At 70.1% G+C, this 55256-nt stretch carries 60 protein-coding genes and 1 pseudogene (2 of these 61 only partly in view); 30 read left to right on the top strand and 31 right to left on the bottom strand.

Features of this window, described 5'->3' with window-relative positions; all coding sequences use genetic code 11:
* Window positions 1-1188, bottom strand: the 5' portion of a protein-coding gene (cysS, locus tag KF910_RS06485; RefSeq protein WP_292259757.1) for a cysteine--tRNA ligase. Its footprint begins 222 nt before the window's first position; only the first 1188 of its 1410 coding nucleotides appear in the window; its start codon is at window positions 1186-1188; the stop codon falls past the left edge of the window.
* A 116-nt stretch (window positions 1189-1304) separates the two neighbouring features.
* On the opposite strand from cysS, the gene folE reads away from it, so the two are divergent.
* From folE to KF910_RS06435, 10 genes are all read left to right on the top strand, one after another.
* A complete protein-coding gene (folE, locus tag KF910_RS06480; RefSeq protein WP_292259756.1) occupies window positions 1305-1925 on the top strand; it encodes a GTP cyclohydrolase I FolE in 621 nt (206 codons plus the stop codon).
* A gap of 150 nt (window positions 1926-2075) precedes the next feature.
* Window positions 2076-2513, top strand: a complete 438-nt coding sequence (locus KF910_RS06475) for a biopolymer transporter ExbD (protein ID WP_292259755.1) — start codon at window positions 2076-2078, stop codon at window positions 2511-2513.
* A gap of 116 nt (window positions 2514-2629) precedes the next feature.
* On the top strand, window positions 2630-4159 hold the full coding sequence (locus KF910_RS06470; protein ID WP_292259753.1) for a UbiD family decarboxylase: 1530 nt from the start codon (window positions 2630-2632) through the stop codon (window positions 4157-4159).
* A gap of 52 nt (window positions 4160-4211) precedes the next feature.
* Window positions 4212-6038, top strand: a complete 1827-nt coding sequence (locus KF910_RS06465; protein ID WP_292259752.1) for a M14 family metallopeptidase — start codon at window positions 4212-4214, stop codon at window positions 6036-6038.
* On the top strand, window positions 6038-6433 hold the full coding sequence (locus KF910_RS06460; RefSeq protein WP_292259751.1) for an MAPEG family protein: 396 nt from the start codon (window positions 6038-6040) through the stop codon (window positions 6431-6433). Before KF910_RS06465 ends, KF910_RS06460 begins: the two co-directional genes overlap by 1 nt.
* A gap of 51 nt (window positions 6434-6484) precedes the next feature.
* Window positions 6485-7834: a TldD/PmbA family protein gene (locus KF910_RS06455; protein ID WP_292259749.1), complete on the top strand. Its 1350-nt coding sequence runs from the start codon at window positions 6485-6487 to the stop codon at window positions 7832-7834.
* Complete coding sequence (locus KF910_RS06450; RefSeq protein ID WP_292259747.1) at window positions 7831-8637, top strand: 3'(2'),5'-bisphosphate nucleotidase CysQ; 807 nt, start codon at window positions 7831-7833, stop codon at window positions 8635-8637. Before KF910_RS06455 ends, KF910_RS06450 begins: the two co-directional genes overlap by 4 nt.
* Window positions 8638-8669: 32 nt before the next feature.
* Entirely contained in the window at window positions 8670-8912 is a 243-nt protein-coding gene (locus tag KF910_RS06445; RefSeq protein ID WP_292259746.1) for a DUF4170 domain-containing protein, read from the top strand.
* A 63-nt stretch (window positions 8913-8975) separates the two neighbouring features.
* The gene (locus tag KF910_RS06440; RefSeq protein WP_292259745.1) at window positions 8976-9188 is read left to right on the top strand and encodes a hypothetical protein; all 213 of its coding nucleotides are present in this window, start codon (window positions 8976-8978) and stop codon (window positions 9186-9188) included.
* Window positions 9185-9403, top strand: coding sequence for a hypothetical protein (locus KF910_RS06435; RefSeq protein ID WP_292259744.1), 219 nt, complete (start codon window positions 9185-9187; stop codon window positions 9401-9403). Before KF910_RS06440 ends, KF910_RS06435 begins: the two co-directional genes overlap by 4 nt.
* A gap of 4 nt (window positions 9404-9407) precedes the next feature.
* Here the strand turns inward: KF910_RS06435 and KF910_RS06430 are convergent, their stop codons facing one another.
* Complete coding sequence (locus KF910_RS06430; protein ID WP_292259743.1) at window positions 9408-10073, bottom strand: fused DSP-PTPase phosphatase/NAD kinase-like protein; 666 nt, start codon at window positions 10071-10073, stop codon at window positions 9408-9410.
* A gap of 80 nt (window positions 10074-10153) precedes the next feature.
* Between KF910_RS06430 and KF910_RS06425 the strand changes: the two genes are divergently transcribed.
* The 4 genes from KF910_RS06425 to lpxK are packed head-to-tail and all read left to right on the top strand — an operon-like array spanning window position 10154 to window position 14979.
* Window positions 10154-11977 (top strand): ABC transporter ATP-binding protein, encoded by a 1824-nt coding sequence (locus KF910_RS06425; protein WP_292259742.1) that lies wholly within the window; start codon window positions 10154-10156, stop codon window positions 11975-11977.
* Window positions 11974-12660, top strand: coding sequence for a lysophospholipid acyltransferase family protein (locus KF910_RS06420; RefSeq protein WP_292259741.1), 687 nt, complete (start codon window positions 11974-11976; stop codon window positions 12658-12660). Before KF910_RS06425 ends, KF910_RS06420 begins: the two co-directional genes overlap by 4 nt.
* Before the next feature lies 1 nt (window position 12661).
* Window positions 12662-13957 carry a 3-deoxy-D-manno-octulosonic acid transferase gene (locus tag KF910_RS06415; RefSeq protein WP_292259740.1) on the top strand — a complete coding sequence of 432 codons (1296 nt, stop codon included), beginning with the start codon at window positions 12662-12664 and terminating at the stop codon, window positions 13955-13957.
* Window positions 13954-14979, top strand: a complete 1026-nt coding sequence (gene lpxK, locus KF910_RS06410; RefSeq protein WP_292259739.1) for a tetraacyldisaccharide 4'-kinase — start codon at window positions 13954-13956, stop codon at window positions 14977-14979. The genes KF910_RS06415 and lpxK overlap by 4 nt, the downstream gene beginning before the upstream one ends.
* Here the strand turns inward: lpxK and KF910_RS06405 are convergent.
* Complete coding sequence (locus tag KF910_RS06405) at window positions 14961-16280, bottom strand: metal-dependent hydrolase family protein (RefSeq protein WP_292259738.1); 1320 nt, start codon at window positions 16278-16280, stop codon at window positions 14961-14963. The two genes, lpxK and KF910_RS06405, sit on opposite strands and share 19 nt — an antisense overlap.
* A 125-nt stretch (window positions 16281-16405) precedes the next feature.
* Between KF910_RS06405 and KF910_RS06400 the strand changes: the two genes are divergently transcribed.
* The 3 genes from KF910_RS06400 to gap all read left to right on the top strand — a co-directional run bounded on the left by KF910_RS06400 (window position 16406) and on the right by gap (window position 19715).
* The gene (locus KF910_RS06400) at window positions 16406-17107 is read left to right on the top strand and encodes a murein L,D-transpeptidase catalytic domain-containing protein (protein WP_292259737.1); all 702 of its coding nucleotides are present in this window, start codon (window positions 16406-16408) and stop codon (window positions 17105-17107) included.
* 49 nt (window positions 17108-17156) lie between these two features.
* The gene (locus KF910_RS06395; protein WP_292259736.1) at window positions 17157-18599 is read left to right on the top strand and encodes an aldehyde dehydrogenase family protein; all 1443 of its coding nucleotides are present in this window, start codon (window positions 17157-17159) and stop codon (window positions 18597-18599) included.
* A gap of 108 nt (window positions 18600-18707) precedes the next feature.
* On the top strand, window positions 18708-19715 hold the full coding sequence (gene gap, locus KF910_RS06390; RefSeq protein ID WP_292259735.1) for a type I glyceraldehyde-3-phosphate dehydrogenase: 1008 nt from the start codon (window positions 18708-18710) through the stop codon (window positions 19713-19715).
* A gap of 51 nt (window positions 19716-19766) precedes the next feature.
* On the opposite strand, the gene KF910_RS06385 is transcribed toward gap, so the two are convergent.
* Window positions 19767-20114: an endonuclease domain-containing protein gene (locus KF910_RS06385; RefSeq protein ID WP_292259733.1), complete on the bottom strand. Its 348-nt coding sequence runs from the start codon at window positions 20112-20114 to the stop codon at window positions 19767-19769.
* 87 nt (window positions 20115-20201) lie between these two features.
* Between KF910_RS06385 and KF910_RS06380 the strand changes: the two genes are divergently transcribed.
* The 5 genes from KF910_RS06380 (at window position 20202) to rpoH (ending at window position 25422) form a co-directional block, all read left to right on the top strand.
* Window positions 20202-21401 carry a phosphoglycerate kinase gene (locus KF910_RS06380; RefSeq protein WP_292259732.1) on the top strand — a complete coding sequence of 400 codons (1200 nt, stop codon included), beginning with the start codon at window positions 20202-20204 and terminating at the stop codon, window positions 21399-21401.
* Window positions 21402-21493: 92 nt separating this feature from the next.
* Complete coding sequence (fba, locus tag KF910_RS06375; RefSeq protein WP_292259730.1) at window positions 21494-22573, top strand: class II fructose-bisphosphate aldolase; 1080 nt, start codon at window positions 21494-21496, stop codon at window positions 22571-22573.
* A 70-nt stretch (window positions 22574-22643) separates the two neighbouring features.
* A complete protein-coding gene (locus KF910_RS06370) occupies window positions 22644-23624 on the top strand; it encodes an RluA family pseudouridine synthase (RefSeq protein ID WP_292259903.1) in 981 nt (326 codons plus the stop codon).
* Window positions 23621-24313, top strand: a complete 693-nt coding sequence (locus KF910_RS06365; RefSeq protein ID WP_292259728.1) for a hypothetical protein — start codon at window positions 23621-23623, stop codon at window positions 24311-24313. The genes KF910_RS06370 and KF910_RS06365 overlap by 4 nt, the downstream gene beginning before the upstream one ends.
* Window positions 24314-24534: 221 nt before the next feature.
* Window positions 24535-25422 (top strand): RNA polymerase sigma factor RpoH, encoded by an 888-nt coding sequence (gene rpoH, locus KF910_RS06360; protein ID WP_292259726.1) that lies wholly within the window; start codon window positions 24535-24537, stop codon window positions 25420-25422.
* A 9-nt stretch (window positions 25423-25431) separates the two neighbouring features.
* Here rpoH and KF910_RS06355 read toward each other — a convergent pair whose 3' ends face one another.
* The 8 genes from KF910_RS06355 to KF910_RS06320 form a co-directional block, all read right to left on the bottom strand.
* The gene (locus tag KF910_RS06355) at window positions 25432-26238 is read right to left on the bottom strand and encodes a response regulator (RefSeq protein WP_292259724.1); all 807 of its coding nucleotides are present in this window, start codon (window positions 26236-26238) and stop codon (window positions 25432-25434) included.
* A 64-nt stretch (window positions 26239-26302) separates the two neighbouring features.
* A complete protein-coding gene (locus KF910_RS06350; RefSeq protein ID WP_292259722.1) occupies window positions 26303-27604 on the bottom strand; it encodes an adenylosuccinate synthase in 1302 nt (433 codons plus the stop codon).
* A 72-nt stretch (window positions 27605-27676) separates the two neighbouring features.
* The gene (locus tag KF910_RS06345) at window positions 27677-28828 is read right to left on the bottom strand and encodes a phosphoserine transaminase (protein WP_292259721.1); all 1152 of its coding nucleotides are present in this window, start codon (window positions 28826-28828) and stop codon (window positions 27677-27679) included.
* Window positions 28825-29748 (bottom strand): DnaJ C-terminal domain-containing protein, encoded by a 924-nt coding sequence (locus KF910_RS06340; protein ID WP_292259719.1) that lies wholly within the window; start codon window positions 29746-29748, stop codon window positions 28825-28827. Before KF910_RS06340 ends, KF910_RS06345 begins: the two co-directional genes overlap by 4 nt.
* 69 nt (window positions 29749-29817) lie before the next feature.
* A complete protein-coding gene (locus KF910_RS06335) occupies window positions 29818-33543 on the bottom strand; it encodes a baseplate multidomain protein megatron (RefSeq protein WP_292259717.1) in 3726 nt (1241 codons plus the stop codon).
* The gene (locus KF910_RS06330) at window positions 33543-33995 is read right to left on the bottom strand and encodes a peptidase P60 (protein WP_292259715.1); all 453 of its coding nucleotides are present in this window, start codon (window positions 33993-33995) and stop codon (window positions 33543-33545) included. The genes KF910_RS06335 and KF910_RS06330 overlap by 1 nt, the downstream gene beginning before the upstream one ends.
* Complete coding sequence (locus KF910_RS06325; protein WP_292259714.1) at window positions 33992-34648, bottom strand: DUF2163 domain-containing protein; 657 nt, start codon at window positions 34646-34648, stop codon at window positions 33992-33994. Before KF910_RS06325 ends, KF910_RS06330 begins: the two co-directional genes overlap by 4 nt.
* A gap of 3 nt (window positions 34649-34651) precedes the next feature.
* Window positions 34652-35266: a DUF2460 domain-containing protein gene (locus KF910_RS06320; protein WP_292259712.1), complete on the bottom strand. Its 615-nt coding sequence runs from the start codon at window positions 35264-35266 to the stop codon at window positions 34652-34654.
* A gap of 94 nt (window positions 35267-35360) precedes the next feature.
* Between KF910_RS06320 and KF910_RS06315 the strand changes: the two genes are divergently transcribed.
* Window positions 35361-35849 carry a DUF805 domain-containing protein gene (locus KF910_RS06315; protein ID WP_292259711.1) on the top strand — a complete coding sequence of 163 codons (489 nt, stop codon included), beginning with the start codon at window positions 35361-35363 and terminating at the stop codon, window positions 35847-35849.
* Here the strand turns inward: KF910_RS06315 and KF910_RS06310 are convergent.
* From KF910_RS06310 to KF910_RS06275, 8 genes are all read right to left on the bottom strand, one after another.
* A complete protein-coding gene (locus tag KF910_RS06310; protein WP_292259709.1) occupies window positions 35846-36376 on the bottom strand; it encodes a phage tail tape measure C-terminal domain-containing protein in 531 nt (176 codons plus the stop codon). The genes KF910_RS06315 and KF910_RS06310 overlap by 4 nt on opposite strands.
* The gene (locus KF910_RS06305) at window positions 36369-36551 is read right to left on the bottom strand and encodes a phage tail assembly chaperone (RefSeq protein ID WP_292259707.1); all 183 of its coding nucleotides are present in this window, start codon (window positions 36549-36551) and stop codon (window positions 36369-36371) included. Before KF910_RS06305 ends, KF910_RS06310 begins: the two co-directional genes overlap by 8 nt.
* Window positions 36548-36829 (bottom strand): gene transfer agent family protein, encoded by a 282-nt coding sequence (locus KF910_RS06300; RefSeq protein ID WP_292259706.1) that lies wholly within the window; start codon window positions 36827-36829, stop codon window positions 36548-36550. Before KF910_RS06300 ends, KF910_RS06305 begins: the two co-directional genes overlap by 4 nt.
* A complete protein-coding gene (locus KF910_RS06295) occupies window positions 36826-37245 on the bottom strand; it encodes a phage major tail protein, TP901-1 family (RefSeq protein ID WP_292259704.1) in 420 nt (139 codons plus the stop codon). The genes KF910_RS06300 and KF910_RS06295 overlap by 4 nt, the downstream gene beginning before the upstream one ends.
* Window position 37246: 1 nt before the next feature.
* The gene (locus KF910_RS06290; RefSeq protein ID WP_292259703.1) at window positions 37247-37660 is read right to left on the bottom strand and encodes a DUF3168 domain-containing protein; all 414 of its coding nucleotides are present in this window, start codon (window positions 37658-37660) and stop codon (window positions 37247-37249) included.
* Entirely contained in the window at window positions 37657-37956 is a 300-nt protein-coding gene (locus KF910_RS06285; RefSeq protein WP_292259701.1) for a head-tail adaptor protein, read from the bottom strand. Before KF910_RS06285 ends, KF910_RS06290 begins: the two co-directional genes overlap by 4 nt.
* Before the next feature lie 14 nt (window positions 37957-37970).
* Window positions 37971-38237 (bottom strand): head-tail connector protein, encoded by a 267-nt coding sequence (locus KF910_RS06280; protein ID WP_292259699.1) that lies wholly within the window; start codon window positions 38235-38237, stop codon window positions 37971-37973.
* A gap of 150 nt (window positions 38238-38387) precedes the next feature.
* Window positions 38388-39623, bottom strand: coding sequence for a phage major capsid protein (locus KF910_RS06275; protein WP_292259698.1), 1236 nt, complete (start codon window positions 39621-39623; stop codon window positions 38388-38390).
* Between the two features lie 117 nt (window positions 39624-39740).
* Between KF910_RS06275 and KF910_RS06270 the strand changes: the two genes are divergently transcribed.
* Entirely contained in the window at window positions 39741-40298 is a 558-nt protein-coding gene (locus KF910_RS06270) for a hypothetical protein (protein ID WP_292259696.1), read from the top strand.
* Between the two features lie 457 nt (window positions 40299-40755).
* On the opposite strand, the gene KF910_RS06265 is transcribed toward KF910_RS06270, so the two are convergent.
* From KF910_RS06265 to KF910_RS06235, 7 genes and pseudogenes are all read right to left on the bottom strand, one after another.
* Window positions 40756-41136: a hypothetical protein gene (locus KF910_RS06265; protein WP_292259694.1), complete on the bottom strand. Its 381-nt coding sequence runs from the start codon at window positions 41134-41136 to the stop codon at window positions 40756-40758.
* A 106-nt stretch (window positions 41137-41242) separates the two neighbouring features.
* Window positions 41243-41653: pseudogene (locus tag KF910_RS06260) on the bottom strand (HK97 family phage prohead protease); the annotation flags it as partial.
* Window positions 41650-41877: a hypothetical protein gene (locus tag KF910_RS06255; RefSeq protein WP_292259692.1), complete on the bottom strand. Its 228-nt coding sequence runs from the start codon at window positions 41875-41877 to the stop codon at window positions 41650-41652. The gene KF910_RS06255 and the pseudogene KF910_RS06260, both read right to left, overlap by 4 nt.
* Window positions 41877-43046 carry a phage portal protein gene (locus KF910_RS06250; RefSeq protein ID WP_292259690.1) on the bottom strand — a complete coding sequence of 390 codons (1170 nt, stop codon included), beginning with the start codon at window positions 43044-43046 and terminating at the stop codon, window positions 41877-41879. The genes KF910_RS06255 and KF910_RS06250 overlap by 1 nt, the downstream gene beginning before the upstream one ends.
* A gap of 19 nt (window positions 43047-43065) precedes the next feature.
* Window positions 43066-44130, bottom strand: a complete 1065-nt coding sequence (locus KF910_RS06245; protein WP_292259901.1) for a DNA-packaging protein — start codon at window positions 44128-44130, stop codon at window positions 43066-43068.
* A gap of 4 nt (window positions 44131-44134) precedes the next feature.
* Window positions 44135-44572: a hypothetical protein gene (locus tag KF910_RS06240; protein ID WP_292259688.1), complete on the bottom strand. Its 438-nt coding sequence runs from the start codon at window positions 44570-44572 to the stop codon at window positions 44135-44137.
* A gap of 116 nt (window positions 44573-44688) precedes the next feature.
* Entirely contained in the window at window positions 44689-45168 is a 480-nt protein-coding gene (locus tag KF910_RS06235) for a YcgN family cysteine cluster protein (RefSeq protein WP_292259686.1), read from the bottom strand.
* A gap of 36 nt (window positions 45169-45204) precedes the next feature.
* On the opposite strand from KF910_RS06235, the gene KF910_RS06230 reads away from it, so the two are divergent.
* The 6 genes from KF910_RS06230 (at window position 45205) to KF910_RS06205 (ending at window position 51903) form a co-directional block, all read left to right on the top strand.
* Window positions 45205-47022, top strand: coding sequence for an ABC-F family ATP-binding cassette domain-containing protein (locus tag KF910_RS06230; RefSeq protein WP_292259684.1), 1818 nt, complete (start codon window positions 45205-45207; stop codon window positions 47020-47022).
* A 621-nt stretch (window positions 47023-47643) separates the two neighbouring features.
* Window positions 47644-48672, top strand: a complete 1029-nt coding sequence (locus tag KF910_RS06225) for an ABC transporter substrate-binding protein (RefSeq protein ID WP_292259683.1) — start codon at window positions 47644-47646, stop codon at window positions 48670-48672.
* A complete protein-coding gene (locus KF910_RS06220; protein WP_292259682.1) occupies window positions 48665-49420 on the top strand; it encodes an ABC transporter ATP-binding protein in 756 nt (251 codons plus the stop codon). The genes KF910_RS06225 and KF910_RS06220 overlap by 8 nt, the downstream gene beginning before the upstream one ends.
* Window positions 49417-50184, top strand: coding sequence for an ABC transporter permease (locus tag KF910_RS06215; RefSeq protein WP_292259679.1), 768 nt, complete (start codon window positions 49417-49419; stop codon window positions 50182-50184). Before KF910_RS06220 ends, KF910_RS06215 begins: the two co-directional genes overlap by 4 nt.
* Window positions 50185-50257: 73 nt before the next feature.
* Window positions 50258-50797, top strand: coding sequence for a hypothetical protein (locus KF910_RS06210; RefSeq protein ID WP_292259678.1), 540 nt, complete (start codon window positions 50258-50260; stop codon window positions 50795-50797).
* Entirely contained in the window at window positions 50794-51903 is a 1110-nt protein-coding gene (locus KF910_RS06205) for a DUF2336 domain-containing protein (RefSeq protein ID WP_292259677.1), read from the top strand. Before KF910_RS06210 ends, KF910_RS06205 begins: the two co-directional genes overlap by 4 nt.
* Window positions 51904-51979: 76 nt before the next feature.
* On the opposite strand, the gene KF910_RS06200 is transcribed toward KF910_RS06205, so the two are convergent.
* The 4 genes from KF910_RS06200 to KF910_RS06185 form a co-directional block, all read right to left on the bottom strand.
* Window positions 51980-52408 carry a MucR family transcriptional regulator gene (locus KF910_RS06200; RefSeq protein ID WP_292259675.1) on the bottom strand — a complete coding sequence of 143 codons (429 nt, stop codon included), beginning with the start codon at window positions 52406-52408 and terminating at the stop codon, window positions 51980-51982.
* 145 nt (window positions 52409-52553) lie between these two features.
* A complete protein-coding gene (locus tag KF910_RS06195) occupies window positions 52554-53771 on the bottom strand; it encodes a DUF2336 domain-containing protein (protein WP_292259673.1) in 1218 nt (405 codons plus the stop codon).
* Between the two features lie 41 nt (window positions 53772-53812).
* Window positions 53813-54793 carry a cysteine synthase A gene (cysK, locus tag KF910_RS06190; protein ID WP_292259672.1) on the bottom strand — a complete coding sequence of 327 codons (981 nt, stop codon included), beginning with the start codon at window positions 54791-54793 and terminating at the stop codon, window positions 53813-53815.
* A 69-nt stretch (window positions 54794-54862) separates the two neighbouring features.
* Window positions 54863-55256 carry the 3' portion of an Lrp/AsnC family transcriptional regulator gene (locus KF910_RS06185; RefSeq protein WP_292259671.1) on the bottom strand. It continues 89 nt past the right edge of the window, so 394 of the gene's 483 nt are visible here — the last part of the coding sequence; its start codon lies off the right edge, out of view; its stop codon occupies window positions 54863-54865.

Here is a 55256-nt window from a genome sequence, read left to right as displayed (position 1 = left end):
GCAGGCGATCAGCCGGCCCTTGGCCTCGGCGACCCCGGCCGTATCGCCGGCGGTCATGCCGCGCTCGATCTCGCTGGACAGGGCGAACAGGACGGCCATGGCGCCGGGGGTGTTCAGGTCGTCCTCGATGGATTTCAGGAAGTCGGCCGGCGGTTCGACCTCGACCGCCGGGACCGCCGCCGCCCGGTGCAGGGCGCCATACAGCCGGTCGAGATTCTTCTTCGACTGGTCCAGCAGGCTCTGGTTCCAGTCCAGCGGCTGGCGGTAATGGGCGCTCAGCAGGGCCCAGCGCACCACCTCGCCCGGCATCGACTGGACCAGGTCGTGCAGCAGAAGGACGTTGCCGACCGACTTGGACATCTTTTCCGCGTCCACGGTCAGGAAGCCGTTGTGCATCCAGTAGCGGGCGTATTCGTCGTGTGAGGCGTCACCGTGCGCATGGCCGTGGGCGCAGACGCCTTGCGCGATCTCGTTCTCATGGTGCGGGAAGACCAGGTCGATCCCGCCGCCGTGGATGTCGATGGGCAGGCCCAGGTTCTGCTCGATCATGGCCGAGCATTCGATGTGCCAGCCCGGTCGCCCGTCGCCCCAGGGCGAGGGCCAGGACGGTTCGCCGGCCTTCGAGGGCTTCCACAGGACGAAGTCGTGCGGATTCTTCTTGTAGGGGGCGACCTCGACCCGCGCCCCGGCGATCATGTCGTCCAGGTTCCGCCCCGACAGGGCGCCGTAGGCCGGATAGGCGGCGACATCGAACAGGACATGGCCTTCCGCCGCATAGGCGCAGCCGGCGTCGATGAGGGCCGCGATCTGGGCCACGATGGCGTCCATATGGTCGGTGACGTGCGGGGCGATATCCGGCGGGCTGACGTTCAGCCGGGCCATGTCGTCCAGATAGGCGGCCTCGTATCGGGCCGTGACCTCGCCGATGGGCACGCCTTCCTTGGCCGCCTTGGCGTTGATCTTGTCGTCCACGTCGGTGACGTTGCGGGCGTAGATGACCTTGTCCGCCCCGTATTCCCTTCGCAACAGCCGCGCCAGGACGTCGAACACCACCGGCGGCCGGGCGTTGCCGATGTGGGCGTAGTCATAGACCGTCGGGCCGCAGACATAGAGGGTCACCCGGTTCGGATCGCGCGGCTGGAACAGGCGCTTTTCACGGCGCAGGGTGTCGTGGATGTGCAGCGGCATGGTCGCAGGCTTGCCCAAGTTTTCTTGCAGGACGCTAGGGAAGGTCCATATAGCCGGGCCAGAGGCGAGAAACAGTCACGGCCGATTGTTTATTGCGCCGCCGCGAGAGATCGAGAATGAGCGTCAATCCCGTCAAGCCGGTCCTGGTCGGCGACAACGACCGCAAGCCCCGCCCCAGCCGCGAGGCGGCGATGGAGGCGGTGCGCACCCTGATCGCCTGGGCCGGCGACGATCCTGAACGCGAGGGCCTGATCGACACCCCACGCCGGGTGGTCGACGCCTATGGCGACTGGTTCCAGGGCTATGACGCCGACGTCGCCAAGGAACTGAGCCGCACCTTCGAGGAGGTCGAGGGCTATGACGACATGGTCATGCTGCGCGAGATCGAGGTCGAGAGCCACTGCGAGCACCACATGGCCCCCTTCCTGGGCAAGGCCTATGTCGCCTATGTGCCGACCGACAAGGTGGTGGGCATCTCCAAGATCGCGCGGGTGGTCGAGATCTTCTCGCGCCGGCTGCAGACCCAGGAGACCCTGACCCAGGAGGTCGCCGCCGCCCTCGAATCGCATCTGGCGCCCGCCGGGGTCGCCGTCCTGATCGACGCGGCGCACCAGTGCATGACCACCCGCGGCGTGCATCACCGCCATGTCTCGACCCTGACGACGCGGTTCACGGGGGTGTTCAAGACCGATCCGGCCCTGATGGACCGGTTTCTGAAGCTGGCGGGGCGCGGCTGAGGCGTTTCGCCTGACGCGGGTATTTTTGCGTCGGGAACCTCCGGCCGTCCGAGACCGCTTTACAAGCGCGGCCGGGGACGCCAAGAGACATACTCGAAAGTGCAAGTTCGGCCCGCGCGCCTCGCGTCGGCCCAAGATGGAGACCAGCGCATGGGCGCCAAACTTTCCGGCCCGGGCGGCCAAGGCGGCAAGACCATCGACCAGAACGCGGAGATCAACGTCACCCCGTTCGTGGACGTGATGCTGGTTCTGCTGATCATCTTCATGGTCTCGGCCCCGCTGGCCACCGTCTCGATCCGCCTGGACCTGCCGCCGGCCGTGCCGAACGACGACCCGAACCCCAAGGAGCCGGTGTATATCACCATCCAGGAGACGGGCTCGCTGTTCATCGCCGAACAACAGACCACCATCGAAACCCTGGCCGCCGACGTCTGCGCCGCCCTGCAGCCCACGCCCAACTGCCGCGACGAGCGCGTCTTCGTCCGCGCCCAGCCGGAAGTGCGCTACAACCAGTTCATGGAAGTCATGAACGACATGCAGGAGAACGGCTTCTTCAAGGTCGGCCTGCTGAACGAAGACATCGAATAGGCGTCTCGCCGCTTCGAAACGGATCAGGCCGCGTCCCGATGGACGCGGCCTTTTTCGTGGACCATGGACCGCTCTGGACAGGTGACAGCCGCCGTCGCGCCGCCTAATCCATCGGGATGGCCTACAAGTCCCTGCGCGACTTCATCGACATGCTGGAAGCCGAGGGCGAGCTGGTGCGCGTCGCCCAGCCGGTCTCGACCCAACTGGAGATGACCGAGATCCAGACCCGGCTGCTGCGCAACGGCGGGCCGGCGGTCCTGTTCGAAAAGCCCGTGATGCCCGACGGGTCGATCAGCCCCATCCCCTGCCTGGCCAATCTGTTCGGCACGGTGAAGCGAGTGGCCATGGGGGTGACCCTGGACAAGAAGGCGCGCGCCACGGCCGGCGACCTGCGCGAGGTGGGCGAGCTTCTGGCCTTCCTGCGCAACCCGACGCCGCCGCGCGGCCTGGGCGACGCCATGGAGATGCTGCCCTTGGCCCAGACCGTGATGTCGATGCGGCCCAGGACGGTGAAGACGGCGCCGGTGCAGCAGGTGGTGCTGAAGGGCGACCAGATCGACCTGACCGCCCTGCCCGTCCAGGGCTGCTGGCCCGGCGAGCCGGCGCCCCTGATCACCTGGGGCCTGGTGGTCACCCAGGGGCCTACGGACGCGGCGGAGGACGACTTCAACCTGGGTGTCTATCGCATGCAGGTGCTGGGCAGGGACCGGGCCATCATGCGCTGGCTGGCCCACCGCGGCGGGGCCCAGCACTACGCCCGGCACAGGAAGGCCGGAAAGCGCGAGCCCCTGCCCGCCGCCGTGGTTCTGGGGGCCGATCCGGGGACCATACTGGCGGCGGTGACGCCGGTGCCGGACACCCTGAGCGAATACCAGTTCGCCGGCCTGCTGCGCGGCGCCAAGGCCGAGCTGGTTCCCTGCAAGACCGTGCCCCTGATGGTCCCGGCCCAGGCCGAGATCGTGCTGGAGGGCCATGTGCTGCTGGACGAGCATGCACCGGAGGGGCCCTATGGCGACCACACCGGCTATTACAACTCGGTCGAGACCTTCCCGGTGTTTCAGGTGACGGCGATCACCATGCGCCGCGACCCGATCTATCTGACCACCTTCACCGGCCGGCCGCCGGACGAGCCCAGCGTGCTGGGCGAGGCGCTGAATGAGGTGTTCATCCCCCTGCTGCGCGCCCAGTTTCCGGAGATCGTCGACTTCTGGCTGCCGCCCGAGGGGTGCAGCTATCGCATCGCCGTGGTGTCGATGAAGAAGGCCTATCCGGGCCACGCCAAGCGGGTGATGCTGGGCGTGTGGAGCTATCTGCGCCAGTTCATGTACACCAAATGGGTCATCGTCGTGGACGACACGGTGAACGCCCGCGACTGGAAGGACGTGATGTGGGCCATCTCGACCCGCATGGACCCGGCCCGCGACATCACGGTGATCGAGAACACCCCGATCGACTATCTGGACTTCGCCAGCCCCGAGAGCGGCCTGGGGTCCAAGATCGGCCTGGACGCCACCGACAAATGGCCGCCCGAGACCAGGCGTGAATGGGGCCAGGAAATCCGCATGGACGAGGCGGTGGTCGAACGGGTCAGCGAGATGTGGGACAGCCTGGGCCTGCCCGGTGACGGCGCCCCCATCTGGAAATGACGGCGAAGCGGTCTAAGGTCGCCGCTCCTTCGCCCGCTGGGACCCGAACGCCATGATCCGTCTCGCCGCCCTGGCCGCCCTGTGTCTGTCCTTGTCGAGCCCCGCCATGTCGCAATCCCTGCCCAACGTCGCCCCGTGGGATCAGGCCTTCCTGCCGCCCGCCCCGGAATGGAATGGGGCCAGCCGGGCCCTGTTGCGGGATGGGGGCGACCGCTGGGCCACCGATTTCGAGCGTGATCCGGCCCACGACTTCAGCCCGAACTATGCCGACACCCGCGCCTGGTTCGACCGGCTGGACCAGGCCAGCGACCTGATCCGCATCGAACAGTTCGGCGTCTCGCCCGAGGGGCGGCCCCTCTATGCGGTGATCGCGTCCAGGGACGGCGCGGCCTTTGATCCGGCCAAGCCGGTGCTGCTGGCCCAGGCCGGCATCCATCCGGGCGAGATCGACGGCAAGGACGCGGGGATGATGCTGCTGCGGGACATCGCCTTCTATGGCAAGTCCGAGCTGCTGGACCGGGTCAATCTGATCCTGGTTCCCATCCTGTCGGTCGACGGGCACGAGCGGTCCAGCCCCTATTCCCGGCCGAACCAGCGCGGGCCGCGCATCCAGGGCTGGCGCAACACGGCGACGAACCAGAACCTGAACCGCGACTATCTGAAGATGGACCAGGCCGAGATGCGCGCGGTTCGCGGCCTGATCCTGAAATACCGGCCCGACCTCTATGTCGACATCCATGTCACCGACGGCATGGATTATCAGTACGACGTCACCTTCGGCTACAATGGCGAGAACGGGGTCTGGAGCCGCAGCCCGGCGACGGCCCAATGGCTGGACGCCGTCTTCCGGCCCGAAGTCTATGGCGCCCTGGAGGCCCAAGGGCACATCCCCGGCGAACTGGTGTTCGGCCTGGACGGCGACGATCCGAAGAAGGGGCTGTCGGACGGCGGCCTGGGCGAGCGGTTCTCGAACGGCTGGGGCTCGGCCGCCCATGTGCCGACCATACTGATCGAGAACCACAGCCTGAAACCGCACGAGCAGCGGGTGCTGGGCACCTATGTCTTCCTGGAGGCGGCGATGCGGCTGCTGGCCGAACAGGGCGCGGATCTTCGCGCCGCCGCCACGGCCGACGCCGCCCTGCGCCCGGCCGAGATCCCGACCAATTTCGAGCCGGACCCGACCCCCGCCTACACCCGCGCCTTCAAGGGCATCCGCTACGAGACCTATGTCAGTCCGGCCTCGGGACGGGAGGAAATCCGCTGGCTGGGCCAGGCCGATCCGGAGGTCTGGAACCTGCCCTTCTACGGCTCGCGCCCGACCCTGACCCTGGCGCGGCCGGAGGCCTATTGGGTGCCGGCGCATCGGGCGGACGTGATCGAGCGTCTGCGCGCCCACGGCGTCCAGATGGAGACCCTGACCCAGCCGCGCACCGTGTCGGTCGAGATGCTGCGCCTGGTCGATCCGCAGGTGTCGCCGCGGGCCAATGAGGGCCATGTGCCCATTCGGGTGACCCAGGTGACGCCCGAGCGGCGCGACTGGACCTTCGCGCCCGGATCGGTGCGCGTGCCGACCGATCAGGCCCTGGGCGATGTGGCGATCCTGATGCTGGAACCCCAGTCGGTCGAGAGCCTGTTCGCCTGGGGCCTGTTCCCCGAGGTTCTGAGCCGGGTGGAGTATATGGAGGCCTACGCCATCGCGCCAATGGCCGACCGTATGCTGGCGGCCGATCCGGCGCTGAAGGCCGAGTTCGAGGCGAAGCTGGCGGCCGACGCCGAATTCGCCGCCAACGGCGACGCGCGCCTGGCCTGGTTCTATGAACGGACGCCGTTCCACGACGACCGCTATAGGCTTTATCCGGTGGCGAGGGAGGTTCGCTGATGACCCAAGCCCTTCATGCGGCAGGCCTGTGGACAGGTCTGTTGATTGTTCTTCTGGTGGTGCTGTCCGCCCTGGTGGTGACGCGGCGGCGGCGGCGGCTGGTCGCCTTCGGCGACGGCGGCCACGCGGACCTGACGGCCGCCAGCCGCGCCTTCGGCAACGCCAGCGAATATGCGCCGGTCGGCATCGCGGGCCTGATCCTTCTGGCCCTGCTGGGGGCGCCGGTGGTGACGGTGCATGCGGTGGGGGCGACCCTGTTCCTGGGGCGGATCGTCCATGCCCTGGGCCTGCTGTTCCAGAAGGGGCCGTCGCTGGGCCGCATCCTGGGCATGGTGCTGACCTATCTGGCGCTGATCGCGGCGGCGGCGGGGCTGATCGCCCTGGCCGTGGGCTGAGGCCGGGCGCAGGGCCGTTGCGGCGGGGCGGGCGGTCCGCCATATCGGGGCATGGCCGCCTCCCCCACACCGCCCGCCGAACTGTTGCATGACCTGGTCGCCGACGCCCTGAAGGCCGGCGCCGACGCCGCCGAGGCGGTGACGGCCTTTCGCGCCGCCCTGTCGGTCGGGGTCCGAAACGGAGCCCTGGAGGATGTCGAGCGCGAGGAGAGCCGAGACCTGGGCCTGAGGGTCTTCGTCGGACGGCGGCAGGCGACCGTCTCGGCCTCGGACCTGTCGCCCCAGACGCGGGCGCGCCTGGTCGAGCGGGCCGTGGCCATGGCCCGGCTGGCGCCCGAGGATCCCTATGCCGGACTGGCGCCCGAGGACCGGCTGGCGCGCGGGCCGTTCGCGGACCTGGACCTGCACGACCCGGCCGGCCGGACCGCCCAGCAGCTGGAGCAGGCGGCCGCCGAGGCCGAGGGCGCGGCCCTGGCCGTGGCCGGCGTGGCCCGATCGGAGGGCGGGCACGCCAGCTGGTCCGACAGTGAATGGCGGCTGGTCACCTCTCACGGATTCGACGGCGCCTATCGCGGCAGCGGCTATTCCCTGGGCGTCGGGGTCATCGCCGAAAAGGACGGGGCCATGGAGCGCGGGGGCGAAAGCCGCACCACCCGCCACCTGGCCGATCTGCCGAACGCCCCGGCCATCGGGGCCGAGGCCGGACGGCGCGCCGTCTCGCGCCTGGGCCCGCGGAAGATCGCCTCGACCACCGCGCCGGTCATCTTCGAAAACCGCGTCGCCACCCAGGTGCTGTCGCCCCTGGTCTCGGCCATGGCCGGGCCGGCGGTGGCGCGGGGGGTGTCCTTCCTGAAGGACCGGCTGGGCCAGAGGGTGCTGCCGCAGGGCGTGGACCTGATCGACGACCCGTTCCGGGTGCGCGGCCTGGGCTCGACCCCCTTCGATGACGAGGGCGTCGCGGTCGAACGCCGGGCCATCGTCGAGGACGGCGTCGTGGCGACCTGGCTGCTGAACAGTTCGGCGGCGGCCCAGCTGGGCATGGCCTCGACCGGCCACGCCTCACGCGGGCTGGCGGGGCCGCCGGGGGTTTCCGGACACAATCTGCACCTGGCGCCCGGAGACGCCGACCTGAACGGCCTGATGGCCCGGGCGGGGCGCGGCCTGGTGGTCGCCTCGATGTTCGGGCCGTCGCTGAACCCCAACACCGGCGACTGGTCGGCGGGGGTGTCGGGGTTCTGGTTCGAGGACGGAGAGATCGCCTACCCGGTCAGCGAGGTCACGGTGGCGGGGCGGCTGATCGACCTCTACGCCCGGCTGGAGCGCGGATCGGACCTGGAGTTCCGCGGGGCGTTCAACAGTCCGTCGCTGCTGTTCGACGCGGTGGCGATCGCGGGCAAATGAGCGCCGACGCAACCGACCGGGCCGAGGACCTGGCCCTGATCCGCCAGGCGGCGATCGCGGCGGGCGCCTTGGCCCTGAGCGAACGCGAGGCCGGGCTGAAGATCTGGTCCAAGTCGGGCGGATCGCCGGTCACGAGCGCCGACATGGCGGTGGACCGGGTCTTGCGCGAGACCCTGCTGAACGCCCGGCCCGACTATGGCTGGCTGTCGGAAGAGACGGCGGATTCGGCCGAGCGACTGTCGAGACGGCGCATCTTCGTGGTCGATCCGATCGACGGCACCGTGGCCTATATGAAGGGCAAGCCCTGGTGGTGCGTGCCCATCGCCGTGGTCGAGGACGGGGTTCCCGTGGCCGCCGTCATCCACGCCCCCGCCCTGGACGAGACCTATGAGGCGGTGGCCGGACAGGGCGCGCGGCTGAACGGGCGGCCGATCACAGCCTCGGATGCGGATGCGCTGGACGACGCGGCCATGCTGGCCGATGCGCGGCTGATGGAAGGGCCGCTGTGGCCCGAGCCCTGGCCGCCGATGCGGTTCGAGAAACGCAACGCCATCGCCTATCGCATGGCCCTGGTGGCGGCCGGCGCCTTCGACGCGGCGGTGGCCCTGACGCCGAAGTGGGACTGGGACGTGGCCGCCGGCGCCCTGATCGCCGCCGAAGCGGGTGCGAAGGTGTCGGATCACCGGGGCGAGCCCTGGCGATTCAACCGGCCCGATCCGCGCCAGGCCAGCCTGGTCTGCGCCGCGCCAGCGCTGCACCCGTTGATCGTGGCGCGCTGTGCGACTATCCCGCTGGCCCCATAGTCCCTCCTCCCCCCGCCTTTGCCGGAGCCCCCATGGCCGCGACCGAAACCCAGAACCCGCAACTGCTGCACCTCGTCATCGGCGGAGAGCTGCGCCACCTGGACGCCCCGGTGTTCCGCGACCTGTCCAAGGTCGAGTTCGTCGGCGCCTTCGGCAGCTATGAAGAGGCCAAGAAGGCCTGGAAGGCCCGCGCCCAGGCGACGGTCGACAACGCCCATATGCGGTTCTTCATCCTGCACGCGCACAAGCTGATCGACCCGCGCATCGAGGCCTGACGGAACCGCCCCCTCGCCTGGGGCGCTTTTCCGGGGCAAGCTTCGCCGAAGGAGGTCCGAGCCGTGACCACTCTGATGATCGTTCTGGCCCTGGCGGTCCTGGCCGTCGGCATCGTCTGGTGGGCTGTCCGCCGGACGCCCGCGCGACCCTATGAGCAGCGGCTGGAGCAGGACACGGCCTGGAACGATCCGGTGACGCCGGCCGACGCCAAGCCGGATGCGGCGCCCGCCGACCCCTTCGCCGCCGCGCCGCCCGGCCGGGAGCCGCAACCATGAACCTGTTCGGACGCGAACTGGGGCCGCAGGAGATCGCCAGCCTGGTCGCCATGCTGGCCCTGCTGGCCTACTGGCTGTTCGTGCTGCGGGGCGAGCGCGGCTATGCGCGCTGGTTCAAGCAGTGGGAGGCCGAGCGCAAGGCCCGCCGCGACGCCGAACTGGCCCGCGAGCGGGGCGAGGCCGACCCCGAGAAACACGGCGGCCCCTGGGGCTGAGGCCCTATTCGCGCCGCAGGAGGCTTTCGGTCAGCAGGGTTCCCCACCACGAGGCCTTGAAGGCCGCCTTGATGGCCTTGGGGTCATAGGCCGGCCGTTCGACCCATTGCAGGAAATCCAGGCCGGCGGGCTCGCCTTCGGCGACATAGAGTTCCAGCGTATAGTCCAGCACCCCGGTCAGGCCCTCGCGGTGGTGAAGGGTGCGCTTGCCCAGTTCGGCCATGGCCCGAGACACGGGCTCGCCCAGGTGGAAATGCCGGTACAGAACCGCCATCAGCCCGGCCCGGTCCGCGCCCGACTTGCAGTGGATCAGAGCCGGATACCGGATCATGCGGAACAGGTCGCGGGCGCGCCGCACCCGGTCGGCGCCGGGCGGATCGCGCGAATCCAGGGGCGCGTCGATCAGGGTCAGGCCGAGGCGGCGACAGGCGTCGGCCTCGAGCCAGTAATAGGGTTCGTCGCGGGCGCCGCGCAGATTGATGACCGTCCGCACGCCGCGCCGCTTCCAATAGGCCAGCTGGCCCGGCGACGGCTGGTTTGTGCGCACCAGGTCCGGCCCCAGCCAGTGGGCGTTGGCGAAAGCCGTGCGCAGGAAGGCGTGATCCCCCCAGAAATAGCGCCAGTGGGCCTTGAATCGGCCCCATCGGGTGCTCAGGTCCGCGCGGGTCATGACCTGCTCTTTAGGGGGTGACGCACACCGCGTCATCCATTCGGGTTGACTTGACCGTCCAGCCGTCCGACCGAGGACCGATGACCGAAGCGACCGTTCCCGCAGAGGCCGAGGGCCTGCGCCCCCTGATGGGGCGGATCTGGCGCGACTATCTTTCGCATCATGTCGGCGCCCTGGTCGCGGCCATGGCCTGCGCGGCGGTGGCGGGCCTGATGTCGGCCACGGTGCTGAAACTGCTGGAGCCGGCGATCAACGGCCTGTTCCAGAACGCGCCGGTCGAGGTCTGGGGCCTGATCCGCGTGCCGCCGGGCAAGGCGCCGGTCTATATCCCGGCCATCATCATCGGCGTGGCCCTGGTGTGGACGGCGGCGGCCCTGGGCCAGGCGGCCCTGGTCAACCGGCTGGGCCACGGCATCGTCGGCGACATCCAGATCCGCCTGTTCGGGGCCATGATCCGCGCCGACCTGACCCGGTTGCGCAGCCAGCATTCGGGCGCCTTCGTCTCCAGCGTCCTGTTCGACGCCAACCTGGTGCGCGAGGCCTTCACCAACGGGGTGGTCAACTACACCCAGCATGGGCTGACCCTGGCGGCGGTGCTGCTGTCCATGGCCTTCATCGACTGGCGTCTGACGCTGATCGTGCTGCTGGGCGTGCCGATGATCAGCCTGGTGCTGCGGCGGTTCTCGCGCCGGACGCGCAAGGCCACCACCGGGGCGATGAAGGAGACCGAGGTCCTGTCCACCGCCCTGATGGAGAATCTGGACGGGGTGCGGCTGATCAAGATCGAGAACCGCGAGGCGGCCGAGGAGGCCCGCGTCGGCGAGGTGGTGGGCCGGCGCCAGCGCCATGTGATCAAGTCCGCCGACGCCCGCGCCTTCGCCGGGCCCGCCAGCAATCTGGTGGCCATGATCGTGGTGGCGGCGGTGATGGCCTATGCCGGATGGCGCGCCCAGCAGGGCGGCATGACGGTGGGCGCCTTCGCCGCCTTCATCGGCCTGCTGATGGCGGCGGGCCAGTCGCTGCGTCAGGTGACCAATCTTCAGACCGTGATGACCGAGGGGCTGACGGCCGCACGGCGGCTGTTCGACGCCCTGGACATCCAGCCCGAGATCCGAGAGGCGGCCGACGCCGCCGCCCTGCCGCGCGGCCCGGCCGAGGTGCGGCTGGACGGGGTCTCCTTCGCCTATGGAGACGGCGCCCCGACCCTGCGCGACGTGTCGATCACCGTGCGGCCGGGCGAGACCGTGGCCCTGGTCGGTCCGTCCGGCGGGGGCAAGTCGACGATCCTGAGCCTGCTGCCGCGCTTTTATGATGTCACCGGCGGCGCGGTGACGATCAACGGGCGGGATGTGCGCGGGCTGAAGCTGCACGACCTGCGCGACCACATCGCCCTGGTGACCCAGGAGCCCTTCCTGTTCGACGACACCATCGCCGCCAACATCGCCTATGGCCGGCCGGGCGCGACGCAAGGCCAGATCGAGGATGCGGCCCGTGCGGCGGCGGCGCATGACTTCATCACCGCCCTGCCCGAGGGTTATCAGACACGCGGCGGTGAGGGCGGCCTGCGCCTGTCGGGCGGCCAGCGCCAGCGGATCGCCATCGCCCGCGCCTTCCTGAAGGACGCGCCCATCCTGCTGCTGGACGAGGCGACCAGCGCCCTGGACACCGAGAGCGAGGCCCTGGTCCAGGCGGCGCTGGAGCGGCTGATGCAGGGGCGCGCCACATTGATGATCGCCCACCGCCTGTCGACCGTGCGCGGGGCCGACCGCATCTATGTGATCGAGGCCGGGCGAGTGGTCGAGGAAGGGTCCCACGCCGAACTGCTGGCCCGGGGCGGCCTCTACGCCCGGCTGGCGCGGCAGCAGTCGCTGGACGGCGGCCCGGCGGTGGAGAACGTGGCGTGAGGCCGCTGCGGATTCCCTGGATCCAGGCCAGCCTGGCCTGGGTGCTGGCGTCGTGGATGCGGCTGTGTTTCGTCACCATGCGCTGGTCGCGCGAGAACGAGGCGGCGGCCCAGGCGGTTTGGGACCAGGGCGGCGGGGTGCTGTGCGTCTTCTGGCATTCGCGCCTGTCGCTGGCGCCCGGCGCCTGGCCGCTGGATCGGGCCCAGCCGGTCAAGGGCCTGATCTCCCTGTCCGCGGACGGGGAATTCCTGGCCAAGGCCATGGCGCGGGTCGGCTTTCCCGCCGTGCGCGGATCGTCAGCCAACAAGGACAAGGCGGCCCAGGCCAAGGGCGGGTCGCAGGCCCTGCGCGACGGCCTGCGCCAGCTGAAGGTCGGCGGCCTGGCCATCACGCCCGACGGCCCGCGCGGCCCGGCCGGGGTCATGGCCGAAGGGCTGGGCGTCATGGCGCGGATGTCGGGGGCGCCGGTGGTGCTGATGGGCCTGTCGTGCAACCCGGCCATCCGGCTGAACTCCTGGGACCAGGCCATCCTGCCCCTGCCGTTCGGCCGCGCCGCCATCGTCTGGGACGTGGTCGCCTGGCCCGAGGGCGGCGAGACGGCCGCCGTCCTGGCCGACTGGACCGAACGGCTGAACGCCGCCGAGGCGCGGGCCGACGCCCTGGTCGGGGCAGGGCGGAACTGAGATGACCTTGGGGCTGGTCCTCTACCGCTGGCTGACCTGCCTGGTCGAGCCGCTGGCCCCGCGCCTGCTGGACGCCCGCGTGCGGCGGGGCAAGGAGGACGACGACCGCGTCGATGAGCGGCTGGGCTACGCCGGGGCCGCACGGCCGGACGGCGCCCTGGTCTGGCTGCATGGCGTCAGCGTCGGCGAGGCGGTGTCCCTGCTGCCGCTGGTGGAGCTGTTCCGGAAGGCGCGGCCGGACCTGACCGTCCTGGTCACCACCGGCACGGTGACGGCGGCGGGGGTGATGGCCGAGCGCCTGCCCGTCGGCGTGATCCATCAGTATGCGCCGGTCGATGCGCCGGGCGTGGTCGGGCGGTTCCTGGATCACTGGCGCCCGTCGCTGGCGGTGTTCGTGGAAAGCGAGCTGTGGCCCAATCTTCTGACCCAGGCGCGGGCGCGCGGCGTGCGGACGGCCCTGGTCAGCGCGCGGGTGACGGAAAGGACCGTGACGGGCTGGCGCCGGTTCGCGGGCGCGGCGCGCGAGCTGCTGGGCGGGTTCGACCTGGTCATGCCCCAGGATGCGGACTCGGCCGAACGGCTGGCGTCCCTGGGGGCGCGCATCGACGGCCACGCCAATCTGAAGCTGGCGGGCGGCCCCCTGCCCCATGACGCCAGCGCCTTCAGCCGCCTGTCGGCCGCCATCGGCGACCGGCCCGTGGTCGCCGCCGTCAGCACCCACGAGGGCGAGGAGATCGCCGTCGTCCGCGCCCTGGACCGCCTGACCGAGCGGCTGTTCCTGATCGTGGCGCCGCGCCATCCCGAGCGGGGGCCGGAGGTCGCCCAGGGCCTGGCGCGCGACGGCTATCGCTTCGCCCTGCGGTCCCAGGGCCAGCCGGTGACGGGCGAGACCGACCTCTATGTGGTCGATACGCTGAACGAGATGGGGCTGGTGCTGCGACTGGCGGACGTGGTGGTCATGGGGGGCTCGTTCGCCCCGGCCCTGGGGCGGGCGGAGGTTGGCGGGCACAATCCGCTGGAGCCGGCGAGGTTGGGCAAGCCCATCGTGGCCGGGCCGGACGCCGCCAACTGGGCCGCGGTGACACAAGGCCTGGCGGAGGCCGGGGGCCTGACCGTCGTGGCGGCGCCGTCGGACCTGCCGGGCGTGATCGGGCCTCTGCTGGCCGATCCGAACGCCGCCCGCGCCATGGGTGAGCGGGCGCGGCGCGCGGCGGCAGAGGCGTCGTCGGACCTGGATCGCCTGTGGGCCGCGCTGGAGCCGATCCTGCCGCCCGCGCCGGGCCGGAGGCGTCGATGAGCCTGTCGACCCCCCGCTGGTGGTATCGCCGCGACCGCAGCCATGCGCCGGTGACACGGTTTCTGCTGAAGCCCCTGTCGTGGATCTGGGCCGGGGCGACGGCGCGGCGCATCGCGCGGGCGGTTCCGGTCGATCCGGGCGCGGCGGTGATCTCGGTCGGAAACCTGACGGTCGGCGGATCGGGCAAGACGCCGGTGGCGCGCGAGATTCTGCGTCTGCTGCGGACCCAGGGAATCGAGGCCCAGGCCCTGTCGCGCGGCTATGGCGGGCGACTGGCGGGGCCGACGCGGGTCGATCCGGCCGCCCATACCGCCGCCGATGTGGGGGATGAGCCGCTGATGCTGGCGCGGGACGCCCCGGCCTGGGCCGCGCGCGACCGGGTGGCGGGGGCCAGGGCCGCCGTGGTCGCAGGCGCGCAGGCGCTGGTGCTGGACGACGGGCACCAGAACCCGGCGCTGAGAAAGACCGTCAGCCTGATCGTGGTGGATGGCGAGACGCGCGACGGCGAATGGCCGTTCGGCGACGGATCGGTCTTCCCGTCCGGCCCGATGCGCGAACCGCTGAAGGCCGGGCTGGCGCGCGCCGATGCGGTGGTCATCCTGGCGCCCGGCGACGCCGAATCCATTGACGGCGAACTGTTCGCCCTGTTCCGCCCCCTGCCGGTGTTCGCCGCGCGACTGGTCGCCGCCGAGCCGCCGCCGTCAGGACCGCAAGTCGGGTTTGCGGGGGTGGCCAAGCCGTGGAAGGTCGAGCGGTCGCTGATCGCCGCCGGATGCGATCTGGTGGACTTCGTCCCCTTCCCCGACCACGCCGCCTTCGGCCCCAAGGACCTGGCCTTCCTGGCCGAGCGGGCCGAGGTGATGGGCGCGAGCCTGGTGACCACGGAAAAGGACTGGGTGCGCCTGCCGCCCGAATGGCGCGAGCGGGTGCGCGCCTGGCCCGTGGCGGCCCGGTTCGAGGATCAGGCGGGCTTCACCGCCTTCCTGACCGAGAAGATCGGCGCCTATTCGTCGTCGCGATAGACGACCCCACCCTTCATCACGAAACGCATCCGCTCCAGTTCGGTGACGTCGCTGAGCGGATCGCCCGCCACGGCGACCAGGTCGGCGGGCAGGCCCGGCGCGATGCGGCCGGCCTCGGCCGCCAGGCCCAGGTGTTCGGCGGCGTTGACGGTGGCGGTGCGGATGGCCTCGATGGGGGTCAATCCGGCGCGGACCAGAAGGGCGAACTCCCCGGCGTTGTCGCCATGGGCCGAGACGCCCGTGTCGGTGCCGAAGGCGATCCGCACCCCGCCGGCATGGGCGCGGCGCGCCATGTCCAGCATCTGGGGGCCGGCCTGAAGCGCCTTGGCCGTCTGGGCCGGGGTGAGGAAATTGTCCGGGCCCGAGGCGATGCGGGTCACGAAGTCCCCGGCCATCAGGGTCGGCACCAGCCAGGCGCCGTTCTGGCGAAACAGGCGGATGGATTCGGCGTCCAGATAGGTGCCGTGCTCGATCGAGTCGCCGCCGGCGCGCAGGAAGGCGTTGACCCCGTCGGTCCCGTGGGCGTGGGCGGTGACGCGCCGGCCCATGCGATGGGCGGCCTCGACGATGCCCGCCAGTTCGGCGTCCGAGAACTGCTGGGCCAGGCCGGCGGCGGTGTTGGACAGGACCCCGCCCGTGGCCGTGATCTTGATCACATCGGCCCCGGCCCGCACCTGCAACCGGACCGCGCGCATGCAGTCTTCCGGGCCCGAACAGATGTTCTCGCCGGTGAACATATGCATGATGTCTTCGCGATAGCCGTTGATGTCGCCATGACCGCCATGGACCGACACCGCCGCTCCCGAGGCCAGGATGCGCGGCCCGGGCACGTCGCCGCGCCGGATGGCGTCGCGCAGGGCGAAGATGGATTCATTGGGCGCGCCCAGGTCGGCCACGGTGGTGAAGCCGGCCATCAGGGTCGAACGCGCGTGCCGGGCGCCGATCAGGGCCTGGTCCGATTCCGACTGGGTCACCCCGTCCAGGCGCGAACTGGCGCTGGTTTCGCCGGTCAGATGGACATGGCTGTCGATCAGGCCCGGCAGGACGAAGGCGTGGCGCAGATCGACCACCCGGCCCTCGCCCACGAAGCCGTCGCGGATTTCGACCACCCGACCGTCCCGGATCACGAGAGTTTTATCCCGCTGGACGGAACCTTCCGCCGGGTCGGCCAGCAGCCGCCCGGCCTGGACGAACACGGTTTCGCCCGCCGCGGGAACGCCCTGCGATTCCGGGCCTTGGCGGGCCTGTGCAGGCGCGGAAACGGCGATGGCGGCCACCAGGGCCAGGATGACGGACTTCATGGGCTCCCCCTCAGGAACGGTCCCGCACCATAGACACGAGGTCGCATTCGCCAAGGCTCAGGTTGAAAGCCACGCCCGGTTTTGAAACAACCCGTCACTTCCTGTGAACATGCGAGGGGCGTCGCATGCGGCTTTCGAGACGTGGACTGATCCTGGGCGGCTCCGCCCTTCTGAGCGGATGCGCTTCGGCGGCGTCCACGCGGGTGGCGCCTTCGGCCGTCGCCCTGGCCCCGGCCGCCGCGCCGCAGGCCGAGGCCGCGCCGCGCGTGGTCATGGCGGCGCAGTCCGTCGTCCCGCCGCCGCTGGACCCCCAGAACCGCGTCCGCAAGGACCTGATGGATCGGGCCCTGGTCGCCCTGGACACCCATCACCGCCGCATTCCCCTGCGCGACCGGATGTATCTGGTCGATTTCCAGCGCTTCTCGGGCGAGGAGCGGCTGTATGAGGTGGACCTGGTCACCGGCCATGTCGCGGCCTTCCGCACCAGCCACGGCCGCGGCTCGGACCCGGCGCATTCGGGCTATGCGCGCGATTTCTCGAACACCCCGGACAGCCACATGTCCTCGGTCGGCGCCTATGTCACCGCCGGCGCCGGATGGGGCCGGCAGCAGGGGCCGAACGTGCTGCTGGACGGGCTGGAATATTCCAACGACCGGGCGCGCGATCGGGCCATCATCGTGCACGGCGCCGACTATGCCGATCCGGACTTCCTGGCGCGCGAGGGCAAGCTGGGCCGCAGCTACGGCTGTTTCTCGACCGCCCACGCCGACCTGCCGATGCTGCGCGAACGGATGGGCGAGGGCCGGCTGCTGTTCGCCCTCGCCTGACAAGCGGCGTCGGGCGTCGTAAAGCGGCCTCTGCGATAGAGGACGCGCCATGGACGACACCCTGCACCTTGAACATTTGATCGGCGGCCGCCGTGTCGGCGGGCCGCGCGGCGCCGAGATCCGCAACCCGTCCGACACCGACGAGGTGGTGGCCCTGACGCCCCAGGGCGGTCCCGCCGAGGTGGAGGCCGCCGTCGCCGCGGCCCGCGCCGCCTTCCCCGCCTGGTCCGAGGCCACGCCCGAGGCGCGCAGCGATATTCTGGACCGCGCCGGAACCCTGCTGATGGAGCGGCGCGAGACGATCGGGCGGCTGCTGTCGCGCGAGGAGGGCAAGACCCTGGCCGAAGGGATTGGCGAGACGGTGCGCGCCGGGCGCATCTTCAAATATTTCGCGGGCGAGGCCCTGCGGCGTCACGGGCTGAACCTGGACAGCGTGAGGCCGGGCGTGGAGGTCCAGACCCGGCGCGAGGCGGTGGGGGTGTTTGGCCTGATCACCCCCTGGAACTTCCCCATCGCCATTCCGGCGTGGAAGGCGGCCCCGGCCCTGGCCTTCGGCAACACAGTGGTGATGAAGCCCGCCGGTCCGACCCCCGCGACGGCCAGCGCCCTGGCCGACATCCTGATGGAAGCCGGCCTGCCCGAGGGGGTGTTCAACCTGGTCATCGGCCGCGGCGACGTGGGCCAGGCCATCGTCGATCACCCCGAGGTGGACGGCCTCAGCTTCACCGGATCGCAGGGCGTGGGGGCGGGCGTGGCCCTGGGCGCCGCGAAACGTCAGGCGCGGGTGCAGCTGGAGATGGGCGGCAAGAACCCTCTGGTGGTGCTGGATGAAGCCGACCTGGAGCGGGCGGTTATGGTGGCGCTGGACGGGGGCTTCTTCTCGACCGGCCAGCGTTGCACCGCCTCCAGCCGCCTGATCGTGACCGACGGCATCCACGACCGCTTCGTCGCCGCCCTGGCGGAAAAGGTCGCAAGCCTGAAGGTCGGCCACGCCCTGGCGCCCGACACCCAGGTCGGCCCCGCCGTCAGCCAGGGCCAGCAGGAAAACGACTACAGCTACATCGACATCGCGCGCGAATCCGGGGGCCGCATCGCCGCGGGTGGCGAGCGCATCACCGCCGCCACGCCCGGCTGGTACGTCCAGCCGACCCTGATCGCCGACACCGACCCGGCCATGCGGATCAACCGGGAAGAGGTGTTCGGCCCGGTCGTCTCGACCGTGCGGGTGCGGGATTACGAAGAGGCCCTGGCCGTCGCCAACGGCACCGAGTTCGGCCTGTCGTCGGGCATCGTCACCACCTCATTGAAGCATGCCCGCGATTTCCAGCGGCGGGTGCGGGCGGGGATGGTGATGGTCAATCTGCCGACCGCCGGGGTGGACTATCACGTGCCGTTCGGCGGCTCGAAGAAGTCCAGCTTCGGTCCGCGCGAGCAGGGGTTCGCGGCCATCGACTTCTACACCCAGACCAAGACGGCCTACAGCTGGGTCTAGACGCCCGGCGTTACAGTCGATCACGGCTTGTTACGTCGCCGGGCTTGAATCCCCCGGCGGCCCGCCGCATTGAGACGGCCAACATCACACCTCAGGGAGATCGCCATCATGACCGTTCGTGTCGCCATCAATGGGTTCGGCCGCATCGGCCGCCTGGTCCTGCGTTCGATCGTCGAGCATGGCCGTCGCGACATCGAGGTGGTGGCGATCAACGACCTGGGCCCGGTGGCCACCAATGCCCACCTGCTGAAATACGATTCGGTCCATGGCCGTTTCCCGGGCACGGTCGAGCATGGCGAAGACTGGATCGACGTGGGCCTGGGCAAGATCAAGGTCACGGCCGAGCGGGACCCGGCCAAGCTGCCGCACGCCGAGCTGAAGGTCGACATCGCCCTGGAATGCACCGGCATCTTCACCTCGCGCGACAAGGCCGCCGCCCACCTGACCGCAGGGGCCAAACGAGTTCTGGTCTCGGCCCCCGCCGACGGGGTGGAGAAAACCATCGTCTATGGCGTCAACCATGACGTCCTGACCGCCGACGACATCGTGGTGTCCAACGCCTCGTGCACCACCAACTGCCTGGCCCCAGTGGCCAAGGTGCTGCACGATCTGTTCGGCATCGAGCGCGGCTATATGACCACCATCCACGCCTACACCGGTGACCAGCCGACGCTGGATACGATGCACAAGGACCTGTATCGCGGCCGCGCCGCCGCCCTGTCGATGATCCCGACCTCGACCGGCGCGGCCAAGGCCGTGGGCCTGGTGCTGCCGGAACTGAAGGGCAAGCTGGACGGCTCGTCCATCCGCGTGCCGACGCCGAACGTCTCGGTGGTGGACCTGAAGGTGGTGCCCGGCCGCGACACCACGGTCGAAGAGGTCAACGCCGCCCTGCAGGCCGCCGCCGACGGCCCGATGAAGGGCGTCCTGGTCACCACCACCGACCCGGTGGTCTCCAGCGACATGAACCACATCGCCGCCTCTTCCACCGTCGCCCTGCCCCAGACCCAGGTCATCGAGGGCAAGCTGGTGCGGGTGATGAGCTGGTACGACAACGAATGGGGCTTCGCCACGCGACTGAGCGACACGGCGATGGCGATGGCGAAGTTCCTGTAAGACAGCCGACCGATGGTTCCCTTCTCCCCTCGTGGGAGAAGGTGGCCCGCGTCAGCGGGTCGGATGAGGGGGCTTTCGGCCCGCATGTTCGCGGATCGCGTCGAACACCCGGTTAGGATTGCTCAGCACCGCCTCGTTGCAGAACCGTAAGACGGTGAAGCCTTTCCGCAGAAGATCGGCGTCACGAAGCCTGTCTTCATTCTCTCGTAGGCGATGAATGCCGCCATCCAACTCGACAACCAGTTTCAGCTCGTAACAGCAGAAATCGGTGATCCACGGGCCGATGCGAGTTTGCCGTCGAAACTTCCAGTTCTCGAAACCCCGCCCGCGCAGCAGTCGCCACATCGCCGTCTCGGCGAGCGTCATATTGGACCGCAAGCGATTGGGTTGTTTCGGCATCCCCCTCATCCGTCATGCTGACGCATGACACCTTCTCCCACGAGGGGAGAAGGGATAACAACCCGCGATCCTTTGGAGAGCTGTCTCATGACCTTCCGCACTCTCGACGACGCGCACGACATCGCCGGCAAGACGGCCCTGGTGCGGGTGGATTTCAATGTGCCGATGGACGGGGGGCGGGTGGCCGACGATACGCGCCTGCGCGCCGCCCTGCCGACGATCCAGCGCCTGCGCGACGCCGGGACCAAGGTGGCGCTGCTGGCCCATTTCGACCGGCCCAAGGGACAGCGCGTCCCCTCCATGAGCCTGCAGCCGGTGGTCGATGAGCTGGAGACCCTGCTGGGCGCGCCGGTGCGGTTCGCCGACGATTGCGTGGGCGAGGCGGCCAAGGCGGCGATCGCCGATCTGGACGCCGGCGGGGTGATCCTGCTGGAGAACGTCCGCTTCCACGCCGGCGAGGAGAAGAACGATCCCGCCTTCGCCCAACAGCTGGCCGCCATCGGCGACCTCTATGTCAACGACGCCTTTTCCGCCGCCCACCGCGCCCACGCCTCGACCGAGGGGCTGGCGCGCCTGCTGCCCGCCTATGCCGGCGAATCCATGCGGCGCGAGTTGGAAGCCCTGGACGCCGCCCTGGGCCAGCCCCAGCGGCCGGTGATCGGCATCGTCGGAGGGGCCAAGGTCTCGACCAAGCTGGACCTGCTGAAGAACCTGGTCGGCAAGCTGGACCGGCTGGCCATCGGGGGCGGCATGGCCAACACCTTCCTCTACGCCCAGGGCCACGACATCGGCGGCTCGCTGGCGGAAAAGGACATGGCCGACACGGCCCGCGCCATCATGGCCGAGGCCGAGGCCCAAGGGTGCGAACTGCTGCTGCCGGTCGATGTCGTGGTGGCCGCGGCGGTCAGTCCCGGCGTCGAGACCCGCACCTTGGCCATGGGCCAGCCCCTGTCGGCCGAGGACAAGATCTTGGACGCGGGACCGCAGTCGGTCGATCGCCTGGTCGCGGCCATGGACGCCTCCAGGACCCTGATCTGGAACGGGCCGCTGGGGGTGTTCGAGGTTCCGCCCTTCGACGCCGCCACCGTTGCGGCCGCTCGCCACGCCGGGGATCTGGCCAAGGCCGGACGGCTGGTCGCCGTGGCCGGGGGCGGCGACACGGTCGCGGCCCTGAACCACGCCGGGACGGCCGCCGACATGACCTTTGTCTCCACCGCCGGCGGCGCCTTCCTGGAATGGATGGAGGGCAAGCCCCTGCCGGGCGTCGAGGCGCTCAGATCAGCCTAAAGGGCTGGAATTCCCCGTGTAACAAAGCGTGACTTCCGGGGAGGGTCGGGCTAGACCCTGCGGCAAAAGAAACGGCTCAGGAGGCTATACCCATGGCGCGGATCACCCTGCGACAGCTGCTCGACCACGCGGCCGAGAACGACTACGGCCTGCCGGCCTTCAACATCAACAACATGGAGCAGGGCCTGGCCATCATGGAGGCCGCCGAGGCCGTGAACGCCCCGGTCATCATCCAGGCCAGCCGCGGCGCCCGCAGCTACGCCAACGACATCGTCCTGGCCAAGCTGATCGACGCCCTGGCCGAACTGTATCCGCACATCCCGGTCTGCATGCACCAGGACCATGGCAACGGCCCCGCCACCTGCGCCACCGCCATCCAGTACGGCTTCACCAGCGTGATGATGGACGGCTCGCTGGAGGAGGACGCCAAGACCCCGGCCAGCTACGAATACAATGTCGATGTGACCCGCCGCGTCGTCCAGATGGCCCACAGCTGCGGCGTCTCGGTGGAAGGCGAACTGGGCGTGCTGGGCTCGCTGGAAACCGGCATGGGCGAGGCCGAGGACGGCCACGGCTTCGAGGGCAAGCTGGATCACTCGGCCCTGCTGACCGACCCGGACCAGGCGGTCGATTTCGTGCGCGAGACCCAGGTGGACGCCCTGGCGATCGCCATGGGCACCAGCCACGGCGCCTACAAATTCAGCCGCAAGCCGGACGGCGACGTCCTGGCCATGAATGTGATCGAGGAGATCCACCGCCGCCTGCCGAACACCCACCTGGTGATGCACGGCTCGTCCTCGGTGCCGCAGGACCTGCAGGACATCATCAACCAGTACGGCGGCGCCATGCCCCAGACCTGGGGCGTGCCGGTCGAGGAGATCCAGCGCGGCATCAAGCATGGCGTGCGCAAGATCAACATCGACACCGACAACCGGATGGCCATCACCGGCGCCATCCGCAAGGTCATGGCCGAGAAGCCGGGCGAGTTCGACCCGCGCGCCTATCTGAAGCCCGCCAAGGAGGCGATGCGGAAGGTCTGCATCCAGCGTTTCCAGGAGTTCGGATGCGAGGGCATGGCCGACCGGATCAAGCCCCTGTCCACGGCCCAGATGGCCAAACGCTACGCCGCGGGCGAACTGGATCCGAACTTCGGAGCGGCCCGGGCGGCCTGAACCGGCTTGGGCGCGCGGCGGTGGGCAGGTTAGTCTGTCCGCCGTGACGCCCGCCCTCGAACCCGACGACATTGACGCCGATGGCGAGACCCTGGTCGTCTCGCTGGGCGAGGATGCGCGCGCCCTGCGTCTGGACAAGGCCCTGGCCGAGGCGGCGACGGGCCTGTCGCGGGCGCGCATCCAGGCGCTGATGGACGAGGGGGCGGTGTCGTTCGGCGGGGCGGCCGTGTCGGCCAAGACCAAGGCCCTGCCCGGCGACTATCTGATCGCCCTGCCACCGGTCATCCCGGCCGATCCGCGGCCAGAGGCCATTCCATTGACCGTCCTCTATGAGGACGCGGACCTGATCGTGATCGACAAGCCCGCCGGCATGGCCGCCCATCCGGCGCCGGGCAACGAGACCGGCACCCTGGTCAACGCCCTGCTGAATCACTGCGGCGCGTCCCTGTCCGGCATCGGCGGGGTAGCGCGGCCCGGGATCGTGCACCGGCTGGACAAGGACACCTCGGGCGTCATGGTCGCCGCCAAGTCGGACCGCGCCCACGCCGGCCTGTCGGCCCTGTTCGCTCGACACGATATAGAGCGCACCTACATCGCCCTGACGCGCGGGGCGCTTTCGCCGGCGCGGGGCCGGATCGAGACCCGCATCGGACGCTCCAGCGCCGACCGCAAGAAGATGGCCGTGCTGAAGTCCGGGGGCCGCGAGGCGATCACCGACTATGAGGTCGAGCGGGTGTTCGGCGCCCCCGCCAAGCGTGACGGCGCGCCCATGGCGGCCCGTGTCGCCTGCACCCTGCACACCGGGCGCACCCACCAGATCCGTGTGCATCTGGCCTCGAAGGGCGCGCCGATCCTGGGCGATCCGGTCTATGGCTCCGGCAGTCCCGCCGCCCCGGTCCGCGCCGCCATCGCTGAGACGGGCCTGAACCGACAGGCGCTCCACGCCGCAGTCCTGGGGTTCGTCCATCCGGTGACCGGCGAGGCCCTGCGCTTCGAGACGCCGCCGCCAGGAGACATGCAGGCGCTCGAACACCTGCTGGACGCCCTTTGAGGCGCCTCGTCGCCAGCCTGGCCATTGTCCTTGCCGGTTGCGAGGCGGCAGGCGCACCGGGCAAGGCCAGCCCATCCGCCGAACCCAACGCCGCGGGTCTGGTCAGCCTGCCTTGCGACGGATCGGCTCCCCTGGCTCCGGTCGCGACCCGCTATTGCCGTGAGGATAGGCATTTCGTCCAACCCGCAGCGCGCGACGCCCTGGTCGATGCGGCGCGCGCCATTCGGGCCCGCTATCCGGGCGAGACGCTCCGCTTCATGGACGCCAGCGGTCCGGAAGGGATCAGGCCCTTCCCGCCCCACCTGAGCCACGGGGACGGCCGCCAGGTCGATCTGGCCCTCTATTACACCGATGCGGCGGGACGTCCGTTCGATCCGTTTCCGGTCATCGCCCGCTTCGGCGGCTACTGGCCGGCTGAGCCGCCAGCCCCAGGGGAGGCGCTCGCCTGTCCCGGGGGCCGCCCCGGCAAGGCGCAGAAGCCGGACCCGCCCGCCAATCGGCCATGGCGTCTGGATGACGAAAAGACGCGGGCGCTGCTGGACATCCTGGTCGCCGATCCGCGCGTCCGCCGCATTCTGATCGAACCCCATCTTGAACGGCGGCTGGGCCTCTGGGGCCACCCCAAGCTGCGCTTCGCCGGCTGCCAGGCGGCGAGGCACGACGACCATCTGCACATCGACTTCAACTGACCTTCGATGTCAGTCTTGATTAAGAACTGACTATCTGCTACAGAAACTGAGACCGAAAGATCGTGGCCTTGCCGCCACGTTTTCGACCTGGTGTGACGTTCCGCCTCTGGCCAAGCAGGCAACCGATCCCCAAGTCTTCGGTTGAGGGGTGAGGGCGCGGCGCACATTCGGTGGCCGAACTCGACGGACCCGCTCGGTATCGGTCGGAGGGATCACGGACTATGGCTGCCAACAACACGCTCGCGGTGATGTCGCCTGAACAGGGACTGTCGCGCTATCTTACTGAAATCCGCAAATTTCCGATGCTCAGCAAGGACGAAGAGTTCATGCTGGCAAAGCGCTGGAGCGAACATCAGGATCCCGAGGCCGCCCATCGTCTCGTCACCTCGCACCTGCGCCTGGTGGCCAAGATCGCCATGGGCTATCGCGGCTATGGCCTGCCGATCGGCGAGGTGATCTCGGAAGGCAACGTCGGCCTGATGCAGGCCGTCAAGAAATTCGACCCGGACAAGGGCTTCCGCCTGGCGACCTACGCCATGTGGTGGATTCGCGCCTCGATCCAGGAATACATCCTGCGGTCCTGGTCCCTGGTGAAGATGGGGACCACGGCGGCGCAGAAGAAGCTGTTTTTCAACCTGCGCAAGGCCAAGAGCCAGATCTCGGCCTTCGAGGAAGGGGACCTGCATCCCGAACACCTGACGGCCATCGCCACCAAGCTGGGCGTGTCCGAGCAGGAAGTCACCGACATGAACCGGCGGCTGGGCGGCGACGCCTCGCTGAACGCCCCCTTGCGCGCCGATGGCGAAAGCGAATGGCAGGACTGGCTGGCCGACGATACGGCGGTTTCCCAGGAAACCCAGCTGGCCGAGGACGAGGAAAAATCGATCCGCATGAGCCTGCTGCAGGAGGCCATGGAGGAGCTGACCGACCGCGAGAAGCACATCCTGACCGAGCGCCGCCTCAAGGACGATCCGGTGACCCTGGAAGAGCTGGCCGGCCAGTACGGCGTCAGCCGCGAACGCGTCCGTCAGATCGAGGTCCGCGCCTTCGAAAAGCTGCAGAAGGCCATGCGCGCCGCCGCCGAGGAACGGAACCTGGTCGACGCCTGACCCCGCGGCTCAGGCCGATTTCGTCCGAGGCTCGGGCGCACTGATGGCCAGAAGGGTCGCGATCGGTCCGGCCAGGGCGGGCTTGCTGACCTGTCCGGACGCCACGCACGATTCCAGGGCGCCCGCCGCCGCGGCCAGGGGCGCGTCCGAGGTCTTCAGCGCCAGGGCCTTCAGGGTCTCCGCCTGCTGGCGGACGGCGCGCACGGCCTGGGCCGGGTCATTGTCGAACTGCGCCAGGGCCGCCGCCAGGATACGCAGGGCCTGGTCCTTCGCCGCAGCCGTCGCCTCGGCGGCGGTCCTGGGCGCATCGGCCTGACGCTTGCGCTCGCCGGCGTAATCGCCGGAGTTGAACCGGCGCCGGTCCGGGCCGACATAGCCGACCGCCTCGACCCAGTCGCGCGGCTTCAGGGCCACGTTCTCGATGCGGCGGAACAGGTCGGCGGCCGTGAAGGGCTTGCACAGGAACTCGTGCACCCCGGCGTCGCGCGCGCCCTTGATGGTGCTGGCGGTCGCCTCGGCGGTGACCATGATGATGGGCGCCTTGCGGCAGGTCAGGTCTGATCGGCGCATGCGCCGGGCGAAGGCTTCGCCGTCAAGGCGCGGACCGCTGCGCTCCAGGATCACCAGGGTCGGCTCGCACTCCCGCGCCAGGCCCATCAGCCGGCGGTCGTCCGCCTCCAGGAAGACATCGCGTGCGCCCAGATTCTTGATGATGTCGACCAGCAGCTTCACCGCGGCGGCGTTGGGGTCCGCCACGACCACCCGCTTCAGAGCGGGCGCCAGACGTTGCAAGGCTTTGGAATCGGCGATGAACACGGGACGGCTCCTACAGGCAGCCTTTCTGCCCCAAACCCGTTAAGGGCGCGTTGAACGGCTCAGATCAGGCCGCCCCCTGGAACGGATCGCGCATCAATATGGTGTCGTCGCGTTCCGGACTGGTGGACAGCAGGGCGACCGGCGCCCCGATCAGCTCCTCGATCCGCCGCACATATTTGATGGCGTTGGCGTTCAGGTCCTTGAAACTGCGGACCGAGGCGGTGCTCTCGCGCCAGCCTTCCAGTTCCTCGAACACGGGCTCGGCCGCCGCCTGGTCCTTCAGGCTGGACGGCAGATAGTCCAGCACCTGCCCCCCGACCCGATAGCCGACGCAGATCTTCAGCGTCTCCAGCCCGTCCAGCACGTCCAGCTTGGTCAGGGCGATGCCGTCGATGCCGTTGATGGCCACCGACTGCCGCACCAGCACCGCGTCGAACCAGCCGCAGCGCCGGGCCCGCCCCGTATTGACCCCCACTTCGCGCCCGACGGTCGCCAGGTGTTCGCCGATGGCGTCGTTCAGTTCGCAGGCGAACGGCCCTTCGCCCACCCTTGTGGTGTAGGCCTTGACGATGCCCAGCACATAGCCGACTCCCCGCGGCCCCAGGCCCGACCCCGCCGCCGCCTGACCCGCCACCGTGTTGGAGCTGGTTACATAGGGATAGGTGCCGTGATCCACGTCCAGGAAGGCCCCCTGGGCGCCCTCGAACAGCACCCGCCGCCCATCCCGACGCGCCTCGTCCAGCAGCCGCCACGCCGGCCGGGCGTAGGGCAGGATGCGCGGCGCGATCTCCAGCAACTGATCCAGCAGGACCTCGGGATTGATCGGTTCCAGCCCCAGTCCGGCGCGCAGCGGGTCATGGTGCGACCGCAGCCGGTCGATCTTGACCTTCAGATCGTCAGCGTCCGCCAGGTCGCACACCCGGATCGCCCGGCGACCGACCTTGTCCTCATAGGCCGGGCCGATGCCGCGTCCCGTGGTGCCGATCCGGGCGCCGGGCGCCTTGGCCGCCGCTTCGCGCGCCACGTCCAGCGCGGGATGGATGGGCAGGATCAGGCAGGCGTTGTCGGCGATCGTCAGGGTCTGGGGCGAGATGCGGACCCCCTGGGCCTCGACCATCTCGATCTCGCGTACCAGATGCCAGGGATCGACCACCACCCCGTTGCCGATGATCGACGGCTTGCCCTGAACCACCCCCGAGGGCAGCAGGGCCAGCTTGTAGACCTTGCCGTCCACGACCAGGGTATGGCCCGCGTTGTGGCCGCCCTGGAACCGCACCACCACATCGGCGCGGTTCGACAGCCAGTCGACGATCTTGCCCTTGCCTTCGTCGCCCCACTGGGCGCCGACCACCGCCACGTTCGCCAAGGTTCACGCTCCCGCTGATTGCGGGCCGCAGCCTATAGCGGGGGAATCGCCCCCTGTCCCGTCGCGGCGTATTTATTCCGCCATCGCCATCGCGAACGCCCAGTCCAGCCACGGCGTCAGAGCCTCGATATCCGCAGTATCGACCGTGCATCCGCACCAGATTCTCAAGCCTGCCGGGGCGTTGCGGTGGCTTTCAACGTCGAAGGCCGCGCCTTCGGCTTCCAGAAGGGCCTTCATCCGCCGCACCAGGGCCTGACGGTCCGTTTCTTCCATAGCCAGGACGCGGGGATCGACGATCTTCAGGCAGATGGAGGTAGTCGATCGCGTCTCCGGCGCCTGCGCCAGCCAGTCGATCCAGCCGGTCCGTTCGACCCAGCGGCCCAGGGCCGCCGCATTGGCCTCGGTGCGCGCGATCAGGCCCGCCAGACCGCCGACGCTGACCGCCCATTCCAGGGCGTCGATCCAGTCCTCCAGCGTCCAGACCGAGAAGGTGTTGATCATCGAGCCCCTGGCCAGGGCGCGGTCGAACCCGGACCCGTCGCGCAGTCTCAGCACCTTGGGCACCGGCCGTGGCGGCGCATAGAAATCCAGCCGTTCCATCGCTCGCGGCGACAGGGCCGCGACGCCCAGCCCCGCCTCTCCGCCCAACGCCTTCTGGAATGAGAAGGTCACGACATCCAGCCGGTCCCAGTCCAGGGGCATGGCGAAGGCGGCAGAGGTGGCGTCGCAGATCGCCAGTCCCCTTCGATGACGGGCGATGAAATCGGCGTTCGGAACGCGCACCCCCGACGTGGTCCCGTTCCACGGGAAGACCAGGTCCTTGTCCGGATCGACCCGGCTCAGATCCGGCAGGTCGCCCCAAGGCGCCGCCAGGATTTCCGGCTCCAGCTTCAGGTGGTCGCGGATGTCCGCCGCCCATTGCAGGCCGAAATTCTCGAACGCCAGCACCTGCACCGGCCGCGCGCCCAGCATGGACCACAGCGCCGCCTCCACCGCCCCGGTGTCGGACCCTGGCGCATAGACCAGGGCCCAGTCGTCCGGAACCTCCAGAACCTGGCGCGTCAGTTTCAGCCCGTGGGCGAACCGCGCCACCACCTCCGGCGCGCGGATGCCTCGGCCCAGCAGATCGTGATTCAGAGCCTGGGACGACCACCCCGGCCGCTTCGCCGTCGGCCCCGAGCTGAACCAGGGACGCCGCGGCTTCTGATTGGGCTTGGCGATCATGACGTCTCGGCGTTTTTCGCCCGCCAGGTCTCGGCGTATTTGACCAGGGCCGCGTCATGCGGGTCCGGCAGGGTCACCACCAGCTTGGCCAGCAGATCGCCGCGCCGCCCACCGACATGGCCGCCGCGCCCCTTCAGCCGCAGGACCTTGCCGGAGTTGGACCCCGCGGGCACGGTCATCGAGACTCGCCCTTCCGGCGTCGGCACCATCACCTTGCCGCCCAGGACGGCGTCGGGCGCCGCAATCGGCAGGTCCATCACCAGGTCCGCCCCCTCGCGCCGATAAAGCGGATGCGGCGCTATCTTCAGCTCGATCAGGGCGTCGCCCGCCTGGCCCAGCCGGCCCGGCGCCCCCTGCCCGCGCAGCCGGATGACCTGGCCGTCGCCGGCGCCCTTGGGAATGGTCACGTCCAGGGTGCGCCCATCCGAGAACTGGATGCGTCGCGTAGCCCCGGTGATTGAATCCTCCAGACTGATCTCCAGGGTGGCGCGCACGTCCTGGCCCTTGGGCGTGAAGTCCCTCGCGCCGCGCTGACGACCCTGACCGCCGAACATCCCGAACAGTTCGTCCAGGTCGATGTTCTCGAAATTGCCGCGCCCGCCCGGACCGCCGGCCCCGCCGCCGAAGCCGGAAAAGCCCCCGCCAGGACCGGCCCGACCGCCCCCAGCGCCGCCACCGAACCCCCGGAACTGCTCGCGCCCGTCGGCGTCGATCTCGCCCCGGTCGAACTTGGCGCGTTTGTCCTTGTCGCCCAGCAGGTCGAAGGCGGCCGTCACCCGCTTGAACCGTTCCTCGGCCGCCTTGTCGCCCGGGTTCTTGTCGGGGTGCAGGTCCTTGGCCAGCTTGCGGAAGGCCTTCTTGATCTCCTCCGCGCTGGCGGTCCTCGCCACGCCCAGTTCCTTGTAGGGATCGCCGGCCACAGTCGCTCCATTCCACAGGGCTTCGACCCTCAGTTAAGCCATGCGATCCCGGTTCGAAAGGGCGCCCGTTCAACCCGCCAGAGACATGCGCGCCGGCGGACCCCAGCCCCAGCCGGCGCCCCACTGGTTGACCTCGACCCGGGCCGTCGCCAGGCCCACCGGAAAGTCCGCCGCCCGCTGGACGGCGGTGTAGGTCAGGGCGTCGTCCTCGACCTCCACGACACGCCGTTCGATCACTCCGTCCAGGAACCGGACCCGGAACCAGCCGACAGTCTCGTCCCCGCCGTTCTCGTCCCAGGCGTCGCCATGCACCCTCCGACGCGGGATCCAGGACAAGGTCCAGTCCGGTGCGCCCGTCGCCACCCTCAGATGCGCCGGCGTCCACGGCCGATCATGAACCCCGCGGATTGTCGTTTCCAGCGTGCTGGCCCCCGGTCCTCCCGGCGGCGCTCCGGTGGGCGCTACCCTGACCATCAGGGGCAGGCCCCGCTCATTGCGGCCGATGTCCAGCCTGACCAGAGCCTCATCGGCCAGTATGGCTGTCGCCCCGATCTCGGCGCCGGCTCGCATCTCGACGTCCGTGCCGCCCAGAGCCCGCAGCAACCCACTCAGCCGCCACCGATCACCGCCCAGGGGAACCGCCTCCAAGAAGCCGACGACCTCCCACCCGACCTCCGTCTCGACCAGAATCCGGTTCTCTCCCGACAGGACGGCGGCGCGGCTCCGGCTCTGGGGCGCGCCGCCCTCCAGCCGCGTCTCCAGCACATTGACCCGGTCCCAGCGGCCCAGGACACCGGACTCCAAAGGCCTGGTCAATCGGCCGACCGTCGCCGGCCGGCGCGCCTCCGCGCGCGGTCTCAAGGCTGAGGCGTCGGCGCCCGCATGGACCGTCATGGCGCGCCACGGCTCCACCGCCACCGCCGCGCGCGGACGGGCGTCATCCTCCTCGCCTGGCGTCGCGGGCAGATCCAGCACCACGGCGAAGGGCGCGCCCGACAGGACGGGTGTCTCGGGAATCGGAATCTCCGGCGCCCCGAGCAGGGCGGCAACCGGCGTGACGCGGCGGCGCACCGTCGCGCGCGGCGTCTCTTCCAGGGCCAGGGACTCGACCCGCCACACGCCCTCCGCCCCGGGAAACCGCACCAGATCCCCGCCTTCCAGCGTCAGAGCCGCCGTCGGACCCATCCTCACCGTCCGGCTCTCGGCCTCGCCCCCGGCCGCCAGGGCGACCGCCGCCACTCGCTGCGCCTGTTCCGCGCTGCAAGCCAGCGGCAGGTCGATATCGACGCCCCCGCCGCCCGCGGCCTGATCGGCCCTCATGACCACCGACGCCGTCTGATGGTCGGCCGCCGCGTCGGCGTATCGGACCCGCGCCGTGGCCGGCCGTTCGTCTAGCCGCCGATCCCGGGTCATGGCCTCGCCCGTCTCCGGCAGGGCCAGGTCGTCGTCGGCGAGGGTCTGGACCATGGCCTCCTGCCCGATGACAGCCACCCGCCCGTCCCGCTCCACCACCACCGCGTCCGTGGCCTTCAACAACGGCTCCAGCGCATCGCGCGTCGCCATGGGGCGGTCGATGACGAATCCGGTGACCTCGCCATCCACCCCCTCGATGGTGAAGTCTTCGTCGGTCAGTCCGCCCCGCCTCAGCACGGCGGCGATCATCGCGGCCACATCCCCCACCATCCGGCCGTTCAGCCAGTGGCCGGTGCGCCAGGCCGGGGCGTCGGCCCAGACGTCCCGTCGCGCGGGAAACGCCGGATAGGGCCGCGCGTCCCAGCACCAGGCGTCCATCGCCGCCACCATCCGCCCGCCATAGACACTGGACGTCGGATTGTTCGCCGGTATGCGAAAATGACCCAGCACGGCCTCCAGCGCGCGCCTCTGCATCCGGTCGCTGCGCTGTCCGGTCGAATCGGGCGGCAGGGCGCTTTCGCTGCTCTTGGGGTCGTGGAACAGATTGGGCGCATTGCCGCCGCGATCCACCGCGGCGCAGCCGAACTCGGTCAGGCGGATGGGCTTCATGCGCGGCGTCCAGGCCGTCGCGACCGACGCCCGGGCGCCCCCGACCCTGTCATAGTGGTGGTGGCTCCACCAGCCGATCAGGTCCTTGGGCCGGAACACCCAGTGTTCGCCATGGGCCGGGTCCGCGATCGGCGTCCGGTCCTGGGCCGCCCTGTCGCCGGGGCTAGCGTAGAACCAGTCGAACCCATCGCCGCCCGCCACCCCGTCGGCCAGATAGGCCCGGTCCGCCTGATCGGACGCCACCGCCGCATCCAGCCCGCCGTCTCCCTCGCGCCAGTCGGTCAGAGGCGGGTACCAGTCGATGCCGACATAGTCGATCTGCGGATCGGCCCACAGCGGATCCAGGTGAAACCGCACCTCGCCGCCGCCCGACTGATGTCCGAAATATTCCGACCAGTCGGCGGCGTAGGACAGCGTGACCTCCGACCCGACTATGCTCCGGCACTCGGCCGCCAGCGCCTGATAGGCGGCCACGGCCGGATAGCCGCCCTCCGCGTCCCGCGTCTGGGTCAGGCCCCGCATCTCCGACCCGATCAGCAGACCGTCGGCGCCCGTCTCCGCCGCCAGGCCGGCGTAATGCAGCGCCAGTCGCTTCAGGCCCCAGGTGTCGGCCGCGCCGAAGATCGCCGCCACCTGTTCCGACGCCGTCTCGCCGTCCTCGCCCCTGATGCGGCCGCGCCAGGGATAGGCCGAAAACGCCTCACCCTCGGTTGGTGTCTCTTCTGGCCCCGGCATATCCATGAACACGAACGGATACAGGGTGACCTCCAGTCCCCGGATCTTCAGGGCCGTCACCGCCTGACGTACGCTCTCGTCGGAAGGCGTGCCGCCATAGGCCGGCGTGTCCTCGATGCGGCTGATCAGATGGGCGTCCTCGCGCGTCAGGCCGGCGACCTCCCAGACCCCGCCCTCCGTCATCTTCTCGCGGCTCTCCACCCCCGGCATGACCTGGCAGTCGGCCGCGTCCAGCGAGGTTCCGAACCATCCGACCACCAGGCTGACCCGCTTCAGGTTCGGGCACTGGCTCATCAGCTGGTCCAGGGAGACGGTAAGATCCGTCGCGCTCTGACCGCCGTGCACATTCTCCGCGACCGCCCGGGTCAGGCCCTCGCGGCGCATCACCACATCGGTCGCCAGCACGAACTCCCCGGCCCCGGGGATCAGGCAGACCCCCTCCAGCATCTCCTCAAGCCCATCGCCCTGGGGCCGGCGCAACACCTCGAAACTCAGCTGCGGCGGCCGGTTGCCATAGGGACCAAGGGGCAGGTCCTCGAACACCACATAGGCCGTGCCGCGATAGGCCGGCGCCGCGCCTTCGATGGCTTCGATCAGGGGATCCGGGGTCTGCGCCGCGCCGCCGCGATGGATCCGCACCGTCACCCCGCTCAGGTCCATCAGCCGCCCGTCGGCCCAGATCCGCTCGATGGCGTCGATCTCGCCCTCGCACACCGCCACGGCGAAGCTCAGGGAATAGGCGCTTTCCGAGGTCCGTGGCCCGCCCTTGCCGCCACCGCTCTCGCGCCGCTGTTCCAGAAAGCGCGCGGCCCAGATGATCTGCCCGGCCACCCGCATCCGGCCCAACACACAGGCCATGGGCGCGCCGTCGGCGGTCGACTGCAGCTTCAACCCCTCCAGCCGCGGTCCCGTCCGCCGCGCCGGCAGGACGGCGCCCAGAACGGCCCGATCCGCCACGGCGCCCAGGGTGGCCCCGATCGCCCGGCCCACGCCGCCGCCCAGGGCCGCGCCCACGCCGCCCAGCATCACCTGCACCATCAGTCCTGCTCCTCGTCCGGGCGTTCGGGCCAGGCGAAGACGGCCGCCAGCCTTCGGTGCCACCACGGCCCCATCCAGCTCTCGACCACCGCCCGGCCCCAGTAGGCGTGGATCATCCGCCACTCCGGCCCGCCCACCTCGCTGATCACGGCGCAGTGCTTGACCGGCGAGCCCTCGCTCATACGGAACATGGCCACGTCGCCCGGCGCCGCCGCCCCCAGCGGCCGGGGTTTCAGCCACCGCCTCGCCGCCTCCAGCATCTGTTCCTCGCCCCCCACCTCGGCCCAGTCGGGTCGATACGGCGGGGGCGTCTCGGGCTCGGCGCCCATCACCTCGCGCCAGACGCCGCGCACCAGGCCCAGGCAGTCCGCGCCCACGCCCCGCGCGCTGGCCTGATGCCGATAGGGGGTGCCCAGCCAGCCGCGCGCGGCCCTCACCACATCCAGCCTCATCCGCGTCGGCTCCCGCCGTCGTGGCGCCCGCCCTCGGCCGGAAAGGCCGCCAGATAGTCGTCGCCCGGGATGTCCGGGAAACCCTGGAAATTGGCGCCGTTGTCGAACGTCCCACGACAGGTCGCCCAGGTCTTGTCGCAGTCGCGGCCCGGAAACAGGCTTCGGTTCACCCCGCAGCGCGCATCGCCCAGCACCGCGTCGCACAGCCGGCCATAGGTCCGTCCGACCACCCGCTCCAGCACCGCGGCCGGTCCGTCCAGGTCCGCGACGAAACCCTCGCCCTCGCGCCGGATGCGCCGAATGCGCCCACGCCACAGCCGCACCTTCAGGTCCGGCCGTTCCCAGTCCACGCGCCACAGTTCGATCTCGGCGCCGTCGTACAGCCCGGCCACGATGTCGGCCTCGGTCAGGCCGCCGTCGTCCAGCCCGCCCGAAGCCGAGGCCGCGCCGCCCTGGGTCCCGATCCCGGTTTCGGACACCCCGGCTGTCCAGCCGCTGGCGGCCCGGCAAGTCACCCCGCCGACGGCCAGGTCGCGGTCATGATCGGTGAATCCCATGACGGCCCCATCGGCGCGGGTCAGCCGCCAGACATGGCACAGGGTCGCCGCCCCGCTCTCGATGCGGGCGGTCATCTCTTCCGGAAGGATGCGCATGGCTCAGACCCGCACCTCGATCAGCGGAACCGCGGCCAGCCGCCCCGCCCCGAAGGTCTCCAGGGTGATCTCCAGCCGGTCGGTGTCGAACCGCACCGGGGTGTCGAAGGCGAAGCCCGCCGTCACCGCCACCCCGGACCCCGGCGCCGTCGCGAAGGTCAGGGCGCCCGTGGCGGGGTTCACGTCCCAGCCGTCCGCGACCTCAGCCCCGGCCAGGGCCGCCCTGACCGACCCCGCCACCGGCTTGATGATCGTCCGCTCCATGTCGCCGGAAGCCTTAACCAGCTGGAATATCTTGCGGCTGCCGTTTCCGGTTCCCAGGCTCTGGTCCGTCGCCGTGATCGCCGCACCCGGCGCGCACGATTTGAAGTCCGTGAAGTCCCGGAACCGGAACCCGTACAGCCGCCCTCGCCGCGCCTCGAAGAAGGCCGTCAGTTCGGCCATGTCGTCCAGCGACCTCAGACCCGCGCCGATCAGATAGCGCCGCCGTCCATGCGCCCATGGGCTGGACCGGCGCTCGAACCCCGACGCCAGGGTGACGACCTCGGTTCGCCGCTCCACCCCGCCGGTCGATCCGAACGACAGGCGCGCGGGCAGCCGCACTTCATGAAAGGCCATGCCTCATCCGTTTCTGTTTCGCTTGTTGAGCGAGCGACGTTCGTCCATGCTCGCCTGATCGGGGCCGCGCCCCTTGCATCGCCGGGAGGGGCCGATGACCACCGAACCGTCCACCCAGATTCAGTCGTTCGACTGGCAGGGCCTGCTGTTTCAGTTCGAAGGCCGCACGCGCCGATCCCATTTCTGGATCGGCTGGCTGATCCTGCTGGGCGTCGGCGTCGTGGCCGGCTGGATACCCTTCCTGGGCTGGCTGCTGTCGATCACCCTGATCTGGCCGAACCTGGCCATCGGGGTGAAACGGCTCCACGACATGGGCCATACCGGCTGGCTGATCCTCACTCCCTGGGTCGTCAGCACCGTGGGCGTGATCGTGGGGATCAGCATGATCGGCTTCAGCGCCGTCATGAACGCCGCCGCCCTGGATCAGGGCGATCCGCTCGCCATCATGGGGCTGATCGGCCCGGCGTTCGGGATCTTCGCCCTGCTGCTGCTGGTCAATCTGGGCTTCCTGCTGTGGATCGGACTGACCGACAGCCAGGCCGGCGCCAACCGCTTCGGCCCCAATCCCAAGACGCCGGCCTAGAGGCCTCGCGCGCCCAGGGCCACGGCGCGGGCCAGGCTCTGGGCGATCTGGGCTTCGGACCTCAGCAGGGCGTCCGCGCCCCCGTCGATACGCACATTGACCGTCACCCCGGCGCCGGCGCCGGCTGGCTCGATCATCCCGCCCGTGGCCGGCCGAAACACCTCTGGCCCCCGCTCGCCGACCAGATAGGCGCCGCCGCCCAGCACCAGCCCGCCCTCGGCCCGGGCGCCGCCGAACAGTCCGCCGACCGCCTGGGCCACCGCCGCCGACAGTCCGCTGCCCCTGCCTCCGACGGCCGCGCCCACCGCGTTCAGCACCGCCCGCGCCAGTTCGTCCAGGCTCAGCCGTCCGTCCGACGCCGCCCGCGTCAGGGACCGCGCCAAGCTCTGCCCCGCCCGTCCGAAGGCCGCCTCTATCGCGCTCGCGGCCCGTTCGGCCGGTTCACGCAGTGACTCCAGCGCCGCCGCCGCCTCGGCCGCCTTCTCAGGCACGGCGTCCAGCCCATCGGGCCTGAATTCCTCACTCATCCGGCCACGCCTCCATCATCCGTTCCAGATCGCTGCGCCCCATCGGCCCGGCCCCGGCATGGCCCTCGGTCAGCAGCCGCCATTCGCGCACCGACAGCCGCCAGAACGCCTCGGGCCCGATGCCCAGCACCAGGGCTGTCCGCAGCAGGCCGCCCCAGTCGGCGCGCCCCGTCACGCCGCCGCCGCGAAGGCTCTGGCCACCGCCTCGGCCGCCTCGCGCGGATCGACCGCGCCGGGATCGACATCCGTCTCTCCCCCTCCGCGCAGCAGGGCGCCCAGCACCGCCTTCAGATCCCGCGCCGACAGCCGCCGCATCCGTTCGGCCAGGCCGTCCAGCCCCTCGACCTCCAACGCCGTCTCGATCTCGGCCAGGGCCCCCAGAGTCAGACACAGCCGACGCCGCTCCCCGCCCAACACCGCCACGGCCTCGCCCCTGGCGCCATTCACGCTCATGCCGCCGCCGTGAAGCCGATCTCGCCGGCGCTGGACAGGGTCATGGCGAAACTGGCCTCGCCCTCGTGCTCGCCCGCATACTCCAGGGCCGAGACTAGGAAAGGCCCCTCCAGCACCCCGAAGTCCGGCACCGTCAGGCGCCAGCGCCGCGCTTCCTGGGCGAAGAAGGCCTCCCGGATCCGGGCGTCCGACGCCGCGTCGCGAAACACCCCCTGGCCCGAGACGGACGCCGACTTGACCCCCGCCCCCGCCAGCAGCTCGCGCCACCGCCCGGCGCTGTCCGCGTCGGTCACGTCGGCCGTCTTAGCGTTCAACGAAATGGTCCGCGCCCGTACTCCCGCCACCGTCGTGAACACCTCGGGCGCGCCGCCGTCGCCGATCTTCAGCAGCATGTCCCGGCCCTTCTGTGCGGCCATGTCAGTCCTCCGTTTCCTCCGTCACCGCCCTCAGGCGGATGACGGCGTATGTTCGTTTCAGGTCCGGCGCGCGGAACACGTCGCTGAAGGTGGCGCGCAGATTGATCGTCCGCACCCCGTCCGCCTCCAGCGTCGCCTCGTGCAGGCTGGCCCGCACCGCCGCGATCACCGCTCGCGCCTCCTCCGTCCCGCCGAAGCGCGAGATGCAGGTCAGGCTGATCCGATGCTCCACGCCGCAATCCCCGGCGGCCACCGGCCGGCTTTCCGCCCGGCCGACGATCAGGTGGGGCCACTGGCGTTCGGCCGGCGGCTCGTCCCAGATCCGCGCCGGATGACCCAGCAGGGCCTGCACCGTCTCATCGGCCTTCAGGCGCGCGATCAGCGCCTTCTGCAGCGCCGCCTCATGGTCGATCATCGGCTGCGCTCCAGGTCCAGCGCCATCCGCCCGGCCGACGCCGCCTCGACGCCCCGCACGGTCCAGTCCGCCCCGCCGAAGCGCAGCACCAGTCCCTCGGCCAGGCGCCCGTCTGCCCGGCAACCGGCCTGCATCGTCTCCACCCAGCGCGCCGGCAGGCCCGCCTCGCTGCGCTCGCGCCGCCGCCTCGCCGCACAGGCCAGCCAGACCATCCCGACCGGCTCATAGCTGACGGTCCGCCCGCCATAGGGCGTCTCCGTCTCCACCGGCCGCTCGATCCGGGCCAGCATCCGCATCGCGCCCGGCCCGCTCAAAGCCGCACCACGCGATAGGGCGCGATCCAGGCCTCGACCGGCGCGATCGGCATCTCGGTCTCGTCGCGCTCATAGGCGCGCAGCGTCAGCATCAGGATCGCCAGCCTCAGCGGCGCCGGAGAGACGGCGGTCAGGCTCAGGCCCACCTCCCCCTCAACCCGCGCCCTGGCGGCGTCGATCAAGGTCTGGATCAGCCCGTCCTCCGCCTCGTGCTCGACGCGCAGGAACAGCTTCGCCTCCGTGAGGGTCACGGGTGCGGTCATTTGGGTCTCGCTTTGCTCGATAGTGGCGAGTGGCGAGTGGTCAGTGGCGAGTGACCGCCAATCCCATCCCGCCCCTCGCCCGTCCACGCCGACGTCAGCGGCGAGCGGTCCTTGCTCGCCACTCGCCACTGACCACTCGTCACTCCGCGTCTAGGACGCGGCGAACTTCATCACCTTGATGGCGTCGAAATTCTGCACCCCGCCGCCCACGCGCTTGGTCGTGTAGAACAGCACATAGGGCTTGGCCGAATAGGGGTCGCGCAGCACCCGCACCCCCGCCCGATCCACGATCAGATAGCCGCGCTGGAAGTCGCCGAAGGCGATCGAGAGGCTGTTGGCCGCGATGTCCGGCATGGTCTCGATCTCGGTGACCGGATAGCCCAGCAGGCTGGAGCTGTCGCCGATCCGCGCCGCCGGCTGCCAGATGTAGTTGCCCTCGCCGTCCTTGAATTTCCGCACGGCCGAGACGGTCTTGCGGTTCATCACGAAGCGGCCGTTCGGCCGGTACTGGGCCTTGGGCGCATAGACCAGGTCGATCAGCTTGTCGGTCGGATTGCTGCTGGCGAAGGCGCCGGCCTGACCGGAGGCCACATAGCCGATCTCGCCCCAGGCCTGGCTGGCGTCGGCCACGGTGGTGTAGCTCAGGAAACCCTTGGGCTTGTTGGTCCCGTCGCCGGTGACGAAGGCCGTCGTCTCCTGGGCGGCGAAGGCGTCCTCGACCTCGCCCGCCAGCCATTCGTCCAGGTCCACCAGGGCGTCGTCCAGCAGGTTCTGCGTCGCCGCCGGGCTGGCGTAGAGGTCCGCCGCCGGGAACTCCAGCAGCGCCAGGGTCGCCGGGTCCGTCTCCGGCCGCGCCGCCGTTTCGGCGACCCAGCCAGAGGCGATGCCCGCCGTCGACACCGGCTTCTTGAACACGCCCGCGCCGACCGTGCGCACCGTGGCGATCTCGCGCATCGGCGACGCCGCCATCAGGCGCCGTTCGATGGCCCGTTCCGTCTCCGGCGGCACGACATAGCCGGCCGAGTTGGACGCCGACGACAGGCCCGCCTTCAGCTCCAGCCCCCAGTCCCCGCGCGGCGCCGCGCCGCTCTTCAGATAGCCGTCCCAGGCCGCCTTGGATTCCGGCGCCGTCACCGGCACGGCCGTGCCGGTCAGTTCCGGCCGGCGCGCCTCGCTGGCCATGCGGTCCAGCCGCGCCTGGGCGCCGCTGACGGCTTGGTCGATGCGCGCCACCTTCTCCTCCAGCAGCGTATCGGCCGCCGCCTTCTTCTCGATCTCGGCCAGGCGGGCGTCGTTCGCGCCCTTGAAGGCCTCGAAGGCCGCCATCATCTCGTGCATGGCGGCGCGCTGGCCCGGCGTGGCCGGGGCCTGTTTGGTCTCTCTCATTGCATCTCCGCTGTGTTCCAAGGCGCCGGGGCGCCTCATCCCGCCGGTGACCGGCGTCTGGTCTGGCGAGCATCGAAAAGCTCGGCCATAGTCCTCCCGACAGAGGGAGGAGATCTCATGCGCAACGCCCTGTTCGCCGCCGCCGCGGCCGCCGTCCTTTCGGCCGGCCAACCGGTCCTGGCCCAGGATCAGGCCCCGGCCGCCGCGACGACCGCCGTCCAGGCCAACCCCGCCGACGTGGAATCGATCGAGGCCATCCTGGCGGCCGTCTATGACGTCATCTCCGGCGACGCGGGCCAGGCGCGCGACTGGGACCGTTTCCGGTCCCTGTTCCATCCCTCGGCCCGGCTGATCCCCACCGGCATCCGCCCCTCGGGCGAAGCCGTGGCCTCATTCGCCAGCCCGGAGGACTACATCACCCGGTCCGGCCCCGCCCTGATGCAGGGCTTCCACGAAAAATCCATCGCCGACCGCGTCGAACGGTTCGGCCATATCGCCCACGTCTGGTCGACCTACGAGGCCCGCCGCCAGGCCGACGACGCCGAACCCATGCTGCGCGGGATCAACACCTTCCAGCTCTGGAACGACGGCCAGCGTTGGTGGGTCATGAACATCCTCTGGCAGGCCGAATCCGACGCCTACCCCATCCCGGCCGAATATCTGCCGCCTCAGTGAGGCCCTGACAGGCGCTGCGACTTGGAAGCGGACGTCCGCGCCCGCCCCTGGCCTGGTCTTCGCAGCGCCCAACGCAGGAAAAGCCACTGAACGCCCGCGAACCCCAGGGCGGATAGACCCAGAACGGGCCAGACGAGTTGATCGCCCGACGCGGCGCAGGTCACGCCCGCGTCAATCTCCTGATCGCTCAGGGCGCAGTCGGACATGGCCAGGATCACAAGCGTCGCGAAAACGGCCCATCCATAGAGAACCGCGATCACACAGAATCCCAGACCCGCCAGGCCATACCGAACCAGACCCCTCAAGGCTGACCCTCCCATCAGTGAACCCTAGTCGGTCGAAGCGACAGCGCCACGGCGATCATCGGCCCGGAGAGAACCCTGGGTCTTGCGACGCCGAAAGCGTCACGACGATTTTCGGAGATTATACATTAGCATCGGCGCCGCACTTCCCACGTTCAAACCATACGCGCGCGCACTTTCATGCCAAGCAACGCGGACCGCGGATGCGAGGAACCGCTGGCCACTCGCCGCCCCAGCCCCCAGTCCGCCACGTCTTCCACTTCGAAAACGTCACCGTTCATCTTGTCGATAGCGAACCATCCCATCAGGGTGCTGCCACATACGTCTTCGGCGCAACGGGCTCTAAGCGCCATGACGTAATAGCCGGCCGGGCTGTCGGCTTCGGCAATCTCATCGCAGAAGATCACATGGCGGGCAGGCAGACCGCGCTGGGCCGTCACCCGGGCAGTCACCAAGGCGCATGCCGCCTGGGCCGTCGCAACAGGCCGGCTCTTGGCGCAACCTGGCGCCGAAAGGCCGATGATCGCCAGCAGCATTACGAAGCTCTTGGTCATTGCCGGCCTATCGTAGTTGCCTTCCGCGTGCTTCGTGAGATTGAACACCATGGGGCGGTGTCCGCAACGGAGTAACAAGGGATTCGTCGCCCACCACCCTGAACCGCGCCCCCGGCGCCATCGGGAACGTCACCAGCGACACCTCCCACAACTCCACCCCGCTCAGCACCCTCAGCCGCCCCTGGCGTCGCGCCTTCACGGATCGGAAGCCGATCGACAGGCCGTCCAGGGCGCCCGCCCGCGCCAGGGCCTGGGCCAGCCGCCCCTCGGGCGACCAGTCCATGATCCGTCCACGGACGAACAGGCCCTGGTCGTCCTCCCGCATCTCGTCCCACAGGCCCACCGGCGCCCGGCCTTCGTGCTGATGCAGCATCTTCACCGCCCCTACCCCCGTCCGCGCCAGACTGTCGCCAAAGGCGCCGCGGGCGGTCACGTCGCCGTTCAGGTCGGCCCGGCCCCACAGGCTGGCGTAGCCTTCGATCGTCAGCGCCCCGCTCATCGCCGTTCCTCCAGCCGCCGTTCGATCCGCTCGACCGCCGCGCGGGTCGCCACCCCCTGTTCCTCCAGTCGCGCCAGACGTTCGGCCACCAGCCGCTGCTCGCCCACCTGGCTCTCCAGGGCGCCGATCCGCGCCGCCGCCCCGCCGGCCCAGGTCAGGCCCGCCACCGTCTGGGCCAGAAGCACCCCGATCAGGGGCCAGGGCGCCCGTTTCCATCCCTCCATCAGCCGCCCAGCCCGGCCATGCGCCGGCGCTCCTCGACCGTCAGGAAGGAGGCCGCCTCCAGCCGCGCCCACAGGGCGTCCCGCTCGGCCTGCAGCGCCGGAACCGCGTCCAGGTCCGGCTCGATCCGCACCCCCGGAAACCTCTGCCCCAGCCAGCCCGTCAGCGCCCCGCACATCTTCCTGGCCAGCGGGATCACCGTCTGCCGCCACAGGGCGATGTTGGCCTCGCGATAGTTGGCGTAGGTCGCGTCGCCGGGAATCCCCAGCAGCTGCGGCGGAACCCCGAAGGCCAGGGCGATGTCCCGCGCCGCCGAATGCTTGCCGTCGATGAAGTCCATGTCGGCGGGCGTCAGGCTCATCGGCTTCCAGTCCAGACCGCCTTCCAGCAACAGCGGCCGTCCCGCGTTCGACGCCCCGCCATGGGCCTCGGCCAGTTCGGCCTTCAGCGCCTCGAACTGGTCGGCCGTCAGCCGCTCCCCGTCCCGCGCCCCATAGATCAGGGCGCCCGACGGCCGCGCCGCATTGTCCAGCAGCGCCTTGTTCCAGGCCCCGGCAGCGTTGTGCGCGTCGATGGCGAAGCCGGCCGCCTCCAGCGGCGAATGGCCATAGTGGTCGTCCGTCGGATGGAACAGCCGCACCTGCATCACCGGCGACCATCCGTCCGCCTCGCGCCGGATCGTCACTGATCGTCCGCCCACGGCGTATTGATAGGCTTCGGGCCAGCCCCGCGCGCCTGGAACCACCCGAACCCGGTCGGGCCTCAGCGCCCACAGCTCCTCCGGAACCGGATCGCCCACCGCCTCCAGATAGGCGTTCCCCGCCGTCTGCAGCGCCCCGTACAGCGCCTCCAGCAGCTCCGGCGCCGACTGCTCCGGATTGGGCTTGTGCAACAGACGCGCGACCGGATGATCGGCCGCCCGCAACCCGTCGTGCAGCACGATCAGGGGCGTCGAGGCCGCCGCCTCGGCGATCATCCGCACACAGCGATAGGCCACGGCATTCCTGCCGAACCCCTCGCGCGCCAGGCTGGCGTAGTCGCGCGGCGTCCAGCGCGGCCGCCCAACCCCGGTCATGGCGATCAGCCCGCCGGTGCGGCTGGCCTTGGTCTCGTCCGGGCGCGGGTCGTCCCCGCCGCGCCGGCCGGGCCAGCGCAGTTTCGGCATCGCCATTTCGGCTCCTTCGTCCTGGTTACAGCGGCCGCAGGCGCGGCGCGCCCTGGCGATCCAGCAGCAGATGACTGACCGCCCAGACCAGGGCGTCCGCCCGATCCGGGCTGAACCCCGTCTCGCCGCCGATCGTCAGCAATTCATGCTCCAGCGCCGGCATGGCGGCGCAGTGGATCACCCGATCCTGTTCATACAGGGCCGCCACAGGCTCGGCGCGCGCCCGCTTGCCCCGGCTGGCGAAGACCGACTTCACCCGCGCCCCGCATTTGGCGATCTTCAGCAGGTCCTCGACCATGTCGCCGCCCTGGTTGACCTCGGCGATCACCCAGTCGGCCTCGAACTCGGCCACCGCCTCGGCCGCCTTCCTGGCCCAGTCTCGGGGCCTCAGCCCCCTGACCGTCCGGTCCGCCAACACATAGGCTCGGCCCTCGAACCGCCCGACCACCACGATCCCGCAGGCGTCGCCCCTTGCCGTGGCCGGCGGGTCCAGCCCGACCACCACCCGTTCGAAATCCGGCGGCGCCCGCCCCCGGCAGGCGCTCAGCATCGCCTCGGTCCACAAGGCGCCATCCTCGGCCAGGATACGCCCCTCCAGCTCCTGCGCCGCCAGCCGCGTCCCGCCGTAAAGGGCCTCCAGCCCCTGCAGGAAGTTGGCCGACAGGTTCCACCGATTGGCCGCCGTCCCCGCCCGCGTCGTCACCGTCCCCGGCTCGGCCATCAGGGTCTTCAGCGCCTGGATCGGCCGCGGCGTGGTCGTCACCGCCAGGCGCGGATCGTCGCCCAGCCTCAGTCCCATCCTCAACATGGCCAGCACCTCACCCGGCTTGCGCCAGGCGCAGAATTCGTCGCCCCAGGCGGCATGGAACTGCGGCCCTCTCAGGCTGTCGGCGTCCTCGGCCGAAAAGGCGTAGGCCACCGCCCCGTTCGGCCACACCAGCCGCCGCCGGCTGGTCTCATAGACCGGCCGTCGCCAGGGCGCGGCCACGGCTCTCAGGCCCGACGGCCCCTCGATCATCACCTCGCGCACATCGTGCAGGGTCGGCCCCACCAGGGCCAGGCGCGCCCCCGGCGCCGCCCGCCCGCTCAGCCATTCAGCCCCGGCCCGCGTCTTTCCCGCCCCGCGTCCGCCCAGGAACAGCCAGCTGGTCCACGCGCCGTCGGGCGGCCTCTGCGCCGGCCGGGCCCACAGCCGCCAGTCCGTCCGGATCAGGGTCTCCAGCGCTGGACGGATCGCCGCCAGCAGCTTCCTCCGCGTCGATGGCCCGCGCCAGCGCCACCAGTCGATGATAAAGCGCCTCGCGCAGTCGTTCTTCTCCGGCGGCATCCGGCGCCTCGTCCTCCCCGTTCGACTGGGCTTCGCGTTCCAGCGTCTCGACCAGTGCCTGGCGCAGCTTGACGCTGGCGGTCGCCAGTTTCAGCCGCCGCTCCGCCTCGGCCAGATCGCCGCCCGCGATGGGGTTCAGGATCTCGTCGGTCAGCTTGCCCAGGGCCCTGACCCCCCGCCGTCCCGAAACCCTTTTTCCCGTCATGCCCACACTATAGGGGACCAGCGTCCCTGGGCGCGCAAACAACCTCTACGGCCGGGGGACTCCAACCAAAACAGCCACCTGCTCTGTCCAGCGCTTATAATCAGCGCGCCCGGCTTTCATCCGCGCTCCAGCGCCCACTCCGGCGCCTCGTGATCCAGGGCGTCTTCCTCGTTCTCCAGGTCCAGCTCCGAAATCGTCTGGCCCCGCACCGACACCCCCGCCGCATGCACCGTCTCCGGATCGCCCGAGACCAGCGGATGCCACCACGCCAGCGGCCGCCCCTCATGAATGCGGCGATAGGCGCAAGACTTCGGCATCCACTCCAGCGCCTCGATATTGTGCGGCGTCAGCTTGATGCAGTCCGGCACATGGGCCTTGCGGTTCTCATAGTCCGAACACCGGCAGGCGGCGCTGTCGAACAGCTTGCAGTGCACCTTGGTCGGAATGACCTCGCCGGTGTCCTCGTCCTCGAACCGGATGACGCAGCACAGCCCGCACCCGTCGCACAGGCTCTCCCACTCCCGCGGCGTCATCTCCACCAGGGTCTTGGTTTCCCAGAAGGGCTTGGTCGCAGGGGCGTCAGGCTCTAAATCCACGCCTCCCCATACCGCCCTCGTCGCCCGAAAGCACCCATGTCGGCTCGCCCGCCCCTCGTCGCCCTCAAGGATGTCCGTCTTCAGGACGGCCCTCGCCCCCTGTTCGAGGGCGTCGACATGGCCATCGAGCCGCGCAGCCGCGCCGCTCTGGTCGGTCGCAACGGCGCGGGCAAGTCCACCCTGATGAAGATCGTCATGGGCCTGATCGAACCCGACGCCGGCGACCGTTCCATCCAGGCCGGAACCCGCTTCGCCTATGTGCCTCAGGAGCCTCTGATCACCGGCGAGACCCTGCTCGACTACGCCGCTTCCGGGGCGGCCGAACGCTGGACCGCCGAGGCCTGGCTGACGACCTTCGGCCTCGATCCGGCCAAGCCCGCCGTCAACCTGTCGGGCGGCGAGACCCGCCGCGCCGCCCTGGCCAAGGCCTTCGCCGAAGAACCCGACCTGCTGCTGCTGGACGAGCCCACCAACCACCTCGACATCCTGGCCATCGAGCTCCTCGAGACCGAACTCCTATCGGCCCGCTTCGCCGTCCTGGTGGTCAGCCACGACCGCGCCTTCCTGAACCGCGTCACCGATGCGTGCCACTGGCTGGAAGGTCGCCGCGTCCGCACCCTGGACAAGGGTTTCGACGCCTTCGACGACTGGGCCGCCAAGGTCATGGAGGAAGAGGCCGAATCCCTCCGCCGCCTGACCAAGAAGATCGAGGCGGAAACCTACACCTTCTACCGTTCCATCACGGCCCAGCGCACCCGTAACGAAGGCCGCGCCCGCGCGCTCCAGGCCATGCGCGCCGACCGCGCCGAACGGGTCCGCGATCTGCCGCGCGAACTGAACCTCGGCGTCGATTCCGGCGCCCTGTCCGGCAAACTGGTTGCCGAGGTGAAAGGCGTGTCCAAAGGCTTCGGCGAGCGCACGGTCATCAAGCCCTTCACCACCCGCATCCTGCGCGGCGACCGACTGGCCATCGTCGGGCCCAACGGCGCCGGCAAGACCACCCTGGTCAAGATCCTGCTCGGCGAACTGGCGCCCGACGCCGGAACCGTCCGCCTCGGCGCCAACCTGGAGCCGGTCTATCTGGACCAGTCGCGCGAGGGGCTGAAGTCGGACATGACCCTCTGGGACGCCCTGACACCGGGCGGCGGCGACAGCATCCTGGTGCGCGGCCATTCCAAGCACGTCGCCGCCTACGCCAAGGACTTCCTGTTCCAGGAGGCCCAGCTGCGCCAGCCCATCTCCACCCTGTCCGGCGGCGAGCGCAACCGCCTGCTCCTGGCCCGCGCCCTGGCCAGACCCGCCAACCTGCTGGTCCTGGACGAGCCGACCAACGACCTGGACATGGACACCCTCGACAAGCTGGAAGAGCTTCTCGAGTCCTATGACGGCACCCTGATCCTGGTCTCCCACGACCGCGACTTCGTCGATCGCCTGGCCACCTCGACCATCGCCATGAACGGCCGCGGCGACATCGTCGAGACCCCCGGCGGCTGGACCGACTTCCTGCGCCAGAACCCCGCCTTCCTGGCCCCGCCCCAATCCTCCCCCGCCGGGGGAGGGGGACCGCGCAGCGGTGGAGGGGGCCAGCCCCAGACACCGGCGCCCGCCCGGAAGTCCTCCAAACTCTCCTACAAGGACGCCCGCCGTCTCGAGGAACTGGAACGCCTTCTCGCCGACCTGCCGGCCCAGATCGCAAAACACGACGCCACCCTGGCCGATCCCGACCTCTACGGCCGCGACCCCGCCGCCTTCGACCGCGCCATGGCCGCCGCCACCAAGGCCCGCACCGAGCTGGAAGCCGCCGAGATCGAATGGCTGGAACTCGAGGAAAAGCGCGAAAACCTGGCCAGCTGAAGGCTTTTCAGCCGCTTGTCGCGCCACTGGGGATCGTCGCCTAAACTCTATCCGGCAAACAACAATATTGCCGAAGAAAAGCGCTAATCCACCATCGACGCACAATTCATCCCCAATTCCACCCACAGACGATGGATTTGAGGCGCTTGCCTCATAGCGGGTTTCGTCGGAACGTCAACGGGCCGAGGGACACGGCGGCGCGGAAAACCGGGGCGACCCGGGGCTCAAAGCGAACCGGTCCGGCTCTCTGACCCGGCCTCCGGGCGCGGTCTTCGGACCCGAACGGACGACGTGGCAGGGCCCAGGCTCCCGGACGACGAAGGCTTCGGCCCGAGGCGTTCACGGAGGACCAGGCCGGGATCGACGGACGGCGCACGGCGAAAGTCGGGCGGAACGCCGAAGACCAGGAGCCGTCAGGATACAGCCGACCGCAGACGGAGCTCGCTCCGCCGGCGCCCAGGCCAAGGTCCGGACCCTCAACGGCCAAGTCCAACCCGGACTTGGCGAGGGGACGTACGCAACGGTTCGACCGGGCGCGCGTCCCCTCGCTCAATTCCGGCGCCGCTCGCCCGATCCGCGCGCCCGCTTCCCTTCCCCCACGGCGCGCCCTAAACCAGGGCCATGAGCGCCCCTTCCGCTTCCCGACGCCGCGTCCTGATCGGCGCCGCCAGCCTCGCCGCCCTGACGGGTCCGCTGGCGGCCTGCGGCCGGTCCGAGGCGCCGGTCGACGAACAGGGGCGCGTCCGCCTGCGCTTCGCCACCGACTGGCGCGCCCAGGCCGAACACGGCGGCTTCTACCAGGCCCTGGCTTCGGGCGCCTACGAGCGGCGTGGCCTGAACGTCCAGATCATCCAGGGCGGACCGGGCGTGAACGTGCCCCAGCTTCTGGCCTCCGGCGCCGTCGAACTGGGCATGGGCTCCAACAGCTTCATCCCCCTGAACCTGGTCGCCGAAGGGGCCCCGGTGAAGGCCGTCGCCGCCTTCTTCCAGAAGGACCCTCAGGTCCTGATCGCCCATCCCGATCCGGCGCTGAAGTCGATCGCCGACCTGCACGGCCGGCCCTTCCTCCTGGCCGACGCCTCGATCACCGCCTTCTGGGTCTGGCTGAAGGCCAAATACGGCTTCACCGACGACCAGGTGCGCAAATACACCTTCAACCCGGCCCCCTTCCTGGCCGACCCGCGCGCGGTCCAGCAGGGCTATCTGACCAGCGAACCCTACACCATCCGCCAGGTCGGCGGGTTCCAGCCCAGGGTCTTCCTTCTGGCCGACGAAGGCTATCCGTCCTACGCCACCATGGTCCTGGCGCCCAACGCCTTCGCCCGCGACAACGCCCAGGCGCTGCGCGACTTCATCGCCGCCTCCGCCGAAGGTTGGCGCGACTATATTCGTGGCGACGCCAAGGCGGCCGACGCCCTGATCCGCAAGGACAATCCCGACATGACCCAGGACATCCTGGATCAGGCCCGCGAGACCCTGCGCGCCAACGGCGTGGTCGATGGCGGGGACGCGGCCCTCTACGGCCTCGGCGCAATGACCGCCGACCGCTGGCAGGCCTTCTTCGACGTGACCGCCCAGGCGGGGGTCTATGATCCCGGCCTGAACTGGCGTTCGGCCTTCACCGACGCCTATCTGCCGGGCCGTGGCTGATCAGGCCGGGCCGGTCGCGCGCCTGACCGGCGCCGTCGTCCGCTATGGTCCGCGCGCCGTGGGCCCGATCGACCTGGAGGTTTCTTCCGGCGACATCATCGCCCTGGTCGGCGCCTCGGGCGCGGGCAAGTCGACGGCCCTGCGCCTTCTGGCCGGGCTCGAACCGCCGACCGAGGGGAAGGCCCTGACCGCGCCGGGCCGCACCGGCCTGGTCTTCCAGGCGCCGACCCTGATGCCCTGGGCCTCGGCGCTCGACAATGTCGCCCTGCCGCTGGACCTGGCCCGCACCCCTGACGCCGAGTCGCGTCGTCGCGCCGCCGAGGCCCTGGCCTCCGTCGGCCTGGGCGACCGGCTCGACGCTCGGCCCGGCCAGCTGTCGGGCGGCATGGCCATGCGTGTCGCCCTGGCCCGCGCCCTGGTCGCCCATCCCTCTCTGCTGCTGCTGGACGAGCCCTTCGCCGCCCTGGATTCCGTCACCCGGCGACGGCTGATAGAGGACCTGCATCGCCTGTGGCGCGACGCCCGGCCCCGGCCGGCCATCGTCCTGGTCACCCACGATGTCGAGGACGCGGTCTATCTGGCGGCCCGCACCGTGGTGCTGGACGCCCGCACCGGCGCGCAGGTCGCGCGCCTGACTTCGCCCGGCCCCCTGCCACGTCCCGAGGGGTGGCGGATGGCGCCCGCCTATCGCGAGGCGGTCGAGGGCGTGGCCTCGGCCCTGGCCGCGACCATGGAGGCGATAGCGTGAAGCGGCCGTCCGACCTCCTAGCCCCCCTGGTCCTCCTGGGCCTGCTGCTGGCGGCCTGGGAGATCGCCTGTCGCCTGTTGGCGGTTCCGCCCTATCTTCTGCCGCCGCCCAGCGCCGTAGCCGCCGCCCTGGTCACATCCGCGCCTCTTCTGGCGCGCTCGGCCGCCGTCACCTTCGGCATGGCGTTCCAGGCCCTGGTCCTGGCTTTTCTGATCGGCGGGGGCCTGGCTCTGGCGGTGTCGCTGAACCGCCGGGCCGAGGCGGCGGTGCGTCCGCTGGCGGTCGCCCTTCAGGTCACGCCGGTCGTCGCCATCGCGCCTCTGGTCCTGATCTGGTTCGGCCTGGACCGCGCCGATCAGGCCGTCGTCGCCCTGGCCGCCGCCGTCGCCTTCTTCCCTGTCTTTTCCGGCGTCCTGACGGGGCTGCAGAGCGCCGATCCGGACCTGGAGCGCCTGTTCGACCTGCACGGCGCCACGCCCCTGCAACGCCTCTGGCGGCTTCGCCTGCCCAGCGCCCTGCCCTTCGTTCTGGAAGGACTGCGCGTCGCCGCCGGCCTGGCCGTCATCGGCGCCGTGGTGGCCGAGTTCGTGTCCGGTTCGGGCGCGACCCAGGGCCTGGCCTGGCGCCTGCTGGAAGCCGGCAACCGGCTGCGCACGGCCCAGCTCCTGGCCGCCCTGGCCTGGCTGACGCTGATGGGATTGATGCTCAACGCCGTCATCGCCGCTGCGGAACGGGAAATCATGCGCCGCATGGCCGGCCGTTAGGCGGCGGTTAAGCGCGGCCCGCCATGGTCGAGGCATCGGAGTTCGTTCGGGAATCCCCGCGGTGCGCCACCCCATGATCCTATCCGCCGCACTGTCCGGCCTGGTTGTCGCGGCGGCGACGCCCGCCCCGGCCCAGACGGTTTCCGCCCCGGCGTCCTATCTCAGCTGGGCCGGCAAGCCGACGACCGCCGTCGGCCAACCGACATATACGGCGGCGCCCACTCTCGGCGCCGCCTCGGCGCCGCGTATCATTCCGCATGGCGGCTTCTCGGAGGCTCCAGCCCCGATGCCCGTGCGCACGGCGACTTCGACGCTCGCGCCCGCCGCCCCAACCGCCGCCCGCATCGCGCCCGACGCTGCGCCCCCGCCCGCACCGGCGACCGCAGCATCGCCTTCGGGCGCCCGATACTACTCGGTCCACCGCCAGTATGGCCGCCAGCCGGACGCCATGCCGACGCCTGCCCCGGTGTATCTGGACGCCTTGCCGCTGGAACTGGAGCGGACACCCGAAACCGCCGACCTGGCCCAACCGCCCGAAGCGCCGACCCTGCTGCGCGACGTCAACGGCCGCATCCGGCCCGCAGTCCCGACCGTGGGCGACGAACCGTCATGAGCAAGCCGCCCTCCGGCGGGGCCGCCCCCCAGTCCCGCCTGCCCGACCTGATCGCCCTGGCGCATCAGACCTCCAGCGAGAAGCGGCGCGACCTGCTGCGCGAACTGACCGACCATTTCTTCGGCGCCCCGGTCCATTCGCCCAATGAGCAACAGCTGTTCGACGCCGTCCTGAGCGACCTGGCCGCCGAGATGGAAACGGCCGTCCGCGCCGAACTGGCCGCCCGCTTCGCCACATCGCCCAATGCGCCGGCGGCCCTGGTTCGCGGCCTGGCCAATGACGAGGCGGCCGTGGCCGAAGCCATCCTGCGCGCCTCGCCCGTCCTGACCGACGCCGATCTGATCTCGGTCGTGCGCGACCGCGGTCAGGCGCACATTCTGGCGGTGTCCGAACGCTCCACCGTGTCCGAAGCCGTCTCCGACGCCATCGTCGAACGCGGCGACGACGACGCCCTGCACAGCCTGCTTCGCAACGAAGGGGCCCGTCTGTCGCGCGCGGGCGCCGAGGCCGCCGTCGAGCGGGCCAAGTCCAACCCGGCCCTGCATGAGGCGACGGTGTCACGGCGCGGCCTGGCGCCCGATCTGCTGAACGAGATGTATTTCGTCGTCGAGGCCCGGCTGCGTCAGCAGATCCTCGATCAGAACGCAGCCCTCGATCCCGACCTGGTCGAAAGCGCCTTGGCCGCCGGGCGCGCTCGGGTCGCCGTCGGCGACGGGGCCTTCCCGGCCGACTATGCCGAGAGCCTGGCCTATGTCGAGGAGCTGAAGGCGGCCGGACAGTTGTCGCCCCAGATGCTGGCCCGCTTCCTCCGTTCGGGCGGCCGAACCTCGTTCCTGATCGCTCTCAGCCAGCTGGCCGATGTCGATTTCCATACGGCGCGTCAGATCATCGAGCGGCGCGAGATCGACGCCCTGGCGGTGATCTGCAAGGCCGCCAACCTGGATCGGGCCCTCTTCCTGACCTACGCCGTGGTCCTGCTGAACACCGAGCGGGACGCCATGGCGCGCGCCCACGGCTATGCACGCATGTATGCCGAACTGACCCAGGAAGCCGCCATGCGAACCGTTCGCTTCTGGCGTCTGCGCCGAGGCGCCCAGGCCGCCTGATCCCAACCCCGGGCAAGCAAACGCCCGCCTCCGGACAGGAAGCGGGCGTTGCGGACCTGGATCGTGTCGTCTGGTCTTACTTGCGGCCGCGGCCCGCGCGTGCCGGCTTGCGCCCGCCCTGACCCAGGCCCATCTGCTTGGCCAGTTCCGACCGCGCCTTGGCGTAGTTCGGGGCGACCATCGGATAGTCCTTGGGCAGGCCCCACTTCGCCCGGTATTCCTCGGGGCTCATATTGTATTTGGTCCGCAGGTGGCGCTTCAGCGACTTGAACTTGCGGCCGTCTTCCAGGCAGATCAGGAAATCCGGGCTGATCGACTTGCGGATCGGCACGGCCGGTTCCTGGGGCTCTGGCTCGGGCTCGACGCCGCCTTCCGCCACCTGGGTCAGCATGGCGTGGATGCTCGAGATCAGGCCGGGCAGGGCCTCGACATCGACCGTATTGTTGCTGACATAGGCCGAGACGATGTCGGCGGTCATCTCGAGGATCTGGGGTTGTTCTTCCATGGTCAGGCTTCGACCTTTCGCGGCGGGGGGATTTATCTGATCTATCCAGATCAGATTTCACGGCCGTCCTTAGGGGCGTTCCCGTTGAAACGCAATACAGTCTTGCGCGCGCTGTCCACGGGAACTGATCAGTTCCGTAGCCGCCCTATCGTCCGAAATCTTGCGCCAGCGCCATCATCGCCGTGCGTTCCGGAGTCGAATATTCGTCGATTGAAAGATCATCGCCTTCGCGTATGGCGCGCAACAGCGCCGGCGTGATCGCCGACGACAGCGACCAGTTCCAGTAGCGCAGCACCGTCTGGGCGCGGTCGACCGCCAGCATGTCGAAGGTCGTCTGCACCCGTTCCCAGGCCGGATCCAAGGCCCCGGCGGCATCGACTTCGGGCCGGCGCATCGACCGCCAGAGCGCTCTCAAGTCCGACTTCTCCAGCCCCGTCGCCTTGCACAGGATCGCCGCCGGCTCGCCGCCGATATCGCCCAGGATCTTGGCCCCCGTCAGAGGCTTGACCCCCGCCAGATAAGAGATTTCGGCCGCGATATCGCGGTCCAGGCCCTGGCTGGCCGCCGCCTGAACGGCGTCTTCCAGGCTGGCGAAGGGGCTCTTGGCGATGGCGGCGCGATTGCGCTGGCGCCGCTCGATGAACTGCAGGGCCTTGCGCGAAACGGGATCCTGCCAGTTCTCGGCCGCGGCCATGGGGAAGACGTCGTCGACCACCTCCTGCATCACCTCACGCGACACGGCGAACCGCTGCAGGATGGTGCGCCGGTCGTCGGAACCGCACCACCAGAACATGGCGTAGGCGCCCGACGGCCTCAGTTCCGGCCGCCTCAGCAACAGGGGGCACAGGCCCGGCGCGGTCCGGCTGGCGGCCACCGCCGTCTCTATGGCGCCGTGCGACAGGCGGGCGTTGGCGTTCTTCAGCACGGCCTCGATGACGGCCGGCTCGCCCGTCTCCACCAAGGTTTCGGTGACCATTTCCGACAGGCCTCGTCGGCCCGCCAGCATCAGCCGATGCTCGATCCCCGTGTCCCGCGCACAGCCCACCAGATCGGCGTCCGTCAGAGACGCGCACTGTTCGATCAGCAGGCCGGCGATGTCGGGCTCGTCCCGCAGCAGCAGCCGCGCCAGACTGTTGGGAAGCTCTGACAACGGCGCCAGCCGCGCCGCCACCCGGCGCCGCTCTTCCGGCGCCGCCAGCCTCAGCATCTCGACCAGAAGATCGCCCGTCACCGCGCGCTCGAAGGCGTTGATCCGGCTGGCGGGCAGGGAGACGACGTCGGCCAGACGCTTCAGCAGCGCGTGGCGCGCCTTGAACGCCCCCTCCGGAGCGTCCTCCGCCGGAATCGGAGCCGCTGGGTTCATGCGCACAACCTAAAGCGGAACCGTTAACCGCCGGTATTCGATCACAAACCTTCGAACAGCGCCGTCGACAGATAGCGTTCGGCGAAGCTGGGGATGATGGCCACGATCGTCTTGCCCGCATTCTCATCGAGGGCGGCCTGGCGGAAGGCGGCGGTCAGGGCCGCGCCCGAACTTATGCCGACCGGGATCCCCTCGGTCCGCGCCGCGCGGCGCGCCATGTCGAAGGCCTCGTCGTTGGTCACCGTCTCGACCCCGTCGATCATCGACCGGTCGACCACGGTCGGCACGAAGCCCGCGCCAATGCCCTGGATCTTGTGCGGCCCCGGCGCGCCGCCCGACAGGACCGGACTGTCCGTCGGCTCCACCGCGATCATCCGCACCGACGGCTTGCGCGCCTTCAGCACCTGTCCGACTCCGGTGATGGTGCCGCCGGTGCCGACACCGGAGATGACGATGTCGACCGCGCCCTCGGTGTCGTTCCAGATCTCCTCGGCCGTGGTGGCGCGGTGGATGGCGGGGTTGGCGGGGTTGTCGAACTGGGCCGGGGTGATCGCCCCCGGCGTGGCGTCCAGCAGCTCCTGCGCCCGCGCGATGGCGCCCTTCATGCCCTTCTCAGCCGGGGTCAGCTCCAGCTCGGCGCCCAGCAGCTTCAGCATCTTGCGCCGTTCCATCGACATGCTCTCGGGCATGACCAGGATCAGCCGATATCCCTTGGCCGCCGCCACGAATGCCAGGGCGATGCCGGTGTTTCCACTGGTCGGTTCGATCAGCACCGTGTCCGGCCCGATCCTGCCTGCCTGCTCCAGGGCCTCGACCATGGCCACCCCGATCCGGTCCTTGACCGAGGCGACGGGATTGAAGAACTCCAGCTTGGCCAGAACCCGCGCCTTGGGCTTCAGCTCGGCCGACAGTCGCGGCAGTTCGACCAGGGGCGTGTCGCCTATGGTGTCCAGGATCGAGGCGTAAACCTTGCCCCGTCCCGACTTCACGTGGCGCGAGGGATCATAGGCGACGTCGGACATGGGGAGGTCTCCGCTGGCGTTGGCGTCGTTCCTAGATGAGGCGGCGCCCCCCGCCCGCGCAAGGGCGCCTCATCGGCTCAACACCGCCCGCGCGGGGTCGAAGCCGACGACTTCGCGGATCACGATCATGCTCTGGAAGGCCCGCACATGGGCCGTGGTGGTCAGTTCGCGCAAGCAGAAGGCCTCGTAGTCGGCCATGGATCGCACCGCCACCGTGATCAGGAAATCGGTCTCGCCTGTCACGTCCCAGGCGGCCTGAACCTCCGGACTGGCGACCAGGGCGCGTTTGAAGGCGTCCATCGCCGGCCTGTCCTGGCCCATCATCTCGACCTGGACATGGATGACGATCCGCGGCTCGACCCGCGCCGGATCGACAATGGCCACATCGGCCTTGATGACCCCCTCCGCCCGCAATCGCCTCAGTCGTCTCAGCACGGCGGATTCCGACAGGCCCACCGCCTCG

The sequence above is a fragment of the Brevundimonas sp. genome (genome assembly GCF_019636155.1).
Classification (GTDB): Bacteria; Pseudomonadota; Alphaproteobacteria; order Caulobacterales; family Caulobacteraceae; genus Brevundimonas.
The sequence above is the reverse complement of the archived record's forward strand: the minus strand, read 5'-3'. Positions and strand labels throughout refer to the sequence as shown.

Coding starts and splice junctions, on each gene's coding strand:
- folE (WP_292259756.1), top strand. CDS start 1,305: ATGAGCGTCAATCCCGTCAAGCCGGTCCTGGTCGGCGACAACGACCGC.
- KF910_RS06475 (WP_292259755.1), top strand. CDS start 2,076: ATGGGCGCCAAACTTTCCGGCCCGGGCGGCCAAGGCGGCAAGACCATC.
- KF910_RS06470 (WP_292259753.1), top strand. CDS start 2,630: ATGGCCTACAAGTCCCTGCGCGACTTCATCGACATGCTGGAAGCCGAG.
- KF910_RS06465 (WP_292259752.1), top strand. CDS start 4,212: ATGATCCGTCTCGCCGCCCTGGCCGCCCTGTGTCTGTCCTTGTCGAGC.
- KF910_RS06460 (WP_292259751.1), top strand. CDS start 6,038: ATGACCCAAGCCCTTCATGCGGCAGGCCTGTGGACAGGTCTGTTGATT.
- KF910_RS06455 (WP_292259749.1), top strand. CDS start 6,485: ATGGCCGCCTCCCCCACACCGCCCGCCGAACTGTTGCATGACCTGGTC.
- KF910_RS06450 (WP_292259747.1), top strand. CDS start 7,831: ATGAGCGCCGACGCAACCGACCGGGCCGAGGACCTGGCCCTGATCCGC.
- KF910_RS06445 (WP_292259746.1), top strand. CDS start 8,670: ATGGCCGCGACCGAAACCCAGAACCCGCAACTGCTGCACCTCGTCATC.
- KF910_RS06435 (WP_292259744.1), top strand. CDS start 9,185: ATGAACCTGTTCGGACGCGAACTGGGGCCGCAGGAGATCGCCAGCCTG.
- KF910_RS06430 (WP_292259743.1), bottom strand. CDS start 10,073: ATGACCCGCGCGGACCTGAGCACCCGATGGGGCCGATTCAAGGCCCAC.
- KF910_RS06425 (WP_292259742.1), top strand. CDS start 10,154: ATGACCGAAGCGACCGTTCCCGCAGAGGCCGAGGGCCTGCGCCCCCTG.
- KF910_RS06415 (WP_292259740.1), top strand. CDS start 12,662: ATGACCTTGGGGCTGGTCCTCTACCGCTGGCTGACCTGCCTGGTCGAG.
- lpxK (WP_292259739.1), top strand. CDS start 13,954: ATGAGCCTGTCGACCCCCCGCTGGTGGTATCGCCGCGACCGCAGCCAT.
- KF910_RS06405 (WP_292259738.1), bottom strand. CDS start 16,280: ATGAAGTCCGTCATCCTGGCCCTGGTGGCCGCCATCGCCGTTTCCGCG.
- KF910_RS06400 (WP_292259737.1), top strand. CDS start 16,406: ATGCGGCTTTCGAGACGTGGACTGATCCTGGGCGGCTCCGCCCTTCTG.
- KF910_RS06395 (WP_292259736.1), top strand. CDS start 17,157: ATGGACGACACCCTGCACCTTGAACATTTGATCGGCGGCCGCCGTGTC.
- gap (WP_292259735.1), top strand. CDS start 18,708: ATGACCGTTCGTGTCGCCATCAATGGGTTCGGCCGCATCGGCCGCCTG.
- KF910_RS06385 (WP_292259733.1), bottom strand. CDS start 20,114: ATGCCGAAACAACCCAATCGCTTGCGGTCCAATATGACGCTCGCCGAG.
- KF910_RS06380 (WP_292259732.1), top strand. CDS start 20,202: ATGACCTTCCGCACTCTCGACGACGCGCACGACATCGCCGGCAAGACG.
- fba (WP_292259730.1), top strand. CDS start 21,494: ATGGCGCGGATCACCCTGCGACAGCTGCTCGACCACGCGGCCGAGAAC.
- rpoH (WP_292259726.1), top strand. CDS start 24,535: ATGGCTGCCAACAACACGCTCGCGGTGATGTCGCCTGAACAGGGACTG.
- KF910_RS06345 (WP_292259721.1), bottom strand. CDS start 28,828: ATGATCGCCAAGCCCAATCAGAAGCCGCGGCGTCCCTGGTTCAGCTCG.
- KF910_RS06335 (WP_292259717.1), bottom strand. CDS start 33,543: ATGGTGCAGGTGATGCTGGGCGGCGTGGGCGCGGCCCTGGGCGGCGGC.
- KF910_RS06330 (WP_292259715.1), bottom strand. CDS start 33,995: ATGAGGCTGGATGTGGTGAGGGCCGCGCGCGGCTGGCTGGGCACCCCC.
- KF910_RS06325 (WP_292259714.1), bottom strand. CDS start 34,648: ATGCGCATCCTTCCGGAAGAGATGACCGCCCGCATCGAGAGCGGGGCG.
- KF910_RS06320 (WP_292259712.1), bottom strand. CDS start 35,266: ATGGCCTTTCATGAAGTGCGGCTGCCCGCGCGCCTGTCGTTCGGATCG.
- KF910_RS06315 (WP_292259711.1), top strand. CDS start 35,361: ATGACCACCGAACCGTCCACCCAGATTCAGTCGTTCGACTGGCAGGGC.
- KF910_RS06310 (WP_292259709.1), bottom strand. CDS start 36,376: ATGAGTGAGGAATTCAGGCCCGATGGGCTGGACGCCGTGCCTGAGAAG.
- KF910_RS06300 (WP_292259706.1), bottom strand. CDS start 36,829: ATGAGCGTGAATGGCGCCAGGGGCGAGGCCGTGGCGGTGTTGGGCGGG.
- KF910_RS06295 (WP_292259704.1), bottom strand. CDS start 37,245: ATGGCCGCACAGAAGGGCCGGGACATGCTGCTGAAGATCGGCGACGGC.
- KF910_RS06290 (WP_292259703.1), bottom strand. CDS start 37,660: ATGATCGACCATGAGGCGGCGCTGCAGAAGGCGCTGATCGCGCGCCTG.
- KF910_RS06285 (WP_292259701.1), bottom strand. CDS start 37,956: ATGCGGATGCTGGCCCGGATCGAGCGGCCGGTGGAGACGGAGACGCCC.
- KF910_RS06280 (WP_292259699.1), bottom strand. CDS start 38,237: ATGACCGCACCCGTGACCCTCACGGAGGCGAAGCTGTTCCTGCGCGTC.
- KF910_RS06275 (WP_292259698.1), bottom strand. CDS start 39,623: ATGAGAGAGACCAAACAGGCCCCGGCCACGCCGGGCCAGCGCGCCGCC.
- KF910_RS06270 (WP_292259696.1), top strand. CDS start 39,741: ATGCGCAACGCCCTGTTCGCCGCCGCCGCGGCCGCCGTCCTTTCGGCC.
- KF910_RS06265 (WP_292259694.1), bottom strand. CDS start 41,136: ATGCTGCTGGCGATCATCGGCCTTTCGGCGCCAGGTTGCGCCAAGAGC.
- KF910_RS06255 (WP_292259692.1), bottom strand. CDS start 41,877: ATGGAGGGATGGAAACGGGCGCCCTGGCCCCTGATCGGGGTGCTTCTG.
- KF910_RS06250 (WP_292259690.1), bottom strand. CDS start 43,046: ATGGCGATGCCGAAACTGCGCTGGCCCGGCCGGCGCGGCGGGGACGAC.
- KF910_RS06240 (WP_292259688.1), bottom strand. CDS start 44,572: ATGACGGGAAAAAGGGTTTCGGGACGGCGGGGGGTCAGGGCCCTGGGC.
- KF910_RS06230 (WP_292259684.1), top strand. CDS start 45,205: ATGTCGGCTCGCCCGCCCCTCGTCGCCCTCAAGGATGTCCGTCTTCAG.
- KF910_RS06225 (WP_292259683.1), top strand. CDS start 47,644: ATGAGCGCCCCTTCCGCTTCCCGACGCCGCGTCCTGATCGGCGCCGCC.
- KF910_RS06210 (WP_292259678.1), top strand. CDS start 50,258: ATGATCCTATCCGCCGCACTGTCCGGCCTGGTTGTCGCGGCGGCGACG.
- KF910_RS06205 (WP_292259677.1), top strand. CDS start 50,794: ATGAGCAAGCCGCCCTCCGGCGGGGCCGCCCCCCAGTCCCGCCTGCCC.
- KF910_RS06200 (WP_292259675.1), bottom strand. CDS start 52,408: ATGGAAGAACAACCCCAGATCCTCGAGATGACCGCCGACATCGTCTCG.
- KF910_RS06195 (WP_292259673.1), bottom strand. CDS start 53,771: ATGAACCCAGCGGCTCCGATTCCGGCGGAGGACGCTCCGGAGGGGGCG.
- cysK (WP_292259672.1), bottom strand. CDS start 54,793: ATGTCCGACGTCGCCTATGATCCCTCGCGCCACGTGAAGTCGGGACGG.